The sequence below is a fragment of the Halobacillus campisalis genome (assembly GCF_030345335.1).
In the GTDB taxonomy this organism is placed as follows: domain Bacteria; phylum Bacillota; class Bacilli; order Bacillales; family Halobacillaceae; genus Halobacillus_A; species Halobacillus_A campisalis.
The window spans coordinates 1-50,741 of record NZ_JAPVRC010000014.1 but is presented as its reverse complement, the minus strand read 5'-3'; the positions used below and the strand labels follow the sequence as shown (position 1 = coordinate 50,741).

Annotated in this window: 52 protein-coding genes, 2 tRNA genes and 1 rRNA gene; 51 read left to right on the top strand and 4 right to left on the bottom strand. The window is 43.0% G+C overall.

Features of this window, described 5'->3' with window-relative positions; all coding sequences use genetic code 11:
• The 12 genes from rrf to rsmI form a co-directional block, all read left to right on the top strand.
• A 5S ribosomal RNA gene (rrf, locus tag O2Q26_RS18360) occupies positions 1-87 on the top strand; the annotation flags it as partial.
• A 318-nt stretch (positions 88-405) separates the two neighbouring features.
• Positions 406-588 carry a sigma factor G inhibitor Gin gene (locus tag O2Q26_RS18355; RefSeq protein WP_253937531.1) on the top strand — a complete coding sequence of 61 codons (183 nt, stop codon included), beginning with the start codon at positions 406-408 and terminating at the stop codon, positions 586-588.
• Positions 589-681: 93 nt separating this feature from the next.
• The gene (locus O2Q26_RS18350) at positions 682-2,109 is read left to right on the top strand and encodes an aminotransferase class I/II-fold pyridoxal phosphate-dependent enzyme (protein ID WP_289217224.1); all 1,428 of its coding nucleotides are present in this window, start codon (positions 682-684) and stop codon (positions 2,107-2,109) included.
• Between the two features lie 14 nt (positions 2,110-2,123).
• Complete coding sequence (gene tmk / locus O2Q26_RS18345; protein WP_289217223.1) at positions 2,124-2,765, top strand: dTMP kinase; 642 nt, start codon at positions 2,124-2,126, stop codon at positions 2,763-2,765.
• Between the two features lie 36 nt (positions 2,766-2,801).
• On the top strand, positions 2,802-3,131 hold the full coding sequence (darA, locus tag O2Q26_RS18340) for a cyclic di-AMP receptor DarA (protein ID WP_289217222.1): 330 nt from the start codon (positions 2,802-2,804) through the stop codon (positions 3,129-3,131).
• Between the two features lie 15 nt (positions 3,132-3,146).
• Positions 3,147-3,587, top strand: a complete 441-nt coding sequence (locus O2Q26_RS18335; RefSeq protein ID WP_253937535.1) for a YaaR family protein — start codon at positions 3,147-3,149, stop codon at positions 3,585-3,587.
• Positions 3,588-3,600: 13 nt separating this feature from the next.
• Complete coding sequence (gene holB, locus O2Q26_RS18330) at positions 3,601-4,587, top strand: DNA polymerase III subunit delta' (protein ID WP_256558392.1); 987 nt, start codon at positions 3,601-3,603, stop codon at positions 4,585-4,587.
• 7 nt (positions 4,588-4,594) lie between these two features.
• Positions 4,595-5,422 (top strand): PSP1 domain-containing protein, encoded by an 828-nt coding sequence (locus tag O2Q26_RS18325; protein ID WP_253937536.1) that lies wholly within the window; start codon positions 4,595-4,597, stop codon positions 5,420-5,422.
• 16 nt (positions 5,423-5,438) lie between these two features.
• Positions 5,439-5,777, top strand: coding sequence for a DNA replication initiation control protein YabA (gene yabA, locus O2Q26_RS18320; RefSeq protein WP_253937537.1), 339 nt, complete (start codon positions 5,439-5,441; stop codon positions 5,775-5,777).
• Positions 5,778-5,890: 113 nt separating this feature from the next.
• Positions 5,891-6,634, top strand: a complete 744-nt coding sequence (locus O2Q26_RS18315) for a tRNA1(Val) (adenine(37)-N6)-methyltransferase (protein ID WP_289217221.1) — start codon at positions 5,891-5,893, stop codon at positions 6,632-6,634.
• On the top strand, positions 6,624-6,920 hold the full coding sequence (locus tag O2Q26_RS18310; RefSeq protein WP_289217220.1) for a GIY-YIG nuclease family protein: 297 nt from the start codon (positions 6,624-6,626) through the stop codon (positions 6,918-6,920). The genes O2Q26_RS18315 and O2Q26_RS18310 overlap by 11 nt, the downstream gene beginning before the upstream one ends.
• On the top strand, positions 6,889-7,764 hold the full coding sequence (gene rsmI / locus O2Q26_RS18305) for a 16S rRNA (cytidine(1402)-2'-O)-methyltransferase (RefSeq protein ID WP_289217219.1): 876 nt from the start codon (positions 6,889-6,891) through the stop codon (positions 7,762-7,764). Before O2Q26_RS18310 ends, rsmI begins: the two co-directional genes overlap by 32 nt.
• Before the next feature lie 114 nt (positions 7,765-7,878).
• Here rsmI and abrB read toward each other — a convergent pair whose 3' ends face one another.
• On the bottom strand, positions 7,879-8,157 hold the full coding sequence (abrB, locus tag O2Q26_RS18300; RefSeq protein ID WP_253936096.1) for a transition state genes transcriptional regulator AbrB: 279 nt from the start codon (positions 8,155-8,157) through the stop codon (positions 7,879-7,881).
• Between the two features lie 412 nt (positions 8,158-8,569).
• On the opposite strand from abrB, the gene metG reads away from it, so the two are divergent.
• From metG to O2Q26_RS18170, 26 genes are all read left to right on the top strand, one after another.
• On the top strand, positions 8,570-10,531 hold the full coding sequence (metG, locus tag O2Q26_RS18295) for a methionine--tRNA ligase (RefSeq protein ID WP_289217218.1): 1,962 nt from the start codon (positions 8,570-8,572) through the stop codon (positions 10,529-10,531).
• Positions 10,532-10,596: 65 nt separating this feature from the next.
• Positions 10,597-11,367 carry a TatD family hydrolase gene (locus O2Q26_RS18290; RefSeq protein WP_289217217.1) on the top strand — a complete coding sequence of 257 codons (771 nt, stop codon included), beginning with the start codon at positions 10,597-10,599 and terminating at the stop codon, positions 11,365-11,367.
• A gap of 354 nt (positions 11,368-11,721) precedes the next feature.
• Complete coding sequence (locus O2Q26_RS18285; protein WP_289217216.1) at positions 11,722-13,002, top strand: G5 and 3D domain-containing protein; 1,281 nt, start codon at positions 11,722-11,724, stop codon at positions 13,000-13,002.
• Positions 13,003-13,194: 192 nt separating this feature from the next.
• The gene (rnmV, locus tag O2Q26_RS18280; RefSeq protein ID WP_289217215.1) at positions 13,195-13,758 is read left to right on the top strand and encodes a ribonuclease M5; all 564 of its coding nucleotides are present in this window, start codon (positions 13,195-13,197) and stop codon (positions 13,756-13,758) included.
• Positions 13,748-14,626 (top strand): 16S rRNA (adenine(1518)-N(6)/adenine(1519)-N(6))-dimethyltransferase RsmA, encoded by an 879-nt coding sequence (rsmA, locus tag O2Q26_RS18275; protein WP_289217214.1) that lies wholly within the window; start codon positions 13,748-13,750, stop codon positions 14,624-14,626. Before rnmV ends, rsmA begins: the two co-directional genes overlap by 11 nt.
• A 971-nt stretch (positions 14,627-15,597) precedes the next feature.
• Positions 15,598-16,476, top strand: coding sequence for a sporulation peptidase YabG (gene yabG / locus O2Q26_RS18270; RefSeq protein ID WP_289217213.1), 879 nt, complete (start codon positions 15,598-15,600; stop codon positions 16,474-16,476).
• A gap of 195 nt (positions 16,477-16,671) precedes the next feature.
• Positions 16,672-16,932 (top strand): biofilm formation stimulator Veg, encoded by a 261-nt coding sequence (veg, locus tag O2Q26_RS18265; RefSeq protein WP_253936102.1) that lies wholly within the window; start codon positions 16,672-16,674, stop codon positions 16,930-16,932.
• Positions 16,933-17,089: 157 nt separating this feature from the next.
• Complete coding sequence (locus tag O2Q26_RS18260) at positions 17,090-17,266, top strand: small, acid-soluble spore protein, alpha/beta type (protein WP_253936103.1); 177 nt, start codon at positions 17,090-17,092, stop codon at positions 17,264-17,266.
• A 153-nt stretch (positions 17,267-17,419) separates the two neighbouring features.
• The gene (gene ispE / locus O2Q26_RS18255; RefSeq protein WP_289217212.1) at positions 17,420-18,286 is read left to right on the top strand and encodes a 4-(cytidine 5'-diphospho)-2-C-methyl-D-erythritol kinase; all 867 of its coding nucleotides are present in this window, start codon (positions 17,420-17,422) and stop codon (positions 18,284-18,286) included.
• 60 nt (positions 18,287-18,346) lie between these two features.
• On the top strand, positions 18,347-19,168 hold the full coding sequence (gene purR / locus O2Q26_RS18250) for a pur operon repressor (RefSeq protein WP_253936105.1): 822 nt from the start codon (positions 18,347-18,349) through the stop codon (positions 19,166-19,168).
• A 193-nt stretch (positions 19,169-19,361) separates the two neighbouring features.
• A complete protein-coding gene (gene spoVG, locus O2Q26_RS18245) occupies positions 19,362-19,658 on the top strand; it encodes a septation regulator SpoVG (RefSeq protein WP_253936106.1) in 297 nt (98 codons plus the stop codon).
• Between the two features lie 156 nt (positions 19,659-19,814).
• Positions 19,815-21,194, top strand: coding sequence for a bifunctional UDP-N-acetylglucosamine diphosphorylase/glucosamine-1-phosphate N-acetyltransferase GlmU (gene glmU / locus O2Q26_RS18240; RefSeq protein ID WP_289217211.1), 1,380 nt, complete (start codon positions 19,815-19,817; stop codon positions 21,192-21,194).
• A 16-nt stretch (positions 21,195-21,210) separates the two neighbouring features.
• On the top strand, positions 21,211-22,164 hold the full coding sequence (locus O2Q26_RS18235; protein WP_289217210.1) for a ribose-phosphate diphosphokinase: 954 nt from the start codon (positions 21,211-21,213) through the stop codon (positions 22,162-22,164).
• 89 nt (positions 22,165-22,253) lie between these two features.
• Positions 22,254-22,925: a 50S ribosomal protein L25/general stress protein Ctc gene (locus tag O2Q26_RS18230; protein ID WP_289217209.1), complete on the top strand. Its 672-nt coding sequence runs from the start codon at positions 22,254-22,256 to the stop codon at positions 22,923-22,925.
• 155 nt (positions 22,926-23,080) lie between these two features.
• Positions 23,081-23,644 carry an aminoacyl-tRNA hydrolase gene (gene pth, locus O2Q26_RS18225; protein WP_289217208.1) on the top strand — a complete coding sequence of 188 codons (564 nt, stop codon included), beginning with the start codon at positions 23,081-23,083 and terminating at the stop codon, positions 23,642-23,644.
• A gap of 68 nt (positions 23,645-23,712) precedes the next feature.
• Positions 23,713-23,943 carry an anti-sigma-F factor Fin gene (gene fin / locus O2Q26_RS18220; protein ID WP_253936111.1) on the top strand — a complete coding sequence of 77 codons (231 nt, stop codon included), beginning with the start codon at positions 23,713-23,715 and terminating at the stop codon, positions 23,941-23,943.
• Positions 23,944-23,992: 49 nt separating this feature from the next.
• Complete coding sequence (gene mfd, locus O2Q26_RS18215; protein WP_289217207.1) at positions 23,993-27,529, top strand: transcription-repair coupling factor; 3,537 nt, start codon at positions 23,993-23,995, stop codon at positions 27,527-27,529.
• A 223-nt stretch (positions 27,530-27,752) separates the two neighbouring features.
• Positions 27,753-28,289 carry a stage V sporulation protein T gene (spoVT, locus tag O2Q26_RS18210; protein WP_289217206.1) on the top strand — a complete coding sequence of 179 codons (537 nt, stop codon included), beginning with the start codon at positions 27,753-27,755 and terminating at the stop codon, positions 28,287-28,289.
• A gap of 84 nt (positions 28,290-28,373) precedes the next feature.
• A complete protein-coding gene (locus O2Q26_RS18205; RefSeq protein WP_289217205.1) occupies positions 28,374-29,954 on the top strand; it encodes a putative polysaccharide biosynthesis protein in 1,581 nt (526 codons plus the stop codon).
• On the top strand, positions 29,951-31,411 hold the full coding sequence (gene yabN, locus O2Q26_RS18200; RefSeq protein ID WP_289217204.1) for a bifunctional methyltransferase/pyrophosphohydrolase YabN: 1,461 nt from the start codon (positions 29,951-29,953) through the stop codon (positions 31,409-31,411). Before O2Q26_RS18205 ends, yabN begins: the two co-directional genes overlap by 4 nt.
• Entirely contained in the window at positions 31,408-31,668 is a 261-nt protein-coding gene (locus O2Q26_RS18195; protein ID WP_289217203.1) for an RNA-binding S4 domain-containing protein, read from the top strand. Before yabN ends, O2Q26_RS18195 begins: the two co-directional genes overlap by 4 nt.
• A gap of 89 nt (positions 31,669-31,757) precedes the next feature.
• A complete protein-coding gene (yabP, locus tag O2Q26_RS18190; RefSeq protein WP_289217202.1) occupies positions 31,758-32,072 on the top strand; it encodes a sporulation protein YabP in 315 nt (104 codons plus the stop codon).
• Positions 32,069-32,659 (top strand): spore cortex biosynthesis protein YabQ, encoded by a 591-nt coding sequence (gene yabQ / locus O2Q26_RS18185; protein ID WP_289217201.1) that lies wholly within the window; start codon positions 32,069-32,071, stop codon positions 32,657-32,659. Before yabP ends, yabQ begins: the two co-directional genes overlap by 4 nt.
• Before the next feature lie 57 nt (positions 32,660-32,716).
• Entirely contained in the window at positions 32,717-33,094 is a 378-nt protein-coding gene (locus O2Q26_RS18180) for an FtsB family cell division protein (protein WP_289217200.1), read from the top strand.
• A gap of 74 nt (positions 33,095-33,168) precedes the next feature.
• Positions 33,169-33,561, top strand: a complete 393-nt coding sequence (locus O2Q26_RS18175) for a S1 domain-containing RNA-binding protein (protein WP_253936120.1) — start codon at positions 33,169-33,171, stop codon at positions 33,559-33,561.
• Between the two features lie 99 nt (positions 33,562-33,660).
• Positions 33,661-33,984, top strand: a complete 324-nt coding sequence (locus tag O2Q26_RS18170; RefSeq protein WP_289217199.1) for a YnfA family protein — start codon at positions 33,661-33,663, stop codon at positions 33,982-33,984.
• A gap of 594 nt (positions 33,985-34,578) precedes the next feature.
• On the opposite strand, the gene O2Q26_RS18165 is transcribed toward O2Q26_RS18170, so the two are convergent.
• Positions 34,579-34,650 (bottom strand) — tRNA-Glu (locus O2Q26_RS18165).
• Positions 34,651-34,839: 189 nt separating this feature from the next.
• Positions 34,840-34,913, bottom strand: a tRNA-Met gene (locus tag O2Q26_RS18160).
• 274 nt (positions 34,914-35,187) lie between these two features.
• On the opposite strand from O2Q26_RS18160, the gene spoIIE reads away from it, so the two are divergent.
• The 6 genes from spoIIE to ftsH all read left to right on the top strand — a co-directional run bounded on the left by spoIIE (position 35,188) and on the right by ftsH (position 43,530).
• On the top strand, positions 35,188-37,635 hold the full coding sequence (spoIIE, locus tag O2Q26_RS18155) for a stage II sporulation protein E (RefSeq protein ID WP_289217198.1): 2,448 nt from the start codon (positions 35,188-35,190) through the stop codon (positions 37,633-37,635).
• 58 nt (positions 37,636-37,693) lie between these two features.
• A complete protein-coding gene (locus O2Q26_RS18150; RefSeq protein WP_390216793.1) occupies positions 37,694-38,431 on the top strand; it encodes a VWA domain-containing protein in 738 nt (245 codons plus the stop codon).
• Positions 38,412-39,326, top strand: a complete 915-nt coding sequence (gene prkT, locus O2Q26_RS18145) for a serine/threonine protein kinase PrkT (protein ID WP_289217196.1) — start codon at positions 38,412-38,414, stop codon at positions 39,324-39,326. Before O2Q26_RS18150 ends, prkT begins: the two co-directional genes overlap by 20 nt.
• A gap of 79 nt (positions 39,327-39,405) precedes the next feature.
• A complete protein-coding gene (gene tilS, locus O2Q26_RS18140) occupies positions 39,406-40,776 on the top strand; it encodes a tRNA lysidine(34) synthetase TilS (RefSeq protein ID WP_289217225.1) in 1,371 nt (456 codons plus the stop codon).
• 23 nt (positions 40,777-40,799) lie between these two features.
• Positions 40,800-41,339: a hypoxanthine phosphoribosyltransferase gene (gene hpt / locus O2Q26_RS18135; protein WP_253936125.1), complete on the top strand. Its 540-nt coding sequence runs from the start codon at positions 40,800-40,802 to the stop codon at positions 41,337-41,339.
• 118 nt (positions 41,340-41,457) lie between these two features.
• Positions 41,458-43,530 (top strand): ATP-dependent zinc metalloprotease FtsH, encoded by a 2,073-nt coding sequence (gene ftsH, locus O2Q26_RS18130; RefSeq protein ID WP_289217195.1) that lies wholly within the window; start codon positions 41,458-41,460, stop codon positions 43,528-43,530.
• A gap of 44 nt (positions 43,531-43,574) precedes the next feature.
• Here the strand turns inward: ftsH and O2Q26_RS18125 are convergent, their stop codons facing one another.
• Entirely contained in the window at positions 43,575-43,832 is a 258-nt protein-coding gene (locus tag O2Q26_RS18125) for a hypothetical protein (RefSeq protein WP_289217194.1), read from the bottom strand.
• Positions 43,833-43,891: 59 nt separating this feature from the next.
• Here O2Q26_RS18125 and O2Q26_RS18120 point away from each other — a divergent pair, with 59 nt between their 5' ends.
• The 7 genes from O2Q26_RS18120 (at position 43,892) to lysS (ending at position 50,444) form a co-directional block, all read left to right on the top strand.
• On the top strand, positions 43,892-44,686 hold the full coding sequence (locus tag O2Q26_RS18120; RefSeq protein ID WP_289217193.1) for a type III pantothenate kinase: 795 nt from the start codon (positions 43,892-43,894) through the stop codon (positions 44,684-44,686).
• A gap of 3 nt (positions 44,687-44,689) precedes the next feature.
• Positions 44,690-45,571, top strand: a complete 882-nt coding sequence (gene hslO, locus O2Q26_RS18115; protein WP_289217192.1) for an Hsp33 family molecular chaperone HslO — start codon at positions 44,690-44,692, stop codon at positions 45,569-45,571.
• Between the two features lie 156 nt (positions 45,572-45,727).
• Entirely contained in the window at positions 45,728-46,657 is a 930-nt protein-coding gene (gene cysK / locus O2Q26_RS18110; RefSeq protein ID WP_289217191.1) for a cysteine synthase A, read from the top strand.
• Positions 46,658-46,764: 107 nt separating this feature from the next.
• Positions 46,765-47,589 (top strand): dihydropteroate synthase, encoded by an 825-nt coding sequence (gene folP, locus O2Q26_RS18105; RefSeq protein WP_289217190.1) that lies wholly within the window; start codon positions 46,765-46,767, stop codon positions 47,587-47,589.
• Entirely contained in the window at positions 47,590-47,958 is a 369-nt protein-coding gene (folB, locus tag O2Q26_RS18100) for a dihydroneopterin aldolase (protein ID WP_289217189.1), read from the top strand.
• Complete coding sequence (gene folK, locus O2Q26_RS18095; protein WP_289217188.1) at positions 47,951-48,448, top strand: 2-amino-4-hydroxy-6-hydroxymethyldihydropteridine diphosphokinase; 498 nt, start codon at positions 47,951-47,953, stop codon at positions 48,446-48,448. The genes folB and folK overlap by 8 nt, the downstream gene beginning before the upstream one ends.
• A 514-nt stretch (positions 48,449-48,962) precedes the next feature.
• Positions 48,963-50,444 carry a lysine--tRNA ligase gene (gene lysS, locus O2Q26_RS18090; RefSeq protein ID WP_289217187.1) on the top strand — a complete coding sequence of 494 codons (1,482 nt, stop codon included), beginning with the start codon at positions 48,963-48,965 and terminating at the stop codon, positions 50,442-50,444.
• Positions 50,445-50,741 lie beyond the last annotated feature (297 nt).

Genomic DNA, 50,741 nt, shown 5'->3' with positions numbered 1-50,741 from the left:
CCTGTTCCCATGCCGAACACAGTAGTTAAGCTCTTCAGCGCCGATGGTAGTCGGGTTTACCCCCGTGAGAGTAGGACGCTGCTACGTCAATTAGAAACCTTAGAAGCTATTGCTTCTAAGGTTTTTTCTATGGAAATAAAAATCTACTCTATCTTTTTTCTTACCTTTGGTAAGATCTCCGTCTCGATGGATTATATTAATAGCCAGCGTTCAATTAATTAAGAGATAGAATCAGCTTGTTGTTTAGACTTGGAAAAGCATTGGCACTCCTGGCCAGCCATAGAAATAATCATTAACAAAAATATTTCTTAAAAAATATAGTATAGGATTCATAGATTAGGAGATACTAGAAGTAAATCAAGCTTGTCCCTTTATGAAAGGGTGAGCAGGGAGGCTATGAACCTTATGAAAGAAAAGGAATGCTGCAGTATTTGTTCAAAGAAAACGGATGACGGCCTTTATCTTCTACGTATCTATATTTGCCAGGCATGTGAAAAAGAAATGATTCAAACATCAGCTGACGATCCTAAATATCAGTTTTTTATCGAGCAAATGAATAAAGCACACCGCACGATGATTTATTCATAAAATATAGAGGCCGCTTCTGCAAAGGAGTGGCTTTTTTTCTTCTATTTCATGTAGCATGAGAGATAAAGTACACATTAATGAGGGATCACTGACATGGAGAACGAACAAAATAAAACGCCGCTCTATGATGCGTTACTTAAACATTTTCATAATGAACCGATATCTTTTCATGTGCCCGGACACAAATTTGGAGAGGTTTTCAACTCCAGGGGCCTTGATACTTTTAAAAATATACTATCCATAGACGCGACGGAAATCACGGGCCTTGATGATTTACATGGAGCAGATGGGGTCATTGAAGAAGCTCAAAAATTGGCGTCTGCTTTTTTTAATTCTGACGATACTCGCTTTTTAGTGAATGGGAGTACTTCTGGCAATTTAGCATCTATTATGGCCGTATGCCGCCCGGGAGATAAAGTAATCGTCCAAAGGAATAGTCATAAATCGATTCTTCACGGGATAGAGCTGGCAAATGCTCAGCCCGTCTTTTTGATGCCAGAGCATGAGGAGGAGACTCAGCGATATAGCCGTGTGACAGTTGATTTAGTTCAAGAAGCGCTCTCCGCATTCCCTGAGGCGAAGGCTGTGATTTTGACCTACCCCGATTATTTCGGACGTGCCTACGACATTCAGAAAATTATCGAAGTTGTTCACCGTTACGAGATCCCTGTCATAGTTGACGAAGCTCATGGGGTTCATTTTACTTTAGGGTCCCCGTTTCCTATCAGTTCTTTAGATGCGGGAGCAGACGTGGTCATTCAATCCGCTCATAAGATGGCCCCTGCGATGACGATGGCTTCTTTTTTACATAGTAGGGACAACAGGGTGGATAAGACGAGACTGTCTTATTACTTGCAGCTGTTTCAATCAAGCAGCCCGTCGTATCCCTTACTAGCAAGTCTGGACCTGGCCCGCCACTTCCTGAGTGCGTTTGGTACCCACCATAAAAAAGAAATACTGGAGCATGTGTCAGAGGTAAAAGAAGTATTAAAGGATTCGTCGTATCCATTCGAGGTTCTTCCCGCTCAAAACGTGGATGATCCGTTAAAAATTACGCTTCAAACTTTTGCTCCGTGGACGGGGTTTGAAGTGGCTAAGGAGTTAGAAGAGCAGGAAATTCATCCGGAACTGGCTACCTCTGATCAAGTTTTGTTAACGGTCGGACTGCGGTCTCATATAAAGAGCGGGATATTGAAGGAACGTCTCGAAAGGGTGAAATGGCAATTAAAAAATGAGCTCCCGCATGGTACAATAGAGGCAGAAGCGCTGAAATTTAAAAAGCTGCAGACGTTAGATATACAGTATGAAGACTTACAACATAAAACCCCTGCATTCATAGACTGGAGAGACGCTTCTGGTCGTATATGTGCGGAGTCGGTCATTCCGTACCCACCCGGTATCCCTTTAATTATGAAGGGAGAACGGATTAAGCCGGAATCGATCGATTACGTCCATGTGCTGCTTAGGCAAAACGCTCGGTTTCAAAATGAAAGAATTGGTGAGGGGATTTGGGTATATTAAAGGAGAATGGTTTTGTGGACGGACTTTTTGTGACATTTGAGGGCGGCGACGGTGCTGGTAAATCTTCTATTTTAAAAATGGTAGGAGAGCAGTTGAAAGCTGAAGGGTATTCGGTGATAGAAACACGGGAGCCTGGAGGAATACAAATTGCGGAAAGCATTCGCCAAGTCATTTTAGATAAAACCCATACGAGTATGGATGGGCGAACAGAAGCATTATTGTATGCAGCTGCGAGAAGACAGCATTTAGTGGAAAAAGTGATTCCTGCTTTGAGCGAAGGGACCATCGTGTTATGCGATCGTTTTGTTGATTCGAGTTTAGCGTATCAAGGACATGCACGCGGCTTAGGAATGGATGATGTTTTTAAGATTAACCAATTCGCGATTGAAAACCGGATGCCGGACGTGACATTATTTTTTGATATCCCGCCAGAAAAAGGATTAGAACGAATCGCCAAAAATGATGAACGTGAAAAAAACAGGCTGGACCTTGAGGCGTTAGATTTTCATAAGAAAGTATATGAAGCTTACCTTCTATTACGCCAGCGTTATCCCGACCGGATTCATTCAATTGATGCGGATCAAAATATAGAGAGTGTTTATCAGGCTGCCAGACAATCTCTGCAACCTTATTTAATAAACAGACATAAAGTTTGATATAATAATAAAAAATCAATTGGGAGGTATTTTCCAATGAAAATGATCATTGCCATCGTTCAAGATAAGGATAGCAATCGCCTGACGGACGCATTAGCAGAAAATAATTTGAAAACGACCAAGTTATCCACGACAGGCGGGTTTTTGCGTGAAGGGAATACAACCTTTATGATCGGCTGTGATGATGATGAAGTTGATGATGCACTTGGCATCATCCGCAAAAACTGCAGTCAAAGAGAGCAGATGGTTGCCCCTATTTCACCAATGGGCGGGAATGCCGACTCTTATATACCAAAGCCAGTTAAAGTAGAAGTAGGCGGTGCGACCGTATTCGTTCTGCCCATTGATTCATTTTTTCAGTTTTAAAAAGGAGCTTGCCTCATGAAAATTACGCAGGACGTCCGAACTCAATTAGAAGGAACGAAACAGCAGGCCCAGGTAAATACCAGGGGTAAACAGAGTTTCGATTCCATGGTGCAGTCCCAATCCCGTCAGCTTCAGGAAGCGCAGTTAAATCAATTGATGAAAAGCATTTCTGCTCAAGGGGAGAAGGTTGCTCGTTTTCGGTCGTTTCGGGATCTTGCGAAATACAAGCGGCTGATCAAAGATTTTCTGGAGGAGTCTGTTAAATACGGTCTGAATGTAAAGCAGACCCATAGTTTTGATTTGGATGGACGCAGCCGAAAGTTAACGATTGTAGAAGCGGTCGATGAACGCTTGGCTGAGCTGACGGAAGCCGTCATGGATCAGGAAAAGCAGTCCATCGATTTGCTCGGCATTATCGGTGAAATCAAAGGATTATTAATTAATTTATATACTTAAGGACGGAAACATTATGCCATCATGGACGGATATGAAAGAAACGCAGCCGCTCGTGGCTCAGATGCTGGTCAACAGCTTTAAAAAAGACCGAATTTCCCATGCTTATCTTTTTCAAGGGGATAAGGGAACAGGCAAACGGGAAATGAGCACGTTATTTGCGAAGAGTATTTTTTGTAAAGAAAGAGAAGGTGCTGAACCTTGTCAGACGTGTGTGAATTGCAAACGAATCGATTCCGGCAATCACCCTGACCTGCACTGGGTTTCGCCTGACGGGCAGTCTATTAAAAAAGAACAAATCCTTAACTTACAAAAAGAATTTACGTATACAGGGATGGAGTCGAATCTCAAAGTCTATATTATCGTCGATGCGGATAAAATGACGACAAATGCGTCAAACCGTCTGCTGAAATTCCTTGAGGAGCCGAACCAGCAGACGACAGCTATGCTACTGACAGAAAATAGTCAATCTATGCTGGATACGATTCGTTCCAGGTGTCAATTGCTCGCTTTTCAACCGTTGAATCCGGAAAGGGTTGAAAAGGAATTAGAGGATCTCGGAGTTTCGACATCAAACGCCAAAATTCTCGCCTCTCTTACGAATAACCTCCAGGAAGCACAGGAATTAAATGATGAAGACTGGTTTGCTAATGTGCGAAAATTAGTGATACAATTAGTTGAAGTGCTTCTCAACAAACCAAACGAAGGACTTTTATTTATCAACCATCAGTGGATGCCTCATTTTAAAGAAAGAAAGCAGCTTCAAATCGGATTAGATGTACTTATGCTCTGGTTCCAAGATTTGATTCATCAAGATTTGGACCGAGAACAAGCGATTGTGTTTACCCAAGAAAGAGAAAAAAGGGACCAGGCAGTATTAAGATGGTCACGTCAATCCGCTGCTCAATCTTTATCATTGATTTTAGAGGCGAAGCGAAAAATAAATCAGAATGTCCATCCGACGTTAGTGATGGAACAGCTTACACTTCAACTGCAGAGGTGATTTTATAGTGATCGAAGTTGTAGGTGTCCGATTCAAACAGGCGGGGAAGATCTATTATTTTGATCCAGGCGATTTGAAAATGACGACGGAAGATTACGTCATTGTAGAAACGGTCCGAGGGATTGAATTTGGAAAAGTAGTGATTGCCAATAGGACGGTCGACGAAGAGGATGTTGTCCTTCCTTTGAAAAAGGTGATGCGTTTAGCCGATGAAAAAGATAAAATATCGGTCGACGAAAATACCGAAATTTCCGAAGAAGCTTACCGCGTTTGTGGGATGAAGATACGTGAACATAAATTAGATATGAACTTAGTGGATGTGGAATATACATTTGATCGAAAAAAAGTCATTTTTTATTTTACAGCCGATGGCCGGGTGGATTTCCGTACGCTAGTAAAAGACTTAGCTTCCGTATTTAAGACGCGGATTGAACTTCGTCAAATTGGCGTACGAGATGAAGCGAAGATGCTAGGTGGTATAGGACCTTGTGGGCGTATGCTTTGCTGCTCCACATTTTTAGGTGATTTTGAACCGGTTTCGATTAAGATGGCAAAAGATCAGAATTTATCTTTGAATCCGGCGAAGATTTCCGGATTGTGCGGCCGTTTAATGTGCTGCCTTAAGTACGAAAATGATGATTACGAATCCGCAAAACGAGAGCTTCCAGACGTAGGGGAACGCATAGCGACATCTTACGGAAAAGGTAAAGTAGTAGGCCTTAACATGTTAGAGCGCCTGGTACAGGTAGAATTCCGTGAACAAGAAAGGACGCTTGAATATTCCTTGCAGGAGCTGATCGATGAGGGAGTCGTTCAAACTGAAGCCACAGAATGACGGGGTGGAATCAAGCGTGAACAAGAAAGCTATATTTGAACAAGTATCGCATTTAGAAACGCAAATCGGCGAGCTTTATGAGCAATTAGGTGACTTAAAAGCACAGCTTGCTTATTTATTAGAGGAAAACCAGCACTTGTCGCTTGAAAACCATCATTTACGTCAGAGATTAGACCACGAGAATGAAAGTGAGCAAAAATCTCGGAGTAAGAATGAAAAAGGCGCAGTTGTCGGGGAAGGATATGACAATCTAGCCCGTTTATACGAAGAAGGGTTCCATATTTGTAATCTGCATTTTGGCAGTCCACGTGATGAAGATTGTTTGTTTTGCCTCTCATTTCTAAATAAGAAATAGATTTTTGGTCCAAGCCTTTCCTTGCTCAGCCGAGGAAGGGCTCTCTTTTTATCAGCAGTTAACGGGAACCTTAAGGTTATCTGGTTTCATTTTATAAAAGGAAGTGCAAGCGTATGGTTCAGTTAAAAGGTGACGAACGGATTGATTTTTTACTAGCAGAAGAAAATATGAGGATTATCCAGAGTGATCAGGTGTTCGCTTTCTCTATAGATGCCGTCTTATTGGCCAGGTTCACCTCCGTACCGCGGACAAGGGGAAGGATCCTCGATTTATGTACAGGGAATGGTGTGATTCCTCTGTTCCTCTCACGCCGATCTAAAGTGGATATAACAGGAGTGGAAATTCAAGAAAGATTGTATGATATGGCTCTTAGGAATATAAAATTGAATAACTTACATGAACGATTACATATGGTTCATGGGGATCTAAAAGACATGCCCTCTCACTTAGGGAATGGACGTTTTGATTTGGTGACGTGTAACCCCCCTTATTTTCCCACTCCGGCTCATGACAAAAGAAATCTGAATGAGCATTTAGCTATTGCACGCCATGAAATCTACTGTTCTTTAGAGGATGTAGTGAAGTCCTGCAGCCGATTGACGAAATCGGGAGGAAAGGTGTCTATGGTACATCGCCCTGGACGTCTCGCAGATATCATCACATTATTCCGTAAGTATCAGTTGGAACCAAAGCGTCTGCAGTTTGTACATCCGAAAAAAGGGAAGGAAGCGAATGTCTTATTGATTGAGGCGTCCCGTGATGGGAAGCCGGACTTGAAAATCCTTCCGCCCCTTTATACTCATAATGAAAACGGGGAATACAGTCACGAGTTCCGGGAGATTTTATATGGAAAGTAAACATGCTGTATACATGATTCGATGTAAGGACGGTTCATTGTACACAGGCTACACGAATGACCTGAACGCCCGGTTACAAAAGCATGCGGACGGCAAAGGGGCCAAGTACACTAGAGGGCGTGGTCCATTTACGTTAGAGTACTGTCAAACCTTTGCAAGTAAGACGGAAGCGATGCAGCAAGAGTATCAGATTAAGCAATGGCCGCGTGTAAAAAAAGAAGAATGGATTGTGCTTAAGAATGGAGGCGAACGCGATGCATATTCAAAAGAGCTATATTCCTCATGATGGTTTAGGAACGCTGTATATTGTGCCTACCCCGATCGGAAATTTGGAGGATATGACGTACCGGGCAGTTTCGGTCCTTCATGATGTCGACCGGATAGCTGCTGAGGATACGAGAAACACGAAAAAGCTGTTAAATCATTTTGAAATCCATACCCCGTTAATTAGTTATCACGAGCATAATAAACATACCCGGGGCGAGCAGCTGATATCAAGCCTACTTGCTGGGGAAAGCTTAGCGGTCGTCAGCGATGCCGGTATGCCCGGGATTTCGGATCCTGGAGCGGATCTCGTTAAATCAGCTCAAGAAGAAAGCATTCCTGTCGTCGTTCTTCCCGGGTCGAATGCGGCCCTTCCTGCCTTAATCGGTTCAGGACTTTCGACGGATAAGTTTTATTTTTGTGGCTTTTTGCCACGAAAGAAAAAAGAAAGGCTGGCTGAACTTCAGACGTTAGAAAATGATTCGGCTACCCTCATATTTTACGAATCTCCCCACCGGTTAAAAGACATGCTGGCTGATACTTATCAGCAGTTAGGAAACCGGCAGGCAGCTTTAGCTAGAGAACTTACAAAGAAATACGAAGAATACATCAGGGGCTCTTTACAAGAATTGATATCCTGGGCTGACGAGCAGGAACTGCGGGGGGAATTCTGTATCGTTGTTGAGGGGACCGAAGAAGAAACAGAAACGGACCAATTCTGGTGGAGTCATTTATCGACAGTCGAACATGTCGATTATTATATTGACGAACAAGGATTGAAATCGAAGCAGGCTATTAAAAATACGGCGGTTGACCGAAAGATGCAAAAGCGGGATGTGTACCAGGCGTACCACGTAGAAGAATAAAAATTAGAGCCCTTACTGCCTGGACAGTAAGGGCTCTTCTTAGCTAGAACATATGTCAAAAAGTTATGAGTGTTTTAATTAACCAGTTGTGTAACGGTATCTCTATTTTTTATGTTACTTGTCGATTTGACCTTGAATTTCTTTAAGAAGCATTTGTGCTCCTTCTTGGCTCAATACCAAATTGCCATTTGCAAGTTTCATATTATCATCAGAAACTTCCCCGGTTACATGGCATGTCATGTTCGGCTTGTATTTCTTTAGAACGATGCGATCATCATCCACATAGATTTCAAGCGCGTCTTTTTCATTGATTCCTAGAGTACGACGAAGTTCAATTGGAATAACTACCCTTCCTAGTTCGTCAACTTTACGTACAATACCTGTAGATTTCATTTGTTTATCTCCCCTCAATCAAAGTTATTCGTCAAAAATCGACATATGTCTCGCTAATAATAGTACCAACGTTTCCCAAACCTGTCAATTCACTTAATTTCCAAAAGGACCAAAATTCATCATACCTATATGGGTATATAGAAGTGGTTATGACTGACCTTCCACTTTTAAGAACAATCTTCGACAAAATTCGTCATTCCAAAATTGGTTCAATTATCCAACGTGTTATACTATTGAATTTTACCAGATTATACCTTGCCGATAAACAATTTCAGCTTCAAGATTATATGATTTTTTTGACATTTCAGTGAAGTATTCGGTATATTTTAGAGTTAGAAATGGTTATAAAGAAATTAAAGAAAAAGAATGGTACAATACTCTGTATGAATGTTGAAATTAAGGAGGGCACATGATGTCGGAAGAGAAAAAGACCTTTTACATTAGTACACCCATTTATTACCCAAGCGGTAATTTGCATATAGGACATGCTTATACCACAGTAGCAGGAGATGCGATGGCACGATATAAGCGTCTGCAAGGATACGATGTCATGTATCTGACCGGAACGGACGAGCACGGACAGAAGATTCAGCGTAAGGCAGAGGATGCAGGCGTCACTCCTCAAGCGTATGTGGACGATATTGTGTCTGGAATTAATGATTTATGGGATAAGCTTGATATCTCTTATGATGATTTCATTCGTACCACTCAGGATCGTCACAAGAAAGTCGTCGCTAAAATATTCGACTATCTATTAAAAAAAGGTGACATTTACCTTGATGAATATGAGGGATGGTACTGCACTCCGTGTGAATCATTCTTTACAGAACGTCAGCTTGATAACGGGCACTGTCCAGACTGCGGTGGCGACGTTGAAAAAGTGAAAGAAGAATCTTACTTCTTTAAAATGAGCAAGTATGTAGATCAGCTGCTTGAATTTTACGAAAACAATCCAACGTTTATCCAGCCGGAAAGCCGTAAAAATGAAATGATCAATAATTTCATCAAACCTGGGCTTGAAGACTTAGCGGTTTCAAGAACGACATTTGATTGGGGAGTAAAAGTTCCTTCTAATGAAAAACATGTCGTTTACGTATGGATCGATGCACTGAGTAATTACATTTCAGCTTTAGGCTTCGACAGTGAAAACGATGAACTGTATCAAAAATATTGGCCGGCGGATGTTCACCTCGTCGGGAAGGAAATTGTGCGTTTCCACACGATTTATTGGCCGATCATGCTGATGGCCCTGGATCTGCCTCTGCCGAAAAAAGTATTCGCGCATGGATGGATTTTGATGAAAGACGGGAAAATGTCCAAGTCCAAAGGAAACGTAGTGGATCCTGTACAATTAAGTGACCGCTATGGTTTAGATGCACTTCGTTATTACTTGCTAAGAGAAGTACCATTCGGTTCTGATGGAGTGTTCACGCCAGAAGCTTTCGTGGAGCGGACAAACTACGACCTTGCGAATGACTTAGGCAACCTTCTCAATCGGACGGTCGCGATGGTGAGCAAGTATTTTGATGGAGAGATACCTAAACTGACCCTTTCAGAGGATGAATTTGATAAGCAGTTGGAAACGCTGGCTGCAGAAACAAAAACTTCTGTGGAAGAGGCGCTTGAAAACATGGAGTTTTCTGTTGCCTTAGCAGACTTGTGGAAATTCATCAGCCGCACGAACAAGTATATTGATGAAACTCAGCCATGGGTATTAGCAAAAGATGAAGCTAAGAAGGAACGTTTAGGTAACGTGATGGCTCACCTGACGGAATCACTGCGTCATACCGCTGTTATGCTTCAGCCGTTTTTAACAGGTACTCCTGAGAAAATCTTTCAACAGTTAGGGGTTTCTCAAGAAGATGAGTACAAATCCTGGAGCAGTATTTCAGAATTTAAAGGTCTTCCTGAAGGAACGACTGTACAAAAGGATGACCCTATCTTCCCTCGTCTCGATGCAGAGGAAGAGGTGCAGATCATTAAAGATATGATGAAAAAGCCAGCCCCAGCGCCTGAGAAGAAGCCGGAAGAGAAAAACAATCAACCGGAAGAAGTCACGATCGATGATTTTATGAAGCTCGATTTCCGAGTAGCAGAAGTCACTAAGGTCGAAAAAGTGAAAAAAGCAGACAAGCTGCTGAAGCTTCAGCTCGACTTAGGAGAAGAGAAACGTCAAGTGGTTTCGGGAATCGCTGAGCACTATGGTGAAGAGGAACTTACCGGCAAGAAAGTGATTTGTGTAACAAATCTTAAGCCTGTTAAATTAAAAGGCGAACTATCTCAAGGAATGATTTTGGCTGGTGAAGATGACCAAGGCAAACTGGCTCTGGCCTCCATTGATCAAACACTTGCGAACGGTTCCAAAGTTAAATAAATTATAAAGGGGAAAAGCACTACGAGGCTTTTCCCCTTTTCCGTTAATCAGAAGGAGGACTCACCATGTTATTTGATACTCACGTACATTTGAATGCTGATCAATTCAACGAAGACCGAGAAGAAACGATCGCGCGCGCTCGCGAGGCGGGTGTTCAATATATGACAGTCGTCGGCTTTGACCGTAAAACCATCCCTCTGGCTATTCAAATAGCTGAAGATTATGACCACATGTATGCAGCGGTCGGCTGGCATCCTGTGGACGCTATCGACATGACAGAAGAAGATCTTCAGTGGATAGAAGAGCTGTCTTCTCATCCTAAAGTTGTGGCTATAGGTGAAATGGGACTTGATTACCACTGGGATAAGTCTCCTGCAGACGTGCAGAAAGAAGTGTTCCGCAAACAAATTCGTCTGGCTAAAAAAGTGAAGATGCCGATTATCATTCATAATCGGGAAGCAACGGACGATATCGTCGAGATTTTAAAAGAAGAAAATGCTGCTGAGGTAGGAGGAATCATGCACTGTTACAGTGGGCCTGTAGAAACGGCTAAAGAGTGTGTGGATATGAACTTCATGATTTCCTTAGGAGGTCCTGTCACTTTCAAAAACGCAAAGCTGCCTAAAGAAGTAGCGAAGGCCATTGATTTAGAGCATTTACTTGTCGAAACGGATTGTCCATTTTTAGCACCACACCCTAATCGTGGCAAGCGTAACGAGCCTGCTTACGTGAAGCTGGTGGCTGAACAAATAGCTGAATTAAAGGGACTAACTTACGAAGAAGTAACTCAACGAACTACTGAGAATGCTTTCAAGTTTTTCCGTATTAATTCATAAATTGGAGGACTTTAGCACTAATGTTACAAAAATGTTGTCTATATGTATAGGAACTGTAACATCCTTGTTATGTTAATTGTATAGGTAAAAGTGCATAATATGAAGAGTCAGCTGACGTTAAGCTGGCTCCTTTTTTTATTTTAAATGGGTATACATATAAGTTACTTGTTTTTAAAACTTAGTTTCGAGCCATAGTGGGAATTTAGGGCTCCAGGAAAGCGAGCCCATTCCTATAAACGCCTTCCACTTATTACGTTGACGGGACTCCCGGACGAGCTTTATTTCAATAAACTTGATGAAAATGATTTGTCATATTACTAGAAAAACATGGGGATAGGAAAGGAAGATGGAACTATGAAACTAATAAATAATGTGAGGACAGTGCTAAGCTCTGTTATTTTGTGGACTTTCATAACATCCATCGTTTCTATTACCTTTCTTGGTTTTATCACGTATGAAGCAACAAAGGCTTCTGTAAAAGTGACAAGTGATGAGGGGACCGAAGTGGTTCGTACGCATGCCGGGACTTTTGGAGAACTATTGAATGAACTTGGAATCAGCCCGCAGTCATATGATGAAATGTCCCATGAGTTGGAGGACCCGCTTCAATTCGGTATGGATGTAGCATACATAGAGTCACAAGCTTTAAACGTAACTATTGGGGATAATACGAAGAGATTCTATACGACAGCAAACACCGTTGGTGAATTTTTTGAGGATCACGACCTTCAAGTAAAAGAGCAAGATAAAGTTTCTCATAAATCCTCAGAGACGATTCACTCAAATATGGATATTAATATACAAAAAGCGGTGCAAATCACCGTGGATGATGGAGGCGATGTTCAAGACGTTTGGACAACAGCTTCTACTGTAGGAGATTTTTTGAATGAAGAAAATATAACGTTAGATGAAATGGACAAGCTTAATCTTGGTAAAGAGCAAGGCTTGAAGCAAGGCGAACAAATCTCGATCACCCGCCTCGAGAAGGCTACGGAAGAAGTCGAAGAAAACCTTGGTTATTCCGTCATCACAGAAAAAGACCCATCCTTACCTGAAGGCGAAGAGAAAGTGGTTTCTACTGGAACAGAGGGGAAAGTCGTCAAAGAATATGAAATCATCATTGAAAACGGTGAAGAGATAAAGCGTGAACTCGTTCATGAAGATGTGATCAAAGAGAGTAAAGATAGAATTATTGCAATTGGATCAAAACAGAAGCCATCTGAGAAGAGTTCAAGGTCTGTGGCAGACTCCAAAAAGAAAGATTCCAAATCAGAGCCGAAAGCTGTAGCTTCAGCCTCTTCCAAAACGAAGACTACCTCAAAAGGCAGCCAGGAGAAGAAGAACGGGAAAACACTGAAGATGAAAGCTACGGCGTATACAGCTGACTGTACAGGGTGCTCTGGGAAAACGGCAACAGGAATCAATTTAAAAGCAGACCCGAACAAAAAAGTCATCGCTGTAGATCCAAGCATCATTCCTCTTGGGAGTGAAGTGTGGGTTGAAGGGTACGGTAATGCTATTGCAGGTGATACCGGTGGAGCGATACAAGGAAAGAAAATCGACGTCCATGTCCCTTCTAAAAGTGAAGCGTACAGTTTTGGGAATAAGACTGTGGAAGTGAAAGTACTGGATTAAAGAAAAGCGGAGGGGAGTCCCTCTGCTTTTTTTGATGAGATCTTATGATATTCCACTGCAAGACTGCGAAACCGACCTCGTTTCCATGGAAAATCAAAGCAGAGATTGAGGGGAAAAGGACGACTGGCTTTTGTCCCGCCTATTCAAGTCGTGGTATGCTATGGAAGAATTCAATCAGTGGAGGAAAGACGTGTGAGAATTAAAGAAGTGATTGTAGTTGAAGGTCGAGATGATACAGCGAGAATCCGGCAGGCCGTCGATGCAGATACGATCGAAACGAACGGCTCAGCTATTGATGAAGAAGTACTGAAGCGCATTTCTCATGCCCAGCAAAAACGCGGCGTGATTATTTTTACAGATCCGGATTCTCCAGGAGAGCGCATCAGGCACATCGTTACTGAACATGTGCCTGGCTGTAAACATGCGTTTCTGCCAAAAGAATCAGCAAGAGCCAAAAGAAATAAAGGGATTGGTGTGGAGCACTCCTCTCTTGAGGACATTAGACAAGCTTTATCCAGTGTATATGAGCTGACCGAATCGACATATAACAGCATTACAAAGGAAGAATTGTTGTCTTACGGGCTGATAGGAGGGGCTATGGCCAATCAGCGCAGAGAGAAGCTGGGACTGGCTCTGAAAATAGGCAAAACGAACGGCAAACAGCTGCTCAAGCGGTTGAATATGTTTCAAATCACCCAAAAGCAGTTAGAAGAAGCGATGGACCAAATCGTTCAGGAGGAAGAAAATGAAAAGTAAAGCGGTAGCTACACCGAAACGAACAAAGGAAATACTAGAGACCTACGGATTTTCTTTTAAGAAAAGCTTAGGTCAGAACTTTCTGATTGATGTCAATATACTTAGAAACATCATAGAACATGCAGGGATCGACGAGGAAGCGGCCGCAATTGAAATCGGGCCGGGCATCGGCGCTTTGACTGAGCAGTTAGCCCAGCATGCCGACCGCGTAGTGGCATTTGAAATCGATCAGCGTCTTGTCCCGATATTGGATGAAACTCTTCAGGACTACAGCAATGTCACCATTATCAATGAGGATATTTTACAAGCTGATGTGGAAAATGTCATCGCTGAACATTTCAAGGAAGGGCAGCCGATCCGTGTCGTTGCCAACCTTCCATACTATATTACGACTCCAATATTGATGAAGCTGTTGATGGATCGCCTTCCCGTGGACAGCATTACGGTTATGATTCAGAAGGAAGTAGCTGAACGTATGGCGGCCAAGCCTAATTCTAAGAGCTATGGGTCTTTATCAATCGCCGTTCAATATTATACAGAGGCTGCTGTCGTCATGAATGTTCCAAAGACGGTCTTCATGCCTCAGCCCAATGTAGATTCTTCGGTCCTTCATTTGGAAATGCGGAAACAACCGCCCGTTGAAGTCGATGATGAGGAATTTTTCTTTAATTTAGTGCAGGCTACGTTCGGCCAGCGGAGAAAAACTTTGATGAACAATTTGGCCCGTCACTTTAAAGGTTCACTGGAAAAAGAAGAGATTCGAGCGAAGCTTGAAGCGGCAGAAATAGACCCTAAGCGCAGAGGGGAATCTTTATCCATGCAGGAGTTCGCCACACTCGCTCATCATTTTTATCAAAAGCTGCATTAAATTTCCGTGTTGATATTCTAGGGTCCTCAGTTTCGAGATATCGTGTGAACTTAGGGGCTGCAGGAAACGGTTCGCTTTCCGTGGGGGTGGACGCTGAGCCACCTCGAGCTTCGCTCTCCGGGGTCTCACCTGTCCCGCTAATCCCACAGGAGTCTCACCGTTTCCCTCCGCCCCTCCACCTGGTAAGTATCTCGAAACCACTTTTAGGAAAAGCAAACGTTGATGTTGTATGATGATTCTTTTAACTTGGGTTCCGTGTAGAAAATTTTACTGTAAGGAGCTGTCGGAGGTAAAGGGAACACGAAGAACGTAGTGATCTGCTGTTGACTTATCGTACAGACGTGAAAGAAGTCTCGTTTGCCACTGACACTGGAGTTAGATAGCACTTATTTTGTTTATGCAATGGTTTACTAATTTGGCTTATACCCTTTCTACGAATGTTGGAACATGAGGTCTTTTTTTCTTCTAATGTCAGTGTTCCGTCTCTTTTAAAATTAGGTGGTTTTAGGAATGGGGGAGACTCCTGTGGGATGAGAGTGATTGGTGAGATCCCGGAAGGCGTCAGCCTGAGGAAGCTCACTGCACTCCCACGGAAAGCGATCCCATTCCTGAAACCACCTTCCACTCAATTAAGTAGACGGAACAGCCAGAAGGTATTGAAGCAGAGTATTCCACAATTCTTCCATTTCATTGAATAACTCTCCTATGAAAAATAATCCATAGCGTTATACATAGATTTCTCAAAACTAATGGTCTACTCGTATCTCTAAAGTCATAATCCCCATCTTCTTGATCAACGCCTCCTGTCTATTGAAGGATACCAACTATTCCCTAAGTATATCCCTCCCCTCCACCACACTTCCATTTTCAAATTGAAAAATAAACGAACCAATGATTTTTACTTAGCTTCTTCACAAGTAACAGGTGAGAAATTCCTACATAGACTACTGTAGTGCTTGTTGCGAGGTGGGATGCTAGTGTTAACACATGGAGACTTAGTTACAAGAACATCATATAATCATGACGTTTTGTTCAGAGTTAAATCTATAGAGGGCTCCTTGGTTAAATTAATCGGTGAACACGTCCGTCTTGAAGCGGATGCCCCTCTGGAAGATTTAAATAAAGTGTCCGGTTCTGAATATCTTGAAAGAAAAACACATATAAATAAACAAGAGGCTTGTTCATACCGCTTATTTCGCCAGGATTACCGACTGCTTAAAGAGAAACGTGAGGTAGAAGCTGGAGGAAGTTATCAGGATTCGGATGAGAAATCTAATTATTTTCAAATATCACCCAGGATACTCCATATTGACGGCGATCCTTTGTTTTTGAAAAAATGCGTCCAGTTGTATGAACAGTTAGGTTTACAGGTGCACGGACAATACATTCAAGAAAAAAATATGCCGCTCGAGGTGGTGGCGCTCGTTAAAAAAATTCAGCCTGAAATCGTAGTGCTGACCGGACATGATGCATACTCGAAATCGAAAGGTTCCACCAAAGATCTAGAGTCCTATCGTCATTCGCGCTATTTTGTTGAGGCTGTAAGGAATCTTAGACAGCACTATCCTCATTTTGACCAATTGGTTATATTCGCCGGAGCCTGCCAGTCTCATTTCGAGTCCCTCATTAAGGCAGGAGCCAACTTTGCAAGCTCCCCAGCACGAGTGAACATCCACGCCATCGATCCAGTTTACGTGGCCGCCAGGATAGCTTATACGTCGTTTATGGACCATATTAACATATGGGATGTTGTGCGAAATACGATCAGTGGAGAAAAGGGTTTGGGTGGTTTACAGACGCGAGGATTATTAAGAATCGGAATGCCTTACTCTGAGGATGTCGAAAATTAGCGTCTCATTGTTGATTATAGAGGGGCATATCAAGTTTTGCCTGCTGACGAATGCAAATAATTAAAAAATCTAAAATAACCTCTAATCTATGAGTTATTATATTGACATTGATTTTGCCCTACTGGTATAATTGAATATTTTATTTGACTTTGACCGAGAATGATGATATTATAATCATTAGTGAGGTGGAGTATAGTGGCTAAAACGTTAGTAGAAATCAAACAATCCCTTGAGGGACAGATTGGCAAACGTTTAACATTAAAGGCAAACGGCGGACGCCGTAAGACCATTGAACGTTCAGGTGTGCTTGCTGAGACATATCCAGCTGTTTTTATTGTTGAATTAGACCAAGAAGAAAATGCTTTCGAACGTGTATCATATAGTTATGCAGATGTACTCACAGAGACAGTCGAATTAAGCTTCGACGACCTATCAACAATGGCTATGGAGCAGTAGACCCCTTAGGGTTGCTGCTTTTTTATTTTACATAAACTTTATCGGTTCCCTGCTGGTCAAAGTTACTAAAGCTTCCTGCAGTTGCCGGAATGAAATGCGCGTCCTGTTTCATACTAAGCTTGTCGTAGCTAAGTGATGGCGAAAGGAGCTGAAAGCGATGGGGCGCAGAAGTATCATGTCCGATTCGTTTAAAGAAGAAATCGCAAAAGAACTTGGATTTTACGACAAAGTGCAGAAAGACGGCTGGGGCGGTATTACAACCCGTGAGGCTGGAAACATGGTTAAGCGTGCGATCCAGATGGCTGAAGAGCAGATGCTCAAAGACCGGCAATAAGTAAGGTGTACCTCTCCGTATGATTTACCATGCGGGGAGGATTTTTCGTTTAGAGTTACTGAAACGACCGCTTTCCCGTCTGTATAAGTTCTCCATATGCATGTATTTTATGGTACAATGCTTGGAGGGATTATGAGGAAGGGAGGTGTAGATGTGGTTGTTTTAGAGAAGGCACCGGCCAAAATTAATTTGTCTCTTGATGTTTTACATAAACGCAATGATGGATTTCATGAGGTGGAAATGGTGATGACTACTGTCGATCTTGCCGACCGCATTGAATTGAAGTTATTGCCGTACGACAAAATTAAAGTGGAGTCAGAAAGCAGGTTCGTTCCGAATGATGAGAGGAATCTGGCTTACCGCGCGGCGAAACTAATGAAGGACCATTTTAAAATTAAAAAAGGCGTAAGGATCTTCATTGAGAAGAACATTCCTGTAGCTGCCGGCCTTGCGGGAGGGAGCAGCGATGCCGCTGCTGTACTTCGTGGAGTCAATAAGCTTTGGAAGATTGGAGCAAGCTTAGATGAATTGGCGGAACTGGGAGCAAAAATCGGTTCGGATGTTTCTTTTTGTGTCTATGGAGGGACTGCTCTGGCTAAAGGCCGCGGTGAGCAGATATTGGAATTGCCGGCTCCGCCTCCATGCTGGGTAGTGCTGGCTAAGCCTGCTATCGGCGTATCCACTCAGACGGTCTATCAAAAGCTGAACATTAAGCAGGCGGAGCATCCGGATACACAGTCGATGATCGCGGCATTAGAAGAACAAAGCTTTGAGAAGATATGTGCCCAAGTGGGAAATACGCTGGAAGGTGTAACTACAAGACTCCATCCTGAAGTCAATCAAATTAAAGAAAAAATGCAGCAGGCAGGAGCCGATGCCGTTCTCATGAGCGGAAGCGGGCCGACTGTTTTTGCGCTTGTCGCTCAGGACGGACGGGTACAACGAATATACAACAGCTTGAAAGGTTTTTGTCCGGAGGTCTATATCGTCAGAATGCTGGGAAGTCGAGAAAACACTTGATAAAATCCGTACAAATCTGATATATTTATTAGTAATATTCGGATTTTGAGGTGTCTTTCCATGAAAAGAAGTGAACGACTAGTTGCCATGACGCATTATGTGTTAGATCGGCCTCGTGAATTAATTTCTCTGCCTTTTTTATCAGATAAATATGAAGCGGCTAAATCTTCAGTAAGCGAAGATTTAGGGATCATCAACAAAATGTTCCGGCATGAAGGAATCGGTTATTTAGAAACGGTATCTGGAGCTGCGGGCGGTGTGAAGTACATTCCCACCTTTTCCCGTGAGTATAGTGAACAATTCGTCAAAGAATTATGTGGGCGTTTAGAAGATCCTGATCGTCTTCTGCCTGGAGGTTACCTGTTTATGAGTGATCTCCTCGGTGAACCTGATACGATCCGGAACATCGGGCGTCTCTTAGCTTCATCGTTTGCAGGTAAGGAAATTGATGCTGTGATGACAGTAGCTACAAAAGGTATACCGCTTGCCTATGCAGTGGCATCTTATTTAAATGTTCCTGTTGTCATCGTCCGACGTGATCCTAAAGTAACAGAAGGATCCACTGTCAGTATTAATTACGTATCCGGGTCTACAAGGAAAATTCAAACGATGGTGCTGACGAAGCGCTCCTTATCGGAAGGGTCTAGAGTTTGCATCATTGATGATTTCATGAAAGCAGGCGGAACTATTAATGGGATGAAGAGTCTGCTGAAGGAATTCAATGCCGAGTTAGCCGGCATTGGAGTGTTAGCTGAAGCGGAAGATGAGGAAGAGGATCGTATCGTAGACGATCATGTTTCCCTTGTGCAGATCATGAATGTCGATGATCGCCAGTCGAAAATTGAGGTGCACCCTGGAAACTTTCTAGATCGATTGTCATAAAAGAATAAAAGAGATGGAACGGTAAATAAGGCTTCTACTAGCTAATGTAGTGGCCTTATTTTTTTGTATGTCTAAAGTCATGATAAATTAGAAAAAAATAGATTTTTTATTTTTTTTGGAAAACAGGCAGGAATTTCTAGGAATTTGTGGAATTGTTTTATTAAGTTCTTTTTGGGAAAAGGTGGTGAACTTAATGGAAGTAACTGACGTAAGACTGCGACGCGTAAATACCGAAGGAAGAATGCGAGCAATTGCTTCTATTACCTTGGATCAGGAGTTTGTTGTCCATGACATTAGGGTGATTGACGGCAATAATGGCTTATTTGTAGCCATGCCAAGCAAACGTACACCTGACGGGGAATTCCGTGACATCGCGCACCCGATCAATTCGGGAACGCGTGGGAAGATTCAAGATGCTGTTCTTGAAGAATACCATAATGTCGGTGAAGCTGAATCAGAAGTCGAATACGAAGAAGCTGGAGCATCGTAAAAGGTGCGTTCGAAAAGAAGTCTGACCTTCAAGGGGGGGTCTGGCTTCTTTTTTTTGCGATCGGTGAAATACTGTTGACATGTAAAGGGTGTCTGTTGAAATTAAGCGGATTTTAAGATATTATTCATAATGGATAAATAGGATGGAGGTTGCGTCATGACCGAAAAATATGCTGTGGTATTAGCTGCAGGACAAGGCACTCGAATGAAGTCCAAATTATATAAAGTTCTGCACCCTGTTTGCGGGAAACCAATGGTTCAACATGTGGTGGATCAATTAAATAAATTAGAGTTGAATGAATTAATTACCGTGGTAGGGTTCGGAGCTGAAAAAGTCCAGGATCAGCTGGGAGAAGATAGTCACTACGTGGTCCAGAAAGAACAGCTGGGAACCGGACATGCTGTTCAGCAAGCGGACGATATTTTGGCTGAACGAGAAGGGATCACGGTCGTAGCATGCGGAGACACCCCTTTACTGACCGAGGAGACCTTGCAGAATATGATGGATCATCATATTGAAACGGAAGCGAAGGCCACGATTTTAACGGCTCATGCTGAAGATCCTTCAGGGTATGGGCGTGTAATCCGCGGCGGCAATGGTCAGGTAGAGCGTATCGTTGAACAAAAGGACGCCTCTAAAGAGGAGCAGGCTGTACAAGAAATTAATACGGGAACGTACTGCTTCGATAATAAATATTTATTTGAATCATTAAAAAATGTTTCAAATGATAACGTTCAAGGAGAATATTACCTGCCGGACGTCATAGAAATCCTGAAAAACCAGGGAGAAGTGATCAGCGCTTATCAAACACCCGATTTTTCAGAATCTCTAGGAGTCAACGACAGAGTCGCTCTATCTAAAGCAGAAAAATTAATGAAGCAGCGGATTAATGAACAACATATGCGTAACGGAGTTTCACTCGTGGATCCGGACAACACGTATATCGGTCCTGATGTCACGATCGGGCAGGACGTTACGATCTATCCAGGATCAATCTTAAATGGAAGCACTTCTATTGAAAATGATGCAGTCATCGGGCCGCATTCCACAATTGAAAACTGCCATATCGGAGCTGAAACAACGGTGAAGCAAAGTGTGGCCACTGACAGCCGCATCGGTGCTCGTGTGCAAGTTGGACCATTTGCCCACATCCGCCCTGATTCATCATTAGGCAACGATGTGAAAATCGGTAATTTTGTAGAAGTGAAAAAAGCTGAATTCGGTGAAGGAAGTAAAGCTTCCCACTTAAGCTACATCGGAGATGCTCATGTCGGAAGCGGTGTGAACGTAGGTTGTGGTACAATTACAGTGAATTACGATGGCAAGAATAAATTTCTGACGACGATCGAAGACGATGCGTTCATCGGGTGTAATTCTAACTTGATAGCTCCTGTCACGGTCGGAAAAGGTGCTTACGTAGCAGCTGGATCAACGATCAACAAAGATGTACCAGCTGAGGCGCTGTCCATCGCCCGGGCTCGTCAAACGAATAAAGAAGGCTACGCAAACAAAATTCAATCGAATAAAAAAGACTAACGGAGGGTTCAAATCCATGGCAACTGGATACAAGGATTCAACTTTAAAAGTGTTCTCACTCAATTCAAACCCTGAGCTTGCAAGAGAAATTGCTGAGAATATCGGGACAGAACTAGGGAAGTGTACGGTTACAAGCTTTAGTGATGGCGAAATTCAAATTAACATAGATGAGAGTATCCGCGGATGTGACGTGTATGTTGTTCAATCTACTTGTGCCCCCGTCAATCAGCACTTAATGGAATTGCTGATTATGATTGATGCTTTAAAACGAGCATCTGCTCGTACGATCAATATCGTCATGCCTTATTACGGCTATGCGAGACAGGATCGTAAAGCTCGGGCGAGAGAACCGATTACTGCGAAACTGATTGCTAATTTACTTGAAACTGCCGGAGCGTCCCGAGTCATTATGTTGGATCTTCATGCACCGCAAATACAAGGGTTCTTCGATATGCCGATCGATCACCTTGTAGGTGTACCTATTCTCTCCGACTATTTCAAATCCAAGAATTTCGAAGATGTTGTCATCGTTTCACCTGACCATGGCGGGGTAACTCGAGCGAGAAAAATGGCTGATCGCTTAAAAGCTCCAATCGCCATCATCGACAAACGACGGCCTAAACCGAATGTTGCTGAAGTCATGAATATTGTAGGTAATATAGAAGGCAAAACGGCTATTATGATTGATGATATTATCGATACAGCTGGCACGATTACACTTGCGGCTAATGCCTTAGTAGAAAACGGTGCTAAAAACGTGTATGCTTGTTGTACACACCCTGTTCTCTCAGGACCCGCACTTGAACGTATTGATAACTCGAAAATCAAAGAGCTGGTTGTTACGAACACCATTCCGTTAGGTGAAGAGAAAATTATTGATAAGATTACTCAGTTATCTGTAGCACCGCTGATCAGTGAAGCGATTATTAGAGTTCACGAACGTCAATCCGTAAGCATTTTATTTGATTAAAATGAATTATTGTAATGAAAAATGTTTAACTTCTGCTAGAAAAGGGAACCTGAATATAATGAATGGTTAATTAACTGGAGGAGATTATTTTGGCAATTACATTAAAAGCAAATCAAAGAAAAGACTTAAAACAATCAGTGACACGTGAATTGCGACAAGAAGGTAATGTTCCGAGTGTCGTATATGGTAAAGATAAAGAACCAATTAATGTAGCTGTAAATAGTATTGAACTTTTAAAGACAGTACGTGATGAAGGTAAAAACGCAATTATCTCACTCGATATTAAAGACGGATCCACCGTGGATGTCATGCTTCATGAATATCAAGTAGATCCTTTAAAGGACGAGCTGATCCACGCGGACTTTTACATCGTCAACATGTCTGAAGAGATGGACGTAGAAGTACCAGTCCGTTTAGATGGCGAAGCACCGGGCGCTAAAGAAGACGGTGTCGTGCAGCAGCCATTATATGAGCTTGCTGTCCGTGCGAAGCCTGCTGACATTCCAGAGGAAATTCTCGTTGATATTTCCGAGCTGAATATCGGAGACAGCATCATGGTTGGCGATCTTAAAGAAGGACGCAACTATGAGATTACTGAAGATGAGAATACGACGATCGTATCTGTAACTCCACCAGAAGAAATGCCTGAAGAGCCAGATACTGAAAATGCGGACGCTGAACCAGAAGTCATCGGTGAGAACAAAGATGAAGATGATGAGTCTCAAGAAGATGAAGCTAAAGAAGAAAGTGAAAATAAATAATCTTTCTTAATAAGAAAATAGGACGTAGCCGTTGGTTACGTCCTATTTTTAGGCTGTAAAAACTATAAAAAGCATACAGTACAAGACATATTTCTTACCATACATTTGATATAATAATACGTATCAAGAATGACGCAGACAAAGGAAGATCTCACATGAAGTGTATAGTTGGGCTCGGGAACCCCGGGAAAAAATATGAAAAGACCCGTCACAATGTAGGTTTCATGATTATCGATGAATTAGCGAAACAAAACCATTGGACAGTGTCGCAAGAGAAGTTTAAGGGATTATTTACGATAGAACATGTAAATGGTGAAAAAATTCTTTTGCTAAAGCCACAGACTTACATGAATCTGTCTGGTGATTCTCTTCGTATGTTCATGGATTATTATGACATAGATGAAGAAGACGTACTGGTCATTTACGATGACTTGGATCTGCCTCCAGGGAAAATCCGTCTTCGTCAAAAAGGCGGCCATGGCGGTCATAATGGCATCCGAAGCATCATTGACCAACTAGGGACAAAAGATTTCAAACGGCTTCGTGTAGGGGTAGGACGAGCTTCTGTCCCGATGTCAGTGGTCGATTATGTGCTCGGCACGTTTGATAAAGATCAACAAGGGCCTGTATCAGAAGCGGTCACACAATCGGTGAAAGCATGCGAAAGCTGGATGGAGAGGCCGTTTAATGAAGTCATGAATGAATTCAATGCGAATTGAAAATCGTATAAGCAGCACCATGGCCGGCAACAATAGATACATGTACTTCTATAAAGGAGAGTGTATCTATGAATATCCACTATATATGCCGGCATTGTCAGCGCCAAGTCGGAAAATTAGATCGTGAACGGGTCGAAATTTCTGAGCTTGGCTTAGAGTGTTTGACCGAGGATGACCATAAAGAGATGGTTACGTATGATCGTGAAGGGAATATGAATATCCGAACGATTTGCGATTCATGTGAACGGTCTCTTCAACAAAATCCTCACTATCATGAGTTGGATTTTTTTATTCATTAAACCTGGAGGCTCCTCTTTAAGAGCTCTCACGGTTATGGAGGAGTTTGTTATGCAAGGAATAAAAAATTATTTATATCCGCAAGACGATATAAAGTCGGTAGTTGATGGTTTTGAAGCGGGGATGCAGGAACAAATGATTGCCGGGCTTTCGGGAGCATCCAGAAGCTTGATGATTTCGCTTTTGAAAGAATCTTTAAACCGTCCTGTCATCATTATTACTCACCAGCTTATACAAGCTCAGCAAATTTACGATGATATGACAGAACTGGCTGACAGCGACCAGGTACACCTTTATCCCGTCAATGAGCTGATTGCTTCAGAAATAGCGGTAGCCAGTCCTGAGTTGCGCAGTCAGCGTATCGAGGCACTCTCGCAGTGGCTTAATCAGAAGTCAGGGGTCCTGATTGCTCCAGTGTCAGCACTGAAACGGATTATGCCGCCTAAGTCTTACTGGGAGCACAACATGCTCCCTTTTCGCGTTGGAGAAGAAATCGATGTTGACCTTTACCTCAATCGTTTCGTAAGCATGGGGTATGAACGAGTAGATATGGTGTCGAGCCCAGGAGAATTCTCTGTACGTGGAGGGATTATTGACGCGTATCCTCTTACTGCAGAATATCCTTACCGCATCGAACTATTCGATACCGAAGTGGACTCGATTCGTTCATTCGATTCGGAATCGCAGCGATCTCATTCAAAATTTGACTTCGTACAAGTCGGCCCAGCGACTGAACTATTATTAACGGACGAAGATTTTACAAGAGCTGCTCACAGGCTTGAGGAGGCACTCAGCCATTCCCTGCAAAAGCTTACGAAGAAAGAAGCGAAGGAAACACTTAATACTTATATCGAACATGACATCGATCAGTTGCATCACCGTGAACGTTTCCAGGAACTGTACAAATATATCGGGTATTTCTATGAAGAACCTGTCAGTTTACTAGACTATTTACCGGACAATGGATTGATCGTCCTTGATGAAATGAGTCGTATTCAAGAAACAGCAGGCCGCCTTGATCAGGAAGAAGCCGAATGGTATAACAGTCTGCTGGAAGTGAACCAGATGGTACGAGATTTACGTATCTCGTTTGATTGGCACGATACGTGGGAGAAGATGAAGCAGACGAAGCTTTACTTATCCGTGTTTATGCGCCACATTCCAAATACACAGCCGCAGAATATCGTTAATATTTCCAGCCGTCAAATGCAGCAATTCCACGGTCAAATGAATTTATTGAAAACAGAGATGGATCGGTGGATGAAGCAGGGATACAGTGTGATCATCCTTGCTCCAGATGATTCGAGAGCGGATAAGATCCAATCTGTACTTCAGGATTATCAGATGGAAGCCGTAGTCGCCAAAAAATCACCGGCACTGCCCGTTAATATCCCGACCATTATTAAAGGGAACATTAGCAGTGGATTTGAATGGCCGATGCACAAGTTAGCTGTACTTACAGAAAACGAATTGTTCAAAAAACGGACGGCGAAGCCAAAACGCAGGCAAAAAATGACGAATGCCGAGCGTATCAAAAACTATCAAGAGCTGAAAGTGGGCGACTATGTCGTTCACGCTAATCACGGGATCGGTAAATACATCGGTATTGAGACGCTGAAAGTGGGAGACAGCCATAAAGATTTCTTAATGGTGAAGTACTCAGGCAACGACAAGCTTTTCGTTCCGATCGATCAAATTGATTTAATTCAAAAGTATGTCGGTTCAGAAGGCAAGGAGCCGAAAGTTTATAAGCTGGGTGGCAGTGAGTGGACGAAGGTGAAAAGCCGCGTCCAGTCCTCCGTAGAAGATATAGCTGACGATTTAATTCAGCTGTATGCAGATAGAGAAGCGTCCAAAGGTCACGCTTTCTCAGAAGATGGAGAAATGCAGCGTGATTTTGAAACGGCGTTCCCATATGAAGAAACGGAAGACCAGATTCGTTGTATTGATGAAATTAAAGAGGATATGCAAAGAATCCGACCGATGGATCGTCTTCTATGCGGAGATGTAGGCTATGGAAAAACAGAAGTGGCGATTCGCGCAGCTTTTAAAGCGGTTGAAAACGGAAAACAGGTAGCGATCCTTGTTCCGACGACGATATTAGCACAGCAGCATTTCGAAACGATGCAGGAAAGATTTCAGGATTTCGGTGTCAATATTGGCCTGCTCAGTCGTTTCAGGACGAAAAAACAACAGAAGGAAACGACGGATCGTTTAAGAAAAGGTCTCCTCGACATCGTTGTCGGCACGCACCGCATTTTATCAAAAGATATAAAGTTCAAAGACTTAGGGTTGTTAGTAGTCGATGAAGAACAGCGTTTCGGAGTGAAGCATAAAGAAAAAATCAAACAGCTGAAATCCAATGTAGATGTATTGACTTTGACAGCGACTCCTATTCCGCGGACTCTTCATATGTCGATGCTCGGGGTGCGTGACTTATCGGTCATTGAAACACCGCCTGAGAACCGGTTTCCAATCCAGACGTATGTGCTGGAGTACAATCCTGTTTTCATGCGCGAAGCGGTGGAAAGAGAAATGGCGAGAGACGGCCAAGTCTTTTTCCTGTTCAACCGTGTAGAGAATATTGAACGGATGGCCCAGGAGATTTCAGCTCTTGTCCCAGAAGCGAGAGTGGCTTTCGCTCACGGCCAAATGAACGAGACCGAGCTTGAGAACGTGATGTTTTCCTTTTTAGAAGGGGAATTCGATGTGCTGGTGAGTACAACGATCATTGAAACGGGTGTCGATATTCCGAATGTAAATACACTGATTGTTTATGATGCCGACCGAATGGGGCTCAGCCAGCTTTACCAACTCCGAGGAAGAGTAGGGAGATCCAACCGGGTTGCTTATGCCTATTTCACTTATCAAAAGGATAAAGTGCTCACTGAGGTTGCTGAAAAGCGGCTTCAAGCCATTAAAGAATTTACAGAACTCGGGTCCGGTTTTAAGATCGCAATGCGCGACTTATCGATTCGAGGCGCCGGCAACTTATTAGGTTCACAGCAGCACGGGTTCATTGACTCCGTTGGTTTCGACATGTACTCGCAAATGCTTAAGGACGCTATCGAAGCGAAACGCCAAGGGAAAGAGCCAGAAGCCATACAGCCTTTCCAGCCAGAGCTTGATTTAAATATCGATGCTTATATTCCAGACGAGTATATATCCGATGAAAAGCAAAAAATCGATATGTATAAACAGTTCCAGGCCATTGAATCGGTGGAAGACATTCATGACCTCCGGGATGAAATGATCGACCGCTTTGGCGATTATCCAGAGGAGGTCGAGAATTTATTCCGAGTCTCTTCCATTAAGCACTATGCGAAACGAGCTCGCATAGAGTCGATTTCTGAGAAAAAGAAAAAGATCGTTATGGTTATGGAAATGAGCCAAAGTCAGCAAATTGACGGTGCGAAGTTGTTTGAAGTGGCTAATGAATACGGCCGGATGATTCAGCTCGGAACGGAAGATAGTCGATTGAAAGTAACCGTTGCCTGGGACCGAAGTTCTGCAGGCAAACGGTATGAAGTCATAGAAGAATTTTTAGAACGTTTGCCGCAGTTGACGCGCGAGGCAACAAGCGCTTAAATGTCGGAGGCCCTCCATAACGGCGTGGAGGGCATTTTTTAATTGGGCTTGTAAAGATGTTAGTTTAAAAGCTCCCGCCCATTCCGCACTTTTCTTTAGTTTATATTTTTATGCATAGGTTTTTTCTGGTGTATCATACTATATTTATCACTTATAAATTTTTGGTGTAGGTTGAACAGCATCAGGATAGATGGAGAACTTTGGAATGGGAGGAAGTGTTAGAATGAAAGCAACTGGTATTGTACGTCGTATTGATGATTTGGGACGGGTTGTCATACCTAAAGAGATTCGCCGCACGTTACGGATCAGAGAAGGGGACCCGTTGGAAATTTTCGTAGACCGTGAAGGAGAAGTAATTTTGAAGAAATATTCTCCGATCAGCGAGCTGGGCGATTTCGCCAAAGAATACGCGGAGGCTCTGCACGATTCTTTAAAAGTTCCTGTACTTATTTGCGACCGTGATGAGTTTATCGCTGTAGCTGGTGAATCGAAGAAGTCTTATATGAACCGCCAAATTGGAAGTATTATTGAGCAAGTTTTGGACAAAAGAACCGTTCAATCTGAAAAACACCCTCAGCCGGTGGAGATCGTCAGAGATTTAGAAGAGGACGTTATTTCTTATATTATACATCCTATCATTGCTCAAGGGGATCCGATTGGCTGTGTAGCTGTCTTTAATAAAGAAGGCTCACCGATTGACGAAGGTTCCGAAAAAGCAGTCCATACCGCCGCTAACTTTTTAGCGAAGCAGATGGAGTAGAGTGTAAGCCAGGTCTACCAAGAGACCTGGCTTATTTTGTGCTATAATGGGGACACTTCAAATGCTAGTCAGAAAGGGAAAACTATGGATCATACTCACTCGTCACATCGGTTAATCAAAGGTGCGTTCCTGCTCACTTTATCAGGCTTGATCGGTAAAGTATTAAGTGCGGGCTATCGCATACCTTTACAAAATATCGCCGGTGACATCGGATTCTATATTTATCAGCAAGTCTACCCAATTTTAGGCATGGCGATGATGCTCGCTCTTTATGGATTTCCGGTCGCCATTTCAAAACTCGTTTCCGAGTTAAAGGACCAGGGGGTTACACTGACACTTCGTTCTTTTTACATACCAGCTTTTACTTGGCTGCTTGGCATTTGCGGAGCCATCTTTTTGTTCGGATTCACGCAGGCTCATCACCTTGCGCGTGTCATGGGAGATGAAGCCCTTACTCCTTCTTTGCAGGCCGCGTTTTTTGTATTTCTGCTGCTGCCCGTCACCTCCTTAATCCGCGGAGTATTCCAGGGGCAGGGACGTATGGAACCTACAGCTGTTTCACAGGTGGCCGAACAATTGGTTCGAGTGGTCATGATCATTGGTACTGCCCTCTATGTAACCCGGATAGGGGATATTTATCAAATTGGCGTCGGCGGAGCTTTATCTTCAATTCTAGGCACGATTACGGCTTCAATTGTTTTGTTGGTCTTATGGCGTCGACATTCAAGATTTGAACAAGGGGCTGCCCCTTTGCCCGCTATTTCGTTTTCAAAAACGATCTTTTTTTATGGGTTGTTTATCTGTTTGAACTATATGCTGTTGCTCCTCATTCAGCTCGTCGATTCGCTAACGATTGTCCCCCAATTAGTAGAAGTCGGTTACATACCGGAGGATGCGAAAGGAACAAAGGGAGTGTTTGACCGCGGCCAGCCGCTCATCCAGCTTGGAACAGTGCTGGCATCCTCACTTGCCCTTGCGCTTGTGCCTTCTGTTACAAGGAAACGCAAAGACAAAAACCCGGACCAGGTCCACCAGTATATTTTTGGAGCAGTCAAGTACAGCTTTTTGATAGCTGTTGGAGCAGCTGCCGGGCTCATCACCCTTTTTCCCCTCGTCAATGAGCTGTTTTTTCAAAATGCAGACGGAACAGGATACTTACGTATATTAATGATTGTTATCTTATTCAGCTCTCTGGCAATAACGATGTCTTCTGTCCTTCAAGGATTAGAAAAGGTGGTGCATACCGCCTTCGTTATCATTGGGGCAGTAGTCATGAAATACCTCTTAAACGTGTGGTGGGTAGGGGAGTTTGGAATGTACGGTGCTGCGGCAGCATCTGTTGTAGCCGTCGCGTTCGTCGTGCTTTGTCACGTTCTTTTGCTTCATACCGACTTTTCGCTGAAAGAGTGGGCACGTCTTCCATGGTTTGCAACTATAGGAGCAGCTGTGAGCATGGCAGCCGTCCTGTTCGCAATCGAGGCGCTGAGAGCGGAAATAGACGGTCGGCTTGCTTTACTCGTTTATGCACTGGTTATTATAGCGCTTGGAGCGGCTATCTACCTTATTCTTCTCATTCGCTTAGGGGCACTACAACAAAAGGAATTAGAGCCGCTCCCTTTTGGAGACTGGCTCGTTAAATTAATACCGGGAGGAAGGAATGTATGAATACTATTAAAATTTACGGTCTTGGAGCTGGGGATCTTGATCAGCTTTCTTTGGGTGTATATAAGGAATTAACTTCACTATCGGATGTCATATACGCGCGGACATTGGATCATCCCGTGATTTCGGAATTGCAAAAAGAGGGACTGACCTTTGAGAGCTTTGATGAAACGTATGAGGCATTCGATCAGTTTGACGATGTTTATAAAGCGATCGTCACGGGTCTTGTGACAGCTGCAAATGATCAAGATGTGACGTACGTTGTGCCAGGGCACCCTATGCTTGCCGAGCGTACAGTCCAGTTATTGCTCGACCGTGAAGACGTGAATGTAGAGATAAAAGGTGGACAAAGTTATTTGGATGATTTGTTTAATTCACTGCACATCGATCCGATTGAAGGGTTCCAATTCATAGACGCGACTTCGTTTGAAAGAAGTGAACTGCAGCTTCGGAACCACCTCGTATTTTGTCAGGTATATGATGCGATGATGGCTTCGGAGGTAAAGCTTGTCCTGTTAGAGGATTTACCTGCTGATTATGATGTTACGATCGTCTCGGCTGCCGGGAGCAAGGAGGAGAGACTGGTAACCGTGCCTTTAGAAGAACTGGATCGTGCAGTCGACTTGAATAACTTGACGAGTGTGTACATCCCTCCTGCGGAAAAGGGACAGCTCAACCACCAATTTTTCCGTCTCAGGGAAGTGATCCGGGATCTGCGTGGTCCTGGTGGCTGTCCATGGGATCAAAAACAAACACATGAATCTCTTAGGAAGTATTTAATAGAAGAGGCCTATGAGTTTATCGATGCTGTTAATCGCAAGGATGACGACCATATGGTGGAAGAGCTTGGCGATGTGCTTCTTCAAGTCATGCTTCACAGTCAAATCGGGGAAGATGACGGATTCTTCTCAGTGAATGATGTGATTCAGTCGGTTACGGATAAAATGATCCGCCGTCACCCTCACGTGTTCGGTGACGTTCACGTCGAAAATTCGGATGATGTCTTGAGTAACTGGGATGACATTAAAAAGCAGGAAAAAGGAGGAGCTCCAAATTCACTATTGGATGGTGTTCCTGCCAGCTTTCCTGCACTGCTCCAGGCTGAAGATTTACAAAAGAAAGCAGCTAAAGTAGGATTTGACTGGGACGACGTCGAATTAGTATTAGCAAAGGTTGAAGAAGAATGGCAGGAATTTTTAGAAGCGAAAAAAAATCAGGATACAGAAGAAATGGAAAAAGAGTTTGGAGACTGGTTATTTGCAATTGCCAACGCAGCCCGTCATTATAAAATTAACGGGGAAACTGCCCTGCAGCGAACGAATCAGAAATTCAGAGATCGATTCTCTTCGATGGAAACTCAGGCTTCGAAGGTTGATCGTGACTTGGCTGACTATTCTTTAGAAGAGCTGGAAGAATTATGGGTCAATGCTAAACAGGAGAAGGAGGACAATAAAGAATGAGATTGGATAAATTCTTGAAAATATCCCGTTTGATCAAGCGTCGCACGTTAGCAAAAGAAGTGGCGGATCAAGGAAGAATTAACATCAATGGTACACCGAGTAAAGCGGCAACAAAGGTGGCCGTCGGTGATGTTCTGACGATACAATTCGGGCAGAAGATTTTGACTCTTGAAGTGAAGTCGTTAAGAGAAAACGTGAAAAAAGATGAGGCTGCCACTTTGTACGAAATCAAGAAGGAAGAGCCTGTTAATAAATAATTGGTAAACCACTGCTTGGTAAAGTAGTGGTTTTCGTTCTATTCGGGCTTCTTTTTTCATAGCTTGTACTAGAGAAGGAGGCTGTGAAAATGGATAGTTTCGATAAGAATATAAATGGCCGCAGTCAAAGTCAGAATAACCAACCTGAACATAATATGAGAATATTAAATCGAAAAACTCTGGAAATTACAGGAGTAAAAGAAGTGGACAGCTTCGATAGTGAGGAATTTCTACTGCAGACGAGTATGGGGTATCTAGTCATCCGCGGCGAAAATCTGCAAATGAAAAATTTAAATGTGGACGACGGTGAAGTGTCAATCAAAGGCCGTGTGTTTGAGATGACGTATTTGGACGAAAACCACGGGGAGAAGGCTAAAGGGTTGTTTAGCAAGCTGTTCAAATGACCCTGACGACTCAATTTATGACCATGATTTCGATGATAGCGGGTGGAATATATATAGGAATGGCCGCAGATACATTCGAGCGTCTGTTTTATAAACGCAACAAAAAAAGCTGGCTTGAGTTTGTCTGGCAGTCTGCCTTTTGGATCACTCAGGCTGCTTTTCTTTTTTATATATTATATAAGGTCAATTACGGGGAAATGAGAGTTTATATAGCTGTCGCCCTGCTTTGTGGATATGCGGCTTATCGTGCTCTGCTGCAAGAGCTATACCATAGATGGCTGGAGTTTTGGATCCGCGTCATCCTCCGTATTTTACGCTTTATGAAGCGCCTATTTAATGTGCTTGTCGTTTGGCCTCTAATGGCAGTGGTGGTTTTATCGAAAAATGTTCTTTTTTTAGTTTATCGAGTTCTTTATAAGGGTATTTATATAGTGTTTATTGTTGCTTTCTCTCCTTTTTTGTTCATTTTTCGTATCGTTTGGAAGCTATTACCGATAAATACGAAAAAATTCTTACACAAAATAGGAGGATTTTACGTTACAATAAAGAATATAATCAAGAATTGGACAGGCAGCAAAAAAGAATAGTGCATAGGAATAAGATTTGCCTGAGCTGCAAACGATTAAAAAGGGGGCCTAACGCCAATGGCAGACAAATCATCGGTAACTCGCATGGATTCTACATACATGAAAAATTACGATGCACACATGGAACGTCATGCGAAGAAAAAGAAACGTTTGGTACGTCGGATTATGCTATTTTGCCTTTTAATTGCAATTGTTGCAGGTTCAATGGCCGTGTACCATTTTCAACAGCGCTCTTTACATGCAGAAAAAGTCGAAGAGTACAAACAATTGCAGACAGAGATGGATACACTAGTTAAAGAAGAAAAGAACTTGAAAGAGGAGATTGAGCTGCTCAATAATGAAGATTATGTTCTGCAGATTGCGCGATCGAATTATTTCTTCTCAAAAGATGGAGAAATCATATTTAAAATGCCAAATGAGGACCCTTCGTATTGACACCCTTTTCAAAGCATATATATAATAGGTAAGAAGGATATTTTTATCGAATTCTAAGGAGGAGCATTTTTTTTATGTCAATTGAAGTAGGCAGCAAGCTACAGGGTAAGGTAACTGGTATCACTAATTTCGGAGCATTTGTTGAGCTCCCGGACGGCAAGACAGGTCTCGTTCACATTAGTGAAGTTGCCGACAACTATGTCAAAGATATTAATGAACACCTAAGCCAAGGCGACGAGGTAGAGGTAAAAGTCATTAATGTTGGAGATGATGGAAAGATTGGTTTGTCCATCAAAAAAGCAAAAGAAAATTATGGTCGTCGTACTGCGCCTAAGAAACCTCGTAAACCTGTTGAGTCATTCGAACAGAAGATGAACAACTTTCTTAAGGACAGCGAAGACCGCCTTGCATCACTGAAAAAGCAGACTGAGACCAAACGTGGAGGTCGAGGTGCTAAAAGAGGATAGCTTGCTGTCTAGGACAATGAGTAAAAGATGCGCGTTTATATAGAAGCAGACCTGCTTAAATAGCAGGTCTGTTTTTTTTATAAGGACAGGAGGCTGAGCATGTCGTCTATTTTTTTGTTTTTATTAGCTGGATTAGCTGAAATTGGAGGAGGCTATCTCATTTGGCTGTGGCTGCGAGATGGAAAGCCTTTTTATTTAGGTGTGTCAGGTGCTCTCCTGTTAACTGCATATGGAATCATTGCGACATTTCAAGCCTTTCCTACGTTCGGACGGGTGTATGCTGCTTATGGTGGCGTTTTTATTATAATGTCTGTGGTTTGGGGGTGGGGTATAGATAGGGAAACGCCTGATTTTTATGACTGGCTTGGGGCTGGGATATGTCTGGTGGGCGTTTCTGTCATGCTTTGGGGTCCAAGAGGGTAGGGGTTCGTTACGTTATAAAACTTTGTGATGGTTGGGAGACAACTCACTTTCCTGCGGGGGACCTGGCAAGCTCCCTCGGGCTACGCCCTCCGGGATCTCGCCTAGCCCCTTCTCCCGCTCAGTCCAGTTCCTACCCAGGTGAACAAAGGGCTTTCGCTTTCTACGCTAGGAGTCTTGCCTATTCCTAAAACTACCCAATTATAATTAATGAACGAATGATTTAAAACTCTCACATTATTGACGTATTGAGTTTGTAATTTTAATATGGTGATTAATTCTCTCTTAAAAATAGAGAATATGGGTTTTGTTCTTCACATCATGGTAATAGGGTCTTAGAAATGGTGAGACTCCTGCGGGAATGGATAGACAGGCAAGACACCGGAGAGCTTTAGCTCGAGGAGGCTAGCCGTCATCCCCACGGAAAGTAATCCATTTCTAAGACCTCATTTCTCTAAGCAAAAATAACAAAACCAATCTTTTTGACAAGGGAACATATATAAAACTCAGGGATTTAACAAAGAAATACATACAAAAAAACAGGGCGGTTCCAAAAGTCATTTTTAGACTTTTAGAACCGCCCTGTTTTTTTGTGAGTGACCCGTACGGGATTCGAACCCGTGATACCGCCGTGAAAGGGCGGTGTCTTAACCACTTGACCAACGGGCCTAGTATGTAATTTAATGCTTGTCTTATGCGTTTCGCATCTGTCAAAGCCATTCAGCACTTGTTTATCCGGCATCAGGGGCTAGATACTCGCGATATAAGTCAGTCACTTCCATGTTCCAAAGTTCGGGAACATTGCAGCGCCTGCCTTGTACGTTTCGTATCTGAGCAAGCCCCTTCAGCACTTGTTAGTAGCGGCGGAGGGGATCGAACCCCCGACCTCACGGGTATGAACCGTACGCTCTAGCCAGCTGAGCTACACCGCCATGTGGTTTGCCTTTTAGGCACAAGATTTATAGTACACTATGAAAAAAAACATGTCAACAATAAAAAATATTATGTGTTTACTCTGTTAATTTCGATAGGGTATTTTTGGATATTTTGGTTGAGTGACGTAGTGGGTGGGGGTGAATTTGTAGAATATGACTCACAATGTAGGAAATTGATCGAAGTTTTTGTTGTTCTTCTTCTGTTGTTTTGACAAAATGATTCGCTTTCGTATGGTTTAATGAGTTTACTAATAAAGGAGTGATGAAGATTATGTTGGGGACTGTAATGAAGCGAGCAAGTAGACAGGCTATGTGGAGAGAAATTTCGTTTAATCGGGGGATAGAGAGAATGGCTTTAAACGCGTTTACGTTTTTAGCGAATAAAGGTGTCTTTCATATGGCTCTTAGTTTATTACTTGGACGAGCTGTGATTTTATCATCTATGGCCCCGTTTGGTGTTGCGTTCCTGGCTGTGATCTGGTGGTTCAAACGTCCACTGATGATTCCGGCTACGGTGATGATGGCTGTAGGGGCATCCACATATAGCTATGGGCACGCTGGGTTTATCGCGGGGGCCGCCGTTTCAATTCTCCTATTAAGTGGATTATTGAATCGGTTGAATCAGCCTCAGAAATGGCTGCCGGTCATGGCGGCTGTCGCGAGTATGATTCCGAGAACCTTGAGTCTGGCTTTTTTAGATCGCTGGCAGTTATACGAGATCTTTCTGCTCGCAGCCGAGGGGATCCTCACCTTTATCCTTGTTCTCATATTTATGCAAAGTTTACCGCTTTTATCACCACAACGTTATCATCCTACATTAAAAAATGAAGAAATCGTTTGTTTCATCATATTGTTGGCCTCCGTTTTGACGGGGATGATCGGTTTTGAATTTCAAGGGGTGGCTATGGTCGATGTTTTTGCCCGTTACCTCGTCGTCTTACTTGCCTATATTGCTGGAGCGGCCATCGGGTCGACGGTGGGGGTGGTCACCGGCCTCGTTTTAAGCTTGTCCCAAGTTGAACACCTTTATCAGATGAGTTTGCTGGCCTTTTCCGGCTTACTGGGAGGATTATTAAGAGAGGGCAATAAACTTGGGGTGAGCGCTGGACTTTTTGTAAGTACCATTCTAATGGGGGTGTACACAGGAGGGAGTATGTCGGCATCATTGACGGCATCTCTTTTTGCTATCATTCTGTTCTTTTTGACGCCGGATCGCTGGGTGAAGAGGCTGTCGCGCTTCGTGCCTGGGACGGATGAACATGGTCAGGAGCAGCAGAAGTATTTACAAAAGGTTAGAGACGTTACGGCGGTGCGTGTAGGGAAATTTTCAGATGTGTTCGAAGCGCTGGCTAAGAGTTTCCATCATAATGGTTTGAGCAAACAGGAGGAAGATAATACGCAGGAGGTGGATTATTTTTTAAGCCATGTCACCGAAAAGACGTGCCAGGCTTGTTTTAGAAAGGAGAAGTGCTGGATTAACCAGTTTGATGAAACGCATAATTTAATGACAGATTTGATGGAAGACATCGATCAAAAGGGGGATGTAGGGAGAGTTATGCGTAATAGCCTGGATCAGTACTGCGTAAAATCCCAAAAAGTGGTGGATACGATGAAGCAGGAACTTTCATTCTATCATGCGAATAAACAGCTGAAGCAGCAAGTCCAGGAGAGTCGTCGCTTCGTCGCACAGCAGCTCCATGGTGTTTCTGAAGTCATGAATAATTTTGCAAAGGAGATTGTAAAGGAACGGGAGCACCACGAACAAAAAGAAAGAATCATTCATGAGGCGTTAGAGAGGCTTGGTATAAACGTGGCCAAGCTTGAAATATATACGCTTGATACGGGGAATATCGATTTGGAAGTAGTAATCGAGATTGATCAATATAGAGGGGAAGGAGAAAAATTAATAGCACCGCTATTATCTGATATTTTACAAGAAACGATTGTCGTGACGATGGAGGATATCTCACCTTATCCGAATGGACGCTGTCTCATGACATTTGGTTCGGCCAAACATTACACGATTGAATCAGGGGTAGCTCATGCTGCCAAAGGAGGAGGATTTATTTCAGGTGACAGTTACTCGATGATGGAACTGGGTCGGGGGAAATATGCCCTTGCGATCAGTGATGGAATGGGCAACGGGGAACGTGCTCATGAGGAAAGTGTAGAGACTCTGCGATTATTGAAGCAGATTCTGCAATCGGGCATCCAGGAATCCGTAGCGATTCAATCGATTAACTCGATTCTGGCGTTACGGAGCAACGATGAAATTTTTTCAACGTTAGACTTGGCTATCATAGATCTTCACTTTGCCACGTCTAAGTTTATAAAAATAGGAAGCACCCCAAGCTTCATCAAACGGGGAGATCAAATATATTCAGTGGAATCGAGTAATTTACCTATGGGCATCATCGAGGATGTAGATGTTGATACAACGAGCGAGCAGCTTAAAGCCGGAGATCTCTTAATAATGGTCAGTGACGGGATACTCGAAGGGCCAAAACACGTAGAAAACGTGGAAATGTGGATTAAGAGAAAAATCCGCGAAATTAATGTGGACGATCCACAATTAATGGCAGATATATTATTGGATGAAGTCATCCGTACAAAATCAGGTGATATTCATGATGACATGACCGTACTCGTGGCTCGCATCGATCATTATATGCCCGAATGGTCAGCCATTCCGTTTCTAAAAAAACAAAACCTCGCGTAAGGTATATTCCTTTTCATTTTCGGCGAAAATGGTCGTAAGAAATGAGGAGGGAAATTCGATGAAAGCAGGTCGTTTAAAACAAATCTTATTATTGACGGATGGTTGCTCCAACTACGGAGAGGATCCTGTAGCTGTAGCGGCATTAGCTAGAAATCAGGGGGTCACTGTCAATGTGATCGGAGTACTCGATGATCAGCAGAGGGGGGAACCACAAGGACTGCAGGAGGTAGAGGCTATCGCCGATGCTGGAGGGGGCGTCAGCCAGATTGTCTACCAGAAGAATCTATCAGAAACGGTTCAGATGGTGACGAAGCAAGCTATGAATCAAACGATTCAAGGTGTGATTAATCAAGAACTTCAGCACATTTTGGGAGAACGTAAAACTATCGAAGAGCTCCCGCCTGAACAACGAGGAGAAGTAGTGGAGATCGTTGATGATCTAGGAGAAACTTGTCAGTTGGAAGTGCTTGTCCTCGTTGATTCAAGCGCGAGTATGCACCATAAGCTTCCTACAGTTAAAGAGGCTCTGGCGGATTTATCACTGAGTTTAAATGCGCGCACAGGGTCTAATGAGTTTAGTGTATATTCATTTCCGGATTCAAAACATACAATTACACAAAAAGTGGCATGGACATCAGAATTGAGCGCAATGCATGGAATTTTCCAGAAGCTGTCTAGTGGGGGCTACACGCCGACGGGTCCAGCATTGAAAGAAGCTCTCTACGCGTTTTCAAAGAAAGCGATAGTGAGAGACGAGCAGGGGGTTGTGGATCCTTATGAAGAAACCGGATTTTAATTTAGCTGCTGGAACGACAATCCGCGGAAAATGGGGCCACCATGTCTATCACGTCGTTCGAAAATTGGGAGAAGGGGCGTGCGGAGTTGTTTATCTGTGTCAAAAGAATGGAGTGTTATATGCACTGAAAGTAGGGACCGAAAGCTCCAGGCTTATGCTTGAAGTGAATATGCTTAAGAAATTCAGTAAGGTCCAGGGAGTGAAGCTTGGGCCTTCTTTTGTTGATGTTGACGATTGGATCGTCAACAACGAGACGTATCCTTTTTATGTGATGGAATTCATTGAAGGTCAGCCTTTTTCTGTATTTCTTAAAGGGAAAAAGAAAGAGTGGGTCGGGATATGTGCGATGCAGCTATTAAGTGATTTAGAGCATCTGCATCGTTCCGGCTACGTATTTGGAGATTTGAAAACGGATAATCTGTTAGTCGCCGACTCCAAAGTCCAATGGATTGATGTAGGAGGAGTCACGGCGATCGGACGCGCGATCAAAGAGTATACCGAATTTTATGACCGTGGATACTGGGGCTATGGGTCCCGTCGCGCCGACCCTTTGTATGATCTTTTTGCTGTTACGATGATCATGATGGAGACGGTTTACCCGAATCGGTTCGATGCGCAAAAAGATCCTAAAAAAACGTTGCAGGACAAACTCAAATCGGCTCCTTTGCCGTCCGAATATAAAAAAATCATCGCAGAATGCTGGAGAGGAAAATACCATTCTGCCACAGAAATGAAGGAAGCTCTTGGGCAAGTGTTGATGAAAAGGGCTCAGCCTCCCAAACGTTCTTCACGAAAAAGTGTGCAGACCGATGCTTCAGAGTGGGGAGAAATGATTGGTGTGAGCGCCATTGTGCTTGCCTTCTACGGCATTTCCGCCTGGAACTTGTGGCTGTAAGTGAATACGTTGCTATTGGCATGACTACAGTGATACGATGAGTGGAGATGTGAAGGGGGAGAGCAGTCTTTTGAGAGCCGTGAATACATTCATAAAAAAACATAATCTCATCCAGACGCATGATACAGTTGTTCTTGCGGTATCTGGCGGGCCTGATTCCCTTGCTCTCCTTCATTATTTTCATCATTTGAAACGTCATGATAATCTAAAACTGATTGTCGCCTCGGTCGACCATGGTCTGCGGGGAGACGAATCGAAACAGGACTTGGAGTACGTGGAATCCTTGGCACACCAATGGAATATTGAATTTAAGGGGACGTCAGTAGATGTGTCCTCGTATAAGAAGGCGAACGGTTTGGGGACACAGGAAGCTGCCCGTGAGCTGAGGTATCAATTTTTTGCCCGGGTGATGGAAGAAGTAAATGCTGACAAGCTGGCATTTGGGCATCATGGAGATGATCAGGCAGAAACTATGCTGATGCAATTCACTAGAAGCGTAATGCCTGAATCCATTCATGGCATGCCTGTAAAGCGTCCATTTGCGACCGGCTCCATAATCCGGCCATTTCTATGTTTAGAAAAGCAGGATCTGATTGATTATTGTTCGAGTCATAAGCTGCAGCCCCGTTTCGATCCGTCTAACGAACAGACGGATTACACGAGGAATTCGGTTCGTCAACATATCATGCCATTTATGAAATCGATGAATCCTAAACTGCATGAACATATGCAGCATATGAGTGAACGTGTGACAGAAGACCGAACTTTTATTGAAAATGAAGCAAAACGAGTGCTTGATCAAGTGGTTTTATCGGATGGGAAAGGCGGATCTGCGCAGTTTTTAAAATCATCTTTTCAAAAGTATCCCCTTGCTTTACAAAGGAAGTCCTTTCATCTAATATTAAACTATCTGTATGGTAATCAAATTGAAGAGATCTCTTATTTACATGAAGAGATGTTTTTTCACCTTTTACAAGAGCAAAAACCAAACGCAAGTCTGGATTTTCCACAGGGGTTAAAAGTAATTCGTGCTTATGATGAAATCACTTTTACTTTTTCATCAACTAAAGGAAATTCGGCGTTTTCAAAAACACTTTACATAGGGCAGCAAGTTTCACTTCCTGATGGTTCAATTATCTCATTAGAAGCGGGAGAGTGCTTCAGTGAGCAAGGTAAACATGTCTACGTTTGTGATTCTAATCACGTAACCTTGCCGCTGATCGTACGTACTCGAAAACCTGGTGATCGAATGATACTTAGAGGAATGAATGGGTCCAAGAAGGTAAAAGATATTTTTATCGATGAAAAGATCCCTGCACAATTGCGTGACACATGGCCTCTTGTAACGGATCAAGAGGGCCGGATCCTATGGCTGGCTGGTTTGAAAAAAGGTGAGGGATGTACTGGCGACCCTTCTGGTACATGGCTTCGATTACAATATAAAAAATAACAGAGTACGTAGGAGGAGCTTTCATGCACAACGAAATTGAGAAGATCTTAATTTCTGAAGATGAGATTCAACAGAAATGTAAGGAGCTGGGAGAGCAGCTCACAAAAGAATATGATGGTCGCTTTCCTTTGGCTATCGGTGTCCTAAAAGGGGCAATGCCTTTCATGGGAGATCTTTTAAAGCGAATGGAAACGCACCTGGAAATGGATTTTATGGACGTTTCCAGTTACGATGGCGGTATGAGGTCGACAGGTGAGGTTAAGATCGTCAAAGACCTTGATACGCAAGTGGAAGGCAGAGATTTGATCATCGTCGAGGATATCATTGATAGTGGATTGACTTTGAGTTATTTAGTGGACTTATTTAAGTACCGTAAAGCTAAATCGATCAAAATTGTAACATTACTGGATAAGCCGGAAGGCAGAACTTCCCATATCAAAGCGGATACGATCGGTTTTGAAGTTCCTGACGAATTCGTTGTGGGCTACGGTTTGGATTATAATGAAAAGTACCGTAATCTGCCGTATATCGGTGTGCTGAAACCAGAAGTGTATGGTGGCTGATGCAATCATTACTAGGACTTTCTAGAAACGTGTCAATCGCAAGGTTAATTAGTTGTGTGTTCCGTTTTTCGTGTGATAACATTTACTATAGTTTTTCTCGCTTGGGAGGAGGTAGGCAATGAACCGGATATTTCGTAACACCATATTTTACTTACTGATCTTCCTCGTAGTAATCGGCGTAGTCGGTCTATTCAGAGGTCAAGGTGAGCCAGAACAAACATTGAATGTGAACGAATTTTACGATAAATTGAACAACGGTGAAATCGAAGAAATGACGATGCAGCCTGTCAATGGAGTAATTCGTATCACAGGTTCCGAAGCTGGAAGTGAAGAAGGAGAACAATTCACAGCAAAAATTCCTGCTAACGATCAAATTGTTACAGACGTGAGCCAGCTGGCTCAAGAACAAAGTATTTTAACCGTTGAAGAAGAAGAGCAGCCGAGTGTTTGGGTGACTGTACTGACATCCATTATTCCTTTTGTAATTATATTCATCCTGTTCATCTTCTTACTTAACCAGGCTCAGGGCGGCGGTAGTCGTGTCATGAACTTTGGTAAGAGTAAAGCTAAGATGTACAGCGAAGAGAAGAAGAAAGTTCGTTTCAAAGACGTGGCAGGTGCAGATGAGGAGAAACAAGAGCTTGTGGAGGTCGTTGACTTCCTGAAAGACCCTCGTAAATTCTCAGCTGTTGGTGCCCGTATTCCTAAAGGGGTTCTGCTTGTAGGACCACCAGGTACAGGTAAGACACTACTTGCGAGAGCTGTCGCCGGAGAAGCAGGCGTACCGTTCTTCTCCATCAGTGGTTCAGACTTCGTGGAAATGTTCGTAGGTGTCGGTGCCTCTCGTGTACGTGACCTTTTCGAAAATGCGAAAAAGAACGCTCCATGTATCATCTTTATCGATGAGATCGATGCTGTAGGACGTCAGCGTGGCGCAGGTTTAGGCGGAGGTCACGATGAACGTGAACAGACGCTGAACCAGCTTCTTGTAGAAATGGATGGTTTCGGTGCTAATGAAGGAATCATTATGATTGCCGCAACTAACCGTCCTGATATTCTTGACCCGGCCTTATTGCGTCCGGGACGTTTCGACCGTCAAATCACTGTGGACCGTCCAGATGTGAAAGGACGTCAAGCTGTGCTTGGAGTTCATGCTAGAGATAAACCTCTATCTGATAATGTCGATCTTAAAACGATCGCTCTTCGTACACCTGGTTTTTCAGGAGCGGATCTTGAGAACTTGCTGAACGAAGCGGCGCTAGTTGCTGCGCGTTCTGACAGTAAGAGCATTGAAATGGAACATGTGGATGAAGCCATTGACCGTGTCATTGCAGGACCTGCGAAGAAGAGTCGTGTCATATCGAAGAAAGAACGCAATATCGTGGCGCACCACGAGAGTGGTCATACGATCATCGGTATGGTACTTGACGATGCAGATATGGTTCATAAAGTGACCATCGTTCCACGTGGACAAGCAGGCGGATACGCAGTCATGCTTCCTCGTGAAGATCGTTACTTCATGACAAAACCAGAATTGCTTGATAAGATCACCGGTTTACTCGGTGGCCGTGTAGCTGAGGAGATCATGTTCGGCGAAGTATCGACTGGTGCTCACAATGACTTCCAGCGTGCCACGTCCATCGCTCGTAAGATGGTGACTGAATATGGAATGAGTGAGAAGCTCGGACCGCTTCAATTCGGTCAAAATTCCGGCGGACAAGTTTTCTTAGGCCGCGATATTCAAAACGAACAAAATTACAGTGATCAGATCGCTTACGATATTGATACAGAAGTACAGAAGTTCATCACGGACAGCTATGCTCGTGCGAAGGAAATCCTGACTGAAAACAAAGATAAGCTTGAGCTAGTAGCAAATACACTGTTAGAAGTGGAAACGCTGGATGCTACTCAAATTGAATCTCTTTTCAATAAAGGACGCCTGCCGACGGACGAAGAGCTTGAAGAAATTGCTATTGAAAACAATAAGCAGCTTAAAGCTAATCAACAGGAACAAAAAGAAATTGATGAGCGTCAAGAGAACAACGATAATCTTGTACGTGTCAATATGAAAGCGAAAGATGAAAATAACGAAAATGAGTCGTCTGCAAGTAAAGATAAAGATTCAGAAGAAAAAACTCCGGATTCTCAAAAAGAGGATAAGGACGAGTCAGACGACAATAAACGCACGTAATGAATGATTAAAAGGGGTTGTCCTAAAAGTCTAAAAACAGACTTTTATGGACAGCCTTTTTTTGGTTTTACATCATGGGCAGGCCCATTAGATGGATCCATCATCACGAAAGCTTCCATAACTTTTACACTTGGATGGTTGAGAAACCAGCGGGAGTTCAGAGTGGTTTTATTGATTTTTAAGTGTTTTAATAAACGTGACTCAAGACAAGTATAGCCCTTAATTTTTCCTGGGGTAGTCACATTTGAAAATGCTGTTGGGGCTGCTATTACCTTTCCTGAACCAAGCGTTTGGTTTCCCATCGTTACACTCACATGTGATATGATGGAAGCCGAAGGAAATGAAACAGGGGGCTCTATGTATGATTTTTGTACTTGATGTGGGAAACACAAATACAGTGCTGGGCGTTTTCGACAACAATGAATTGAACTATCAATGGCGAATTAAAACAGATCGATATAAAACCGAAGATGAGTATGGAATGCTGATCAAGTCCTTGTTCGAGCATGAGGGTTTATCTTTTCAAGATATAGACGGAGTCATTATTTCTTCTGTTGTACCTCCTATCATGTTTTCTCTTGAGCGGATGTCCCGTTACTATTTTAAGAAGTCTCCGATGATTATCGGTGAGCATAAAGTTGATGCCGGGCTGGCTATGAAATATCCTCATCCTAATGAGATTGGTGCGGACCGGATTGTAAACGCCGTAGGAGCGATTGAAGAATATGGTACACCCCTCGTCATCATAGATTTTGGTACAGCTACTACCTATTGCTATGTAAATGAAAACGGGGAGTATGTAGGAGGAGCGATTGCGCCCGGGATCAATATTTCAATGGAAGCCTTATATGCTAAAGCAGCTAAGCTTCCAAAGATCGAAATCAAGAACCCGGATAATGTAATAGGCTCTTCCACGGTTGAAGCTATGCAATCTGGTGTATATTATGGATATGTCGGTCAAGTCGATGAAGTGGTTCGGAGAATGAAAGAGAACTCGAGTTCAACTCCGACAGTCATTGCTACTGGAGGGTTATCTACACTGATTGCGGATGAGTCCAGAACAATTGATGTGGTGGATCCTTATTTGACGTTAAAAGGGTTGAACAAAATATATCAAAACAACAAAGATAATCAAGCATTCAAAGGAGAAGGATGATTTATGTCAGACTATTTAGTGCGTGCTATCGGGTATGAAGGTCAAGTTCGTGCCTATGCTATCCAATCAACTGAAACTGTGGAAGAAGCTAGAAGAAGACAGGACTCCTGGGCTACAGCATCTGCAGCATTAGGTCGTACTCTTACGATCAGCACAATGATGGGTGCTATGCTGAAAGGAGAAGATAAACTTACGGTAAAAGTAGAAGGTGATGGACCTATCGGAGCGATCATCGCTGATGCGAACTCTAAAGGGCAGGTGCGGGGCTACTTGAAAAATCCTCATGTCGATTTTGATTTAAACGACCAAGGAAAATTGGATGTAGCTCAAGCGGTAGGTACAAGCGGAACTCTCAGCATTGTAAAGGATTTAGGGATGAGAGATCATTTTACAGGGCAAGTGCCGATCGTATCCGGTGAAATCAGCGAAGATTTCACGTACTATTTTGCAAATTCAGAGCAAGTGCCTTCTGCAGTAGGAGCAGGGGTGCTCGTAAATACAGACCATACCATTCTTGCAGCAGGCGGTTTCATTATTCAAATGATGCCTGGAGCTGATGATGAAACAACGAGTGCCATAGAAAAACGGTTAACGGAAATCCCGCCGATTTCAACAATGGTCCGTGACGGTAAATCACCCGAAGAGATATTGGAAGCTCTTGTCGGCAAGGATCAACTGAAAATTCTTGATACTATGCCTGTAGAGTTCAATTGTCATTGTTCAAGAGAGCGAGTGGAAATGGCAATTTCAAGCCTCGGAGACGAAGAAATACAACGAATGATTGAAGAAGATCAAGGCGCAGAGGCGAAATGCCATTTCTGCAACGAAGCCTATAACTTTGATGAAAAAGATTTAAAAGAGCTGCAATCGAGCTCACAGCAATAAAATAACCCATTCTCCGAAGAGCGAATCCAGTCCCCACTTGTTTCGCTCTTCTTTTGTCGGGGAAACGTTTTAAATAGAAAGAATCGTTTGACAATATTGTCCTGATTGCGTACATTAGAGTTAAATCCTATAAAAATACTTGGTTTTAGGAGTGAAATGATGAGAATAGCTAATAATGTAAGTGAATTAGTAGGGCAAACCCCTATGGTGAAACTGAACAAAAGCGCAGATGAAAACAGTGCGGACATTTATTTGAAATTGGAATTTATGAACCCGGGAAGCTCTGTTAAAGACCGTATCGCTTTATCTATGATTGAAGCTGCCGAAGAATCTGGTGACTTGAAAGATGGAGATACGATCGTTGAGCCGACAAGTGGGAATACAGGAATTGGTCTTGCTATGATCGCTGCCTCTAAAGGTTATCGTACAGTGCTTGTCATGCCGGATACGATGAGCCAGGAGCGTCGGAACTTACTCCGTGCTTATGGAGCAGAGCTTGTACTAACGCCAGGTGCGGATGGTATGAAGGGCGCAATCAAAAAAGCTTCAGAGCTGCAAACGCAGCATGGTTACTATATGCCTCAGCAGTTCAATAATCAGGCGAACGTGGCTGTACACGAAAAAACGACAGGTCCTGAAATCGTTGAACAAATGGGCGATCAGCTGGATGCTTTTGTATCAGGAATCGGTACAGGTGGAACCATTACCGGGGCTGGTAAAGTTCTAAAAGAAAAGTATCCAGAAATTAAAATTTACGCTGTGGAACCGGACGCTTCCCCGGTCCTATCCGGCGGAGATCCTGGTCCTCATAAAATCCAGGGCATCGGTGCTGGATTCGTACCGGGAATTCTGAATACAGAAATTTATGATGCAGTTGAGCAAGTGTCTACAGAAGAAGCCTACGCGGCTGCTCGTGAGGCAGCCAGAAAAGACGGAATTCTTGGAGGAGTTTCTTCAGGTGCTGCCATCCACGCGGCTAAAAAGATAGCTAAGGAATTAGGAAAAGGTAAAAAAGTGGTAGCGATCATTCCTAGTAATGGAGAAAGATACTTGTCGACACCTCTTTACCAATTCGAAGAAGAATAATGAGATAAAGAAAGGCCGTGCTCTTATAAGGGCACGGCTTTTTTTGTTTTTTAAAGGGAGGATGGTGTAAAATAAGGAAATAATCATTGTGCGAAAAGAGGATTTTTATGTGTTTTAAACTAGTGACTCAAAGTAAAACGTATAGATTGGAAGAAGAAAGTGTAGTGATGGGAATTTTAAATATCACTCCGGATTCTTTTTCAGATGGAGGAAGATTTACACATTTGGAGGCGGCTGTTGAGCAGGCTGTGCAAATGGAAAAGGATGGGGCGCATATTATTGATATCGGCGGAGAATCTACCCGACCTGGTCATAAGCCCGTTTCTGCAAAAGAGGAACTGGATAGAGTCCTGCCTGTCATTGATGCCCTCAAAGAACGAATTTCAATCCCTATTTCTATTGATACGTTCAAGTCGGATGTGGCAGAAAAGGCAATTGAAGCCGGGGCAGAGATCATCAATGATGTATGGGGAGCAAAAGCAGACCCTGACATCGCAAAAGTGGCCGCGCGTCATAATGTTCCGATTATCTTAATGCATAATCGGAATAATAAAGATTACAACTCGTTGATTCCAGATATGAAACAGGATTTGCGCGAAAGCATTGAGATCGCTAAGCAAGCAGGAGTCCAGGATGAACATATTATCCTTGATCCTGGGGTAGGATTTGCAAAGACTGCAGAAGATAATTTACTTGTAATGAGAGAACTCGATCAGTTTCAGGAGTTAGGCTACCCTTTATTATTAGGCACGTCACGGAAGTCTTTTATAGGGAAAGTTCTTGATCTGCCTGTAGAGGAGCGAATGGAAGGGACAGGAGCAACGGTTTGTCTAGGTATAGCGAAAGGTGTCCACATCGTAAGGGTGCACGATGTTAAAGCGATCACCCGTATGACTAAAATGATGGATGCCATGATAGGGAGGACAATATAAATGGATCAAATCAACTTAAATGGAATGGAATTTTGGGGGTATCACGGGCTTTTTCCTGAGGAAAATAAATTAGGGCAGAGATTTTATGTGGACCTGGAGTTGGAACTTGATTTAAAACCAGCAGGTGAATCAGACGATATGGACAAGTCGATCAATTATGGGGATGTTTACGAAGCGGCTAAATCTATAGTTGAAGGCGAGCCGAAGAATTTAGTTGAAACGGTAGCTGAGAATCTGGCTGGCGAGCTGCTTCAGCAATTTCATTTATTAGATGCTTGTCGTGTTAAAGTCACTAAGCCCGACCCTCCGATTCCCGGACATTATAAATCAGTGGCTATCGATATATACAGGAGTCGAAAAGATGACTAAGGTCTATATTGCATTAGGATCAAATTTAGATGAACGTCACCAGTACTTAGTCGACGCTATTGAAGAATTGAAACGGCACAAAGAAATTATAATCACCCTTCAATCAGAAATCTATGAGACCGCCCCTGTCGGATATACGGATCAAAATGACTTTTTAAATATGGTAGTTGAGGCAGAAACGGAGCTCAGTCCTCTGGACCTGCTTGATTACTGTCAGGGCATTGAACGGGAATTAGGGAGAAAACGAGTGGTTAAATGGGGGCCGAGAACAATAGACCTTGACATTTTACTCTATAATCAAGAAAATATTAAAGATGACCGTTTAACAATCCCGCACCCCCATATGCATGAAAGAGCATTTGTGATGGTACCTTTAGCAGAATTGAATCCCGGCGTCCATATTACATCGGTCAATCAACAGGCGCAGGAAATTGTGGCCCGAATGCCGAAGGATGAACTGGAAAACGTTCGGATTTGGAAGCGAGACTGACAGCAATCATTTTTATATAGTCATGTAGCATAAAGGTTTGAGACTAATACTACTTTTAAGGGATGAGTCATGTTTCAATGGAGGATGTCGAATTTTCGAACCAGGTCGTATTGGATCAGTGACCGGTGCTTGTAATTTAACTTTTGCCTGACGGTTAAAGAATTTGGAGATAGTTAGTTTGTACCGAAATGTTCAGTGATAGGGGAATTGAGTAGCGATCATAGAGGTGCGTAAGCACACATTATGGTATGTAAAAGGTCTAAAAGACAACGGTCTTCTACGTAATTGCATCAATGCAGTGGAAACTAGAGAAGTAATGCTCGGAATTCTGTATGAATTCTTTGACTATGTAGAAGAGAGCATGAAGGTATCATAAGCGAGCTGGCCGTTGACACCTATGAAGGACTTTTCTATACTAAACGATAGTTAGAATACTGCCAGTGGTCTGCTGGCAGTTTTTATTTTCGGAACCAGCGTTTTATATAAAAACTTTTATAAGAATGGAGTGATGATCATGTCCGAAGAACTCAATGACCAAATGCAGGTGAGACGGGAGAAGTTGAATTCATATCGTGAGAAGGGACTCGATCCTTTTGGAAGTAAATTCGAACGAACAGCTTTAGCTGAAGAATTGACTGCTCAATATGATGAATTTACTAAAGAAGAGTTAGAGGAGAAGCAGATTCCTGCCACTATTGCTGGTCGAATTATGACGAAGCGAGGAAAAGGTAAAGCCGGCTTTGCGCATGTCCAGGATTTAAGCGGGCAAATTCAATTGTATGTTCGTAAAGATGCAATTGGAGAAGAGGCTTACGAAATCTTCAAATCAGCAGATATTGGAGATATCGTTGGAGTAACGGGAGAAATGTTTAAAACGAATGTAGGAGAACTTTCTGTAAAAGCGAATGAATTCGAGATTTTAACGAAATCTCTTCGTCCTTTACCTGAGAAGTTCCACGGTTTGAAAGATGTTGAGCAGCGCTATCGTCAGCGTTATTTGGATTTAATCACTAATCCTGAAAGCCGAGATACTTTTGTGATGCGCAGTAAGATCATTCAATCCATGCGCAGGTACTTAGATAACCTTGGTTTCTTAGAAGTAGAAACTCCAATGATGCACAGCATCCCTGGCGGAGCGTCTGCACGTCCTTTTGTCACTCACCATAACGCTCTGGATATGGAACTCTATATGAGGATTGCGATTGAGCTTCACTTGAAGCGGCTGATCGTCGGGGGCATGGAAAAGGTGTATGAAATTGGACGAGTTTTCCGTAATGAAGGAATTTCCACACGTCATAACCCTGAGTTTACAATGATCGAGCTGTATGAAGCCTATGCAGATTACCACGATATCATGAGCTTGACTGAGCATTTGATTGCTCATATTGCTAAAGAGGTCCTTGGTACGGCAAAAGTACAGTATGATGATCAGGAAATCGATCTAGAGCCTGAGTGGACACGTCTCCATATGGTTGATGCGGTCAAAGAGTACACTGGTGTAGATTTCTGGAAAGAGATGAGTGATGAAGAAGCGAAAGCTCTCGCTAAAGATCACGGCATCGAGATTCAGGAAACTATGACATTTGGTCATATCGTGAATGAATTTTTTGAGCAAAAGGTAGAAGAGAAACTAATCCAGCCTACTTTTGTGTATGGCCACCCTATCGAAATTTCACCTCTAGCGAAAAAGAATCCGGAAGATGCCCGGTTTACTGACCGCTTTGAGTTATTCATTGTAGGAAGAGAACATGCTAACGCATTCTCTGAGCTTAATGATCCGATAGATCAACGTGAACGTTTTGAAGGTCAATTGAAAGAACGCGAAGAAGGAAATGACGAAGCACATCTGATGGACGACGATTTCCTGGAGTCCCTGGAATACGGAATGCCGCCAACAGGGGGCTTAGGTATAGGAGTCGATCGTCTCGTCATGCTGTTAACAAACTCAGCTTCGATACGTGATGTTCTCCTTTTCCCACAAATGAGAAACAAATAATAAAAAGCTCAAACTCCCTTCCTGACGGTCTCTTTCCATTAGGAAGGGAGTTGTTTTTTAATGAACAAATGTCAGAAAAAACTTTTAATTAATAAAGTCTTGATGTGCCCTTGGATGCGTGATATATTAATAAGCGTCGCATAAAGAGCGGGCGGCAAACGAAACACATCATTAATAATTAAACGGAAAAAAGTTGTTGACTTAAAACTTACACCGTGATATATTAATTAAGTCGCTGTTTTGAAGCGGCAAACAACATTTGATCTTTGAAAACTGAACGAACCAACCAGTACGTCA

Bases quoted from the DNA above. Each gene is read 5' to 3' on its own strand.
- yabG (WP_289217213.1), top strand. From the start codon at position 15,598: ATGCTAGTGTTAACACATGGAGACTTAGTTACAAGAACATCATATAAT.
- O2Q26_RS18335 (WP_253937535.1), top strand. From the start codon at position 3,147: ATGAAAATTACGCAGGACGTCCGAACTCAATTAGAAGGAACGAAACAG.
- spoVG (WP_253936106.1), top strand. From the start codon at position 19,362: ATGGAAGTAACTGACGTAAGACTGCGACGCGTAAATACCGAAGGAAGA.
- rsmA (WP_289217214.1), top strand. From the start codon at position 13,748: ATGAAAAGTAAAGCGGTAGCTACACCGAAACGAACAAAGGAAATACTA.
- metG (WP_289217218.1), top strand. From the start codon at position 8,570: ATGTCGGAAGAGAAAAAGACCTTTTACATTAGTACACCCATTTATTAC.
- pth (WP_289217208.1), top strand. From the start codon at position 23,081: ATGAAGTGTATAGTTGGGCTCGGGAACCCCGGGAAAAAATATGAAAAG.
- O2Q26_RS18235 (WP_289217210.1), top strand. From the start codon at position 21,211: ATGGCAACTGGATACAAGGATTCAACTTTAAAAGTGTTCTCACTCAAT.
- O2Q26_RS18120 (WP_289217193.1), top strand. From the start codon at position 43,892: ATGATTTTTGTACTTGATGTGGGAAACACAAATACAGTGCTGGGCGTT.
- yabN (WP_289217204.1), top strand. From the start codon at position 29,951: ATGAATACTATTAAAATTTACGGTCTTGGAGCTGGGGATCTTGATCAG.
- folK (WP_289217188.1), top strand. From the start codon at position 47,951: ATGACTAAGGTCTATATTGCATTAGGATCAAATTTAGATGAACGTCAC.
- hslO (WP_289217192.1), top strand. From the start codon at position 44,690: ATGTCAGACTATTTAGTGCGTGCTATCGGGTATGAAGGTCAAGTTCGT.
- O2Q26_RS18260 (WP_253936103.1), top strand. From the start codon at position 17,090: ATGGGGCGCAGAAGTATCATGTCCGATTCGTTTAAAGAAGAAATCGCA.
- O2Q26_RS18175 (WP_253936120.1), top strand. From the start codon at position 33,169: ATGTCAATTGAAGTAGGCAGCAAGCTACAGGGTAAGGTAACTGGTATC.
- darA (WP_289217222.1), top strand. From the start codon at position 2,802: ATGAAAATGATCATTGCCATCGTTCAAGATAAGGATAGCAATCGCCTG.
- O2Q26_RS18195 (WP_289217203.1), top strand. From the start codon at position 31,408: ATGAGATTGGATAAATTCTTGAAAATATCCCGTTTGATCAAGCGTCGC.
- mfd (WP_289217207.1), top strand. From the start codon at position 23,993: ATGCAAGGAATAAAAAATTATTTATATCCGCAAGACGATATAAAGTCG.
- O2Q26_RS18290 (WP_289217217.1), top strand. From the start codon at position 10,597: ATGTTATTTGATACTCACGTACATTTGAATGCTGATCAATTCAACGAA.
- lysS (WP_289217187.1), top strand. From the start codon at position 48,963: ATGTCCGAAGAACTCAATGACCAAATGCAGGTGAGACGGGAGAAGTTG.
- purR (WP_253936105.1), top strand. From the start codon at position 18,347: ATGAAAAGAAGTGAACGACTAGTTGCCATGACGCATTATGTGTTAGAT.
- O2Q26_RS18170 (WP_289217199.1), top strand. From the start codon at position 33,661: ATGTCGTCTATTTTTTTGTTTTTATTAGCTGGATTAGCTGAAATTGGA.
- rsmI (WP_289217219.1), top strand. From the start codon at position 6,889: ATGCATATTCAAAAGAGCTATATTCCTCATGATGGTTTAGGAACGCTG.
- O2Q26_RS18205 (WP_289217205.1), top strand. From the start codon at position 28,374: ATGGATCATACTCACTCGTCACATCGGTTAATCAAAGGTGCGTTCCTG.
- hpt (WP_253936125.1), top strand. From the start codon at position 40,800: ATGCACAACGAAATTGAGAAGATCTTAATTTCTGAAGATGAGATTCAA.
- O2Q26_RS18180 (WP_289217200.1), top strand. From the start codon at position 32,717: ATGGCAGACAAATCATCGGTAACTCGCATGGATTCTACATACATGAAA.
- O2Q26_RS18355 (WP_253937531.1), top strand. From the start codon at position 406: ATGAAAGAAAAGGAATGCTGCAGTATTTGTTCAAAGAAAACGGATGAC.
- O2Q26_RS18310 (WP_289217220.1), top strand. From the start codon at position 6,624: ATGGAAAGTAAACATGCTGTATACATGATTCGATGTAAGGACGGTTCA.
- spoIIE (WP_289217198.1), top strand. From the start codon at position 35,188: ATGTTGGGGACTGTAATGAAGCGAGCAAGTAGACAGGCTATGTGGAGA.
- O2Q26_RS18315 (WP_289217221.1), top strand. From the start codon at position 5,891: ATGGTTCAGTTAAAAGGTGACGAACGGATTGATTTTTTACTAGCAGAA.
- prkT (WP_289217196.1), top strand. From the start codon at position 38,412: ATGAAGAAACCGGATTTTAATTTAGCTGCTGGAACGACAATCCGCGGA.
- fin (WP_253936111.1), top strand. From the start codon at position 23,713: ATGAATATCCACTATATATGCCGGCATTGTCAGCGCCAAGTCGGAAAA.
- abrB (WP_253936096.1), bottom strand. From the start codon at position 8,157: ATGAAATCTACAGGTATTGTACGTAAAGTTGACGAACTAGGAAGGGTA.
- holB (WP_256558392.1), top strand. From the start codon at position 3,601: ATGCCATCATGGACGGATATGAAAGAAACGCAGCCGCTCGTGGCTCAG.
- O2Q26_RS18125 (WP_289217194.1), bottom strand. From the start codon at position 43,832: ATGGGAAACCAAACGCTTGGTTCAGGAAAGGTAATAGCAGCCCCAACA.
- yabQ (WP_289217201.1), top strand. From the start codon at position 32,069: ATGACCCTGACGACTCAATTTATGACCATGATTTCGATGATAGCGGGT.
- yabP (WP_289217202.1), top strand. From the start codon at position 31,758: ATGGATAGTTTCGATAAGAATATAAATGGCCGCAGTCAAAGTCAGAAT.
- O2Q26_RS18150 (WP_390216793.1), top strand. From the start codon at position 37,694: ATGAAAGCAGGTCGTTTAAAACAAATCTTATTATTGACGGATGGTTGC.
- folB (WP_289217189.1), top strand. From the start codon at position 47,590: ATGGATCAAATCAACTTAAATGGAATGGAATTTTGGGGGTATCACGGG.
- cysK (WP_289217191.1), top strand. From the start codon at position 45,728: ATGATGAGAATAGCTAATAATGTAAGTGAATTAGTAGGGCAAACCCCT.
- O2Q26_RS18350 (WP_289217224.1), top strand. From the start codon at position 682: ATGGAGAACGAACAAAATAAAACGCCGCTCTATGATGCGTTACTTAAA.
- ftsH (WP_289217195.1), top strand. From the start codon at position 41,458: ATGAACCGGATATTTCGTAACACCATATTTTACTTACTGATCTTCCTC.
- spoVT (WP_289217206.1), top strand. From the start codon at position 27,753: ATGAAAGCAACTGGTATTGTACGTCGTATTGATGATTTGGGACGGGTT.
- O2Q26_RS18285 (WP_289217216.1), top strand. From the start codon at position 11,722: ATGAAACTAATAAATAATGTGAGGACAGTGCTAAGCTCTGTTATTTTG.
- glmU (WP_289217211.1), top strand. From the start codon at position 19,815: ATGACCGAAAAATATGCTGTGGTATTAGCTGCAGGACAAGGCACTCGA.
- folP (WP_289217190.1), top strand. From the start codon at position 46,765: ATGTGTTTTAAACTAGTGACTCAAAGTAAAACGTATAGATTGGAAGAA.